General features: G+C 71.7%; 54 protein-coding genes (2 of these 54 only partly in view). 25 read left to right on the forward strand and 29 right to left on the reverse strand.

The features are described from left to right. Window positions 1-1,840: the 3' portion of an HAD-IA family hydrolase gene (locus ACZ49J_RS39735; RefSeq protein ID WP_467455914.1), read on the forward strand. Its footprint begins 32 nt before the window's first position; only the last 1,840 of its 1,872 coding nucleotides appear in the window; the start codon falls outside the window, past its left edge; the stop codon is at window positions 1,838-1,840. Window positions 1,841-1,869: 29 nt separating this feature from the next. Next, window positions 1,870-2,601, forward strand: coding sequence for a uracil phosphoribosyltransferase (gene upp / locus ACZ49J_RS39740; protein ID WP_467455913.1), 732 nt, complete (start codon window positions 1,870-1,872; stop codon window positions 2,599-2,601). 141 nt (window positions 2,602-2,742) lie between these two features. Here the strand turns inward: upp and ACZ49J_RS39745 are convergent, their stop codons facing one another. The 6 genes from ACZ49J_RS39745 to ACZ49J_RS39770 all read right to left on the reverse strand — a co-directional run bounded on the left by ACZ49J_RS39745 (window position 2,743) and on the right by ACZ49J_RS39770 (window position 7,279). Then, window positions 2,743-3,552, reverse strand: coding sequence for a hypothetical protein (locus tag ACZ49J_RS39745; RefSeq protein ID WP_467455911.1), 810 nt, complete (start codon window positions 3,550-3,552; stop codon window positions 2,743-2,745). Between the two features lie 17 nt (window positions 3,553-3,569). Further along, window positions 3,570-4,103, reverse strand: coding sequence for an RNA polymerase sigma factor (locus ACZ49J_RS39750; protein ID WP_467455910.1), 534 nt, complete (start codon window positions 4,101-4,103; stop codon window positions 3,570-3,572). Between the two features lie 172 nt (window positions 4,104-4,275). Beyond that, entirely contained in the window at window positions 4,276-5,013 is a 738-nt protein-coding gene (locus tag ACZ49J_RS39755) for a hypothetical protein (protein WP_467455909.1), read from the reverse strand. Between the two features lie 114 nt (window positions 5,014-5,127). Further along, window positions 5,128-5,613: a MarR family winged helix-turn-helix transcriptional regulator gene (locus ACZ49J_RS39760; RefSeq protein WP_467455907.1), complete on the reverse strand. Its 486-nt coding sequence runs from the start codon at window positions 5,611-5,613 to the stop codon at window positions 5,128-5,130. Next, window positions 5,610-6,269 carry a DJ-1/PfpI family protein gene (locus ACZ49J_RS39765; RefSeq protein ID WP_467455905.1) on the reverse strand — a complete coding sequence of 220 codons (660 nt, stop codon included), beginning with the start codon at window positions 6,267-6,269 and terminating at the stop codon, window positions 5,610-5,612. The genes ACZ49J_RS39760 and ACZ49J_RS39765 overlap by 4 nt, the downstream gene beginning before the upstream one ends. Window positions 6,270-6,370: 101 nt before the next feature. Further along, on the reverse strand, window positions 6,371-7,279 hold the full coding sequence (locus ACZ49J_RS39770) for a LysR family transcriptional regulator (RefSeq protein ID WP_467455904.1): 909 nt from the start codon (window positions 7,277-7,279) through the stop codon (window positions 6,371-6,373). Between the two features lie 200 nt (window positions 7,280-7,479). Between ACZ49J_RS39770 and ACZ49J_RS39775 the strand changes: the two genes are divergently transcribed. The 5 genes from ACZ49J_RS39775 to ACZ49J_RS39795 all read left to right on the forward strand — a co-directional run bounded on the left by ACZ49J_RS39775 (window position 7,480) and on the right by ACZ49J_RS39795 (window position 12,427). Then, window positions 7,480-8,700, forward strand: a complete 1,221-nt coding sequence (locus ACZ49J_RS39775; protein WP_467455903.1) for an FAD-dependent oxidoreductase — start codon at window positions 7,480-7,482, stop codon at window positions 8,698-8,700. 40 nt (window positions 8,701-8,740) lie between these two features. Continuing rightward, the gene (locus tag ACZ49J_RS39780; RefSeq protein ID WP_467455901.1) at window positions 8,741-9,634 is read left to right on the forward strand and encodes an alpha/beta hydrolase; all 894 of its coding nucleotides are present in this window, start codon (window positions 8,741-8,743) and stop codon (window positions 9,632-9,634) included. 89 nt (window positions 9,635-9,723) lie between these two features. Further along, on the forward strand, window positions 9,724-10,662 hold the full coding sequence (locus tag ACZ49J_RS39785; RefSeq protein WP_467455900.1) for an NAD(P)H-dependent oxidoreductase: 939 nt from the start codon (window positions 9,724-9,726) through the stop codon (window positions 10,660-10,662). 242 nt (window positions 10,663-10,904) lie between these two features. Then, entirely contained in the window at window positions 10,905-11,588 is a 684-nt protein-coding gene (locus ACZ49J_RS39790; RefSeq protein WP_467455899.1) for a DUF4956 domain-containing protein, read from the forward strand. A 95-nt stretch (window positions 11,589-11,683) separates the two neighbouring features. Next, complete coding sequence (locus ACZ49J_RS39795) at window positions 11,684-12,427, forward strand: VTC domain-containing protein (protein WP_467455982.1); 744 nt, start codon at window positions 11,684-11,686, stop codon at window positions 12,425-12,427. A 35-nt stretch (window positions 12,428-12,462) separates the two neighbouring features. Here the strand turns inward: ACZ49J_RS39795 and ACZ49J_RS39800 are convergent, their stop codons facing one another. Together ACZ49J_RS39800 and ACZ49J_RS39805 are read right to left on the reverse strand one after the other, a co-directional pair. Then, on the reverse strand, window positions 12,463-13,764 hold the full coding sequence (locus ACZ49J_RS39800) for a sensor histidine kinase (RefSeq protein WP_467455898.1): 1,302 nt from the start codon (window positions 13,762-13,764) through the stop codon (window positions 12,463-12,465). Further along, complete coding sequence (locus ACZ49J_RS39805; protein ID WP_467455897.1) at window positions 13,764-14,477, reverse strand: response regulator transcription factor; 714 nt, start codon at window positions 14,475-14,477, stop codon at window positions 13,764-13,766. Before ACZ49J_RS39805 ends, ACZ49J_RS39800 begins: the two co-directional genes overlap by 1 nt. Window positions 14,478-14,671: 194 nt before the next feature. Between ACZ49J_RS39805 and ACZ49J_RS39810 the strand changes: the two genes are divergently transcribed. The 4 genes from ACZ49J_RS39810 to ACZ49J_RS39825 all read left to right on the forward strand — a co-directional run bounded on the left by ACZ49J_RS39810 (window position 14,672) and on the right by ACZ49J_RS39825 (window position 18,910). Further along, window positions 14,672-15,175, forward strand: a complete 504-nt coding sequence (locus tag ACZ49J_RS39810) for a hypothetical protein (protein WP_467455896.1) — start codon at window positions 14,672-14,674, stop codon at window positions 15,173-15,175. A gap of 562 nt (window positions 15,176-15,737) precedes the next feature. Next, the gene (locus tag ACZ49J_RS39815) at window positions 15,738-17,093 is read left to right on the forward strand and encodes an aminotransferase class III-fold pyridoxal phosphate-dependent enzyme (protein ID WP_467455895.1); all 1,356 of its coding nucleotides are present in this window, start codon (window positions 15,738-15,740) and stop codon (window positions 17,091-17,093) included. Between the two features lie 258 nt (window positions 17,094-17,351). Continuing rightward, entirely contained in the window at window positions 17,352-18,068 is a 717-nt protein-coding gene (locus tag ACZ49J_RS39820; protein WP_467455893.1) for a hypothetical protein, read from the forward strand. A 50-nt stretch (window positions 18,069-18,118) separates the two neighbouring features. After that, complete coding sequence (locus ACZ49J_RS39825; protein ID WP_467455892.1) at window positions 18,119-18,910, forward strand: hypothetical protein; 792 nt, start codon at window positions 18,119-18,121, stop codon at window positions 18,908-18,910. Window positions 18,911-18,985: 75 nt separating this feature from the next. On the opposite strand, the gene ACZ49J_RS39830 is transcribed toward ACZ49J_RS39825, so the two are convergent. Continuing rightward, on the reverse strand, window positions 18,986-19,663 hold the full coding sequence (locus tag ACZ49J_RS39830; protein WP_467455891.1) for a helix-turn-helix transcriptional regulator: 678 nt from the start codon (window positions 19,661-19,663) through the stop codon (window positions 18,986-18,988). Window positions 19,664-19,878: 215 nt separating this feature from the next. Here ACZ49J_RS39830 and ACZ49J_RS39835 point away from each other — a divergent pair, with 215 nt between their 5' ends. From ACZ49J_RS39835 to ACZ49J_RS39850, 4 genes are all read left to right on the forward strand, one after another. Next, window positions 19,879-20,583: a GntR family transcriptional regulator gene (locus tag ACZ49J_RS39835; protein WP_467455889.1), complete on the forward strand. Its 705-nt coding sequence runs from the start codon at window positions 19,879-19,881 to the stop codon at window positions 20,581-20,583. Next, window positions 20,580-23,024: a dolichyl-phosphate beta-glucosyltransferase gene (locus ACZ49J_RS39840; protein WP_467455887.1), complete on the forward strand. Its 2,445-nt coding sequence runs from the start codon at window positions 20,580-20,582 to the stop codon at window positions 23,022-23,024. The genes ACZ49J_RS39835 and ACZ49J_RS39840 overlap by 4 nt, the downstream gene beginning before the upstream one ends. A gap of 145 nt (window positions 23,025-23,169) precedes the next feature. Then, window positions 23,170-23,820 carry a hypothetical protein gene (locus ACZ49J_RS39845; protein WP_467455885.1) on the forward strand — a complete coding sequence of 217 codons (651 nt, stop codon included), beginning with the start codon at window positions 23,170-23,172 and terminating at the stop codon, window positions 23,818-23,820. A gap of 37 nt (window positions 23,821-23,857) precedes the next feature. Continuing rightward, window positions 23,858-24,055, forward strand: coding sequence for a hypothetical protein (locus ACZ49J_RS39850; protein WP_467455884.1), 198 nt, complete (start codon window positions 23,858-23,860; stop codon window positions 24,053-24,055). A gap of 68 nt (window positions 24,056-24,123) precedes the next feature. Here ACZ49J_RS39850 and ACZ49J_RS39855 read toward each other — a convergent pair whose 3' ends face one another. Beyond that, on the reverse strand, window positions 24,124-25,407 hold the full coding sequence (locus ACZ49J_RS39855) for an adenylosuccinate synthase (protein WP_467455883.1): 1,284 nt from the start codon (window positions 25,405-25,407) through the stop codon (window positions 24,124-24,126). Window positions 25,408-25,548: 141 nt separating this feature from the next. Here ACZ49J_RS39855 and ACZ49J_RS39860 point away from each other — a divergent pair, with 141 nt between their 5' ends. After that, window positions 25,549-26,463, forward strand: a complete 915-nt coding sequence (locus ACZ49J_RS39860; protein ID WP_467455882.1) for a diacylglycerol kinase family protein — start codon at window positions 25,549-25,551, stop codon at window positions 26,461-26,463. Between the two features lie 4 nt (window positions 26,464-26,467). Here ACZ49J_RS39860 and ACZ49J_RS39865 read toward each other — a convergent pair whose 3' ends face one another. Both ACZ49J_RS39865 and ACZ49J_RS39870 read right to left on the reverse strand, forming a co-directional pair. Next, window positions 26,468-27,091 carry a Uma2 family endonuclease gene (locus tag ACZ49J_RS39865; RefSeq protein ID WP_467455881.1) on the reverse strand — a complete coding sequence of 208 codons (624 nt, stop codon included), beginning with the start codon at window positions 27,089-27,091 and terminating at the stop codon, window positions 26,468-26,470. Window positions 27,092-27,206: 115 nt separating this feature from the next. Beyond that, window positions 27,207-27,665 carry a GbsR/MarR family transcriptional regulator gene (locus ACZ49J_RS39870; RefSeq protein ID WP_467455981.1) on the reverse strand — a complete coding sequence of 153 codons (459 nt, stop codon included), beginning with the start codon at window positions 27,663-27,665 and terminating at the stop codon, window positions 27,207-27,209. 279 nt (window positions 27,666-27,944) lie between these two features. Here ACZ49J_RS39870 and ACZ49J_RS39875 point away from each other — a divergent pair, with 279 nt between their 5' ends. The 3 genes from ACZ49J_RS39875 (at window position 27,945) to ACZ49J_RS39885 (ending at window position 30,923) form a co-directional block, all read left to right on the forward strand. Further along, window positions 27,945-28,853, forward strand: a complete 909-nt coding sequence (locus ACZ49J_RS39875) for an ABC transporter ATP-binding protein (protein ID WP_467455879.1) — start codon at window positions 27,945-27,947, stop codon at window positions 28,851-28,853. Continuing rightward, complete coding sequence (locus ACZ49J_RS39880) at window positions 28,850-30,469, forward strand: ABC transporter permease (RefSeq protein ID WP_467455878.1); 1,620 nt, start codon at window positions 28,850-28,852, stop codon at window positions 30,467-30,469. The genes ACZ49J_RS39875 and ACZ49J_RS39880 overlap by 4 nt, the downstream gene beginning before the upstream one ends. A 214-nt stretch (window positions 30,470-30,683) precedes the next feature. Then, complete coding sequence (locus ACZ49J_RS39885; protein ID WP_467455877.1) at window positions 30,684-30,923, forward strand: hypothetical protein; 240 nt, start codon at window positions 30,684-30,686, stop codon at window positions 30,921-30,923. 18 nt (window positions 30,924-30,941) lie between these two features. Here ACZ49J_RS39885 and ACZ49J_RS39890 read toward each other — a convergent pair whose 3' ends face one another. From ACZ49J_RS39890 to ACZ49J_RS39920, 7 genes are all read right to left on the reverse strand, one after another. After that, window positions 30,942-32,165, reverse strand: a complete 1,224-nt coding sequence (locus tag ACZ49J_RS39890; RefSeq protein WP_467455875.1) for a cytochrome P450 — start codon at window positions 32,163-32,165, stop codon at window positions 30,942-30,944. A 77-nt stretch (window positions 32,166-32,242) separates the two neighbouring features. Continuing rightward, window positions 32,243-32,908 carry a response regulator gene (locus tag ACZ49J_RS39895; protein ID WP_467455980.1) on the reverse strand — a complete coding sequence of 222 codons (666 nt, stop codon included), beginning with the start codon at window positions 32,906-32,908 and terminating at the stop codon, window positions 32,243-32,245. Between the two features lie 44 nt (window positions 32,909-32,952). Beyond that, window positions 32,953-34,290, reverse strand: coding sequence for a sensor histidine kinase (locus ACZ49J_RS39900; protein ID WP_467455873.1), 1,338 nt, complete (start codon window positions 34,288-34,290; stop codon window positions 32,953-32,955). Between the two features lie 112 nt (window positions 34,291-34,402). Further along, the gene (locus ACZ49J_RS39905) at window positions 34,403-35,296 is read right to left on the reverse strand and encodes an alpha/beta hydrolase family protein (protein WP_467455872.1); all 894 of its coding nucleotides are present in this window, start codon (window positions 35,294-35,296) and stop codon (window positions 34,403-34,405) included. A gap of 225 nt (window positions 35,297-35,521) precedes the next feature. After that, window positions 35,522-36,745 carry a kynureninase gene (kynU, locus tag ACZ49J_RS39910; protein ID WP_467455979.1) on the reverse strand — a complete coding sequence of 408 codons (1,224 nt, stop codon included), beginning with the start codon at window positions 36,743-36,745 and terminating at the stop codon, window positions 35,522-35,524. 46 nt (window positions 36,746-36,791) lie between these two features. Then, window positions 36,792-37,652 carry a tryptophan 2,3-dioxygenase family protein gene (locus tag ACZ49J_RS39915; protein ID WP_467455871.1) on the reverse strand — a complete coding sequence of 287 codons (861 nt, stop codon included), beginning with the start codon at window positions 37,650-37,652 and terminating at the stop codon, window positions 36,792-36,794. Window positions 37,653-37,811: 159 nt separating this feature from the next. Next, window positions 37,812-38,225, reverse strand: coding sequence for a DUF3151 domain-containing protein (locus ACZ49J_RS39920; protein ID WP_467455870.1), 414 nt, complete (start codon window positions 38,223-38,225; stop codon window positions 37,812-37,814). Between the two features lie 309 nt (window positions 38,226-38,534). Between ACZ49J_RS39920 and ACZ49J_RS39925 the strand changes: the two genes are divergently transcribed. From ACZ49J_RS39925 to ACZ49J_RS39940, 4 genes are all read left to right on the forward strand, one after another. Continuing rightward, window positions 38,535-39,332 carry an aldose epimerase family protein gene (locus tag ACZ49J_RS39925; RefSeq protein ID WP_467455869.1) on the forward strand — a complete coding sequence of 266 codons (798 nt, stop codon included), beginning with the start codon at window positions 38,535-38,537 and terminating at the stop codon, window positions 39,330-39,332. Window positions 39,333-39,353: 21 nt separating this feature from the next. After that, window positions 39,354-39,926, forward strand: coding sequence for an orotate phosphoribosyltransferase (pyrE, locus tag ACZ49J_RS39930; RefSeq protein ID WP_467455868.1), 573 nt, complete (start codon window positions 39,354-39,356; stop codon window positions 39,924-39,926). Between the two features lie 235 nt (window positions 39,927-40,161). Then, entirely contained in the window at window positions 40,162-41,184 is a 1,023-nt protein-coding gene (gene fbaA / locus ACZ49J_RS39935) for a class II fructose-bisphosphate aldolase (RefSeq protein WP_467455867.1), read from the forward strand. Between the two features lie 61 nt (window positions 41,185-41,245). Further along, window positions 41,246-42,751 carry an MFS transporter gene (locus tag ACZ49J_RS39940; protein ID WP_467455866.1) on the forward strand — a complete coding sequence of 502 codons (1,506 nt, stop codon included), beginning with the start codon at window positions 41,246-41,248 and terminating at the stop codon, window positions 42,749-42,751. A 309-nt stretch (window positions 42,752-43,060) separates the two neighbouring features. Here ACZ49J_RS39940 and ACZ49J_RS39945 read toward each other — a convergent pair whose 3' ends face one another. The 3 genes from ACZ49J_RS39945 to ACZ49J_RS39955 form a co-directional block, all read right to left on the reverse strand. Further along, on the reverse strand, window positions 43,061-43,873 hold the full coding sequence (locus tag ACZ49J_RS39945; protein WP_467455865.1) for an SRPBCC family protein: 813 nt from the start codon (window positions 43,871-43,873) through the stop codon (window positions 43,061-43,063). Between the two features lie 78 nt (window positions 43,874-43,951). Then, window positions 43,952-45,658 (reverse strand): polyamine aminopropyltransferase, encoded by a 1,707-nt coding sequence (locus tag ACZ49J_RS39950; protein ID WP_467455864.1) that lies wholly within the window; start codon window positions 45,656-45,658, stop codon window positions 43,952-43,954. Between the two features lie 119 nt (window positions 45,659-45,777). Next, the gene (locus ACZ49J_RS39955; protein ID WP_467455862.1) at window positions 45,778-46,296 is read right to left on the reverse strand and encodes a DUF2617 family protein; all 519 of its coding nucleotides are present in this window, start codon (window positions 46,294-46,296) and stop codon (window positions 45,778-45,780) included. A gap of 1,063 nt (window positions 46,297-47,359) precedes the next feature. On the opposite strand from ACZ49J_RS39955, the gene ACZ49J_RS39960 reads away from it, so the two are divergent. Further along, on the forward strand, window positions 47,360-48,550 hold the full coding sequence (locus tag ACZ49J_RS39960; protein WP_467455860.1) for a pyridoxal phosphate-dependent aminotransferase: 1,191 nt from the start codon (window positions 47,360-47,362) through the stop codon (window positions 48,548-48,550). 18 nt (window positions 48,551-48,568) lie between these two features. Here the strand turns inward: ACZ49J_RS39960 and ACZ49J_RS39965 are convergent, their stop codons facing one another. From ACZ49J_RS39965 to ACZ49J_RS39985, 5 genes are all read right to left on the reverse strand, one after another. Further along, window positions 48,569-48,703, reverse strand: a complete 135-nt coding sequence (locus ACZ49J_RS39965) for a hypothetical protein (RefSeq protein ID WP_467455858.1) — start codon at window positions 48,701-48,703, stop codon at window positions 48,569-48,571. 261 nt (window positions 48,704-48,964) lie between these two features. Next, the gene (locus tag ACZ49J_RS39970) at window positions 48,965-49,519 is read right to left on the reverse strand and encodes a Uma2 family endonuclease (protein WP_467455856.1); all 555 of its coding nucleotides are present in this window, start codon (window positions 49,517-49,519) and stop codon (window positions 48,965-48,967) included. Window positions 49,520-49,587: 68 nt separating this feature from the next. Beyond that, on the reverse strand, window positions 49,588-50,475 hold the full coding sequence (locus ACZ49J_RS39975) for a hypothetical protein (protein ID WP_467455855.1): 888 nt from the start codon (window positions 50,473-50,475) through the stop codon (window positions 49,588-49,590). Between the two features lie 283 nt (window positions 50,476-50,758). Further along, window positions 50,759-50,899 carry a DUF397 domain-containing protein gene (locus ACZ49J_RS39980; RefSeq protein WP_468351923.1) on the reverse strand — a complete coding sequence of 47 codons (141 nt, stop codon included), beginning with the start codon at window positions 50,897-50,899 and terminating at the stop codon, window positions 50,759-50,761. Beyond that, complete coding sequence (locus ACZ49J_RS39985; RefSeq protein WP_467455976.1) at window positions 50,853-51,770, reverse strand: helix-turn-helix domain-containing protein; 918 nt, start codon at window positions 51,768-51,770, stop codon at window positions 50,853-50,855. Before ACZ49J_RS39985 ends, ACZ49J_RS39980 begins: the two co-directional genes overlap by 47 nt. 175 nt (window positions 51,771-51,945) lie before the next feature. Between ACZ49J_RS39985 and ACZ49J_RS39990 the strand changes: the two genes are divergently transcribed. Beyond that, complete coding sequence (locus ACZ49J_RS39990) at window positions 51,946-52,470, forward strand: ATP-binding protein (protein WP_467455853.1); 525 nt, start codon at window positions 51,946-51,948, stop codon at window positions 52,468-52,470. A gap of 175 nt (window positions 52,471-52,645) precedes the next feature. Here the strand turns inward: ACZ49J_RS39990 and ACZ49J_RS39995 are convergent, their stop codons facing one another. Both ACZ49J_RS39995 and clpB read right to left on the reverse strand, forming a co-directional pair. Next, a complete protein-coding gene (locus ACZ49J_RS39995; protein WP_467455851.1) occupies window positions 52,646-53,170 on the reverse strand; it encodes a YbjN domain-containing protein in 525 nt (174 codons plus the stop codon). A gap of 266 nt (window positions 53,171-53,436) precedes the next feature. Beyond that, on the reverse strand, window positions 53,437-55,654 hold the 3' portion of the coding sequence (gene clpB / locus ACZ49J_RS40000; RefSeq protein ID WP_467455850.1) for an ATP-dependent chaperone ClpB. The gene runs 380 nt beyond the window's last position; only the last 2,218 of its 2,598 coding nucleotides appear in the window; the start codon falls outside the window, past its right edge; it ends in the stop codon at window positions 53,437-53,439.

A 55,654-nucleotide genomic window follows, 5' to 3' on the forward strand; every position in this document is an offset into this window, starting at 1 on the left:
CACGCTCGTCGACTCCCCGCGAGCGATCGTGGAGGCGTTCACCGTCGCCTTCGAGGCGATGGGGGTCGACCCCCGCGATCCGGCCGACATCCGGGCCACCATCGGTCTGCCGCTGGAGCAGGCGTTCGGCAAGCTGCTGGGCGCGGGGCAGGACGACCCCCGGGTCACCGAGGGCGTCGCCCGCTACCAGGAGGCGTTCCGCACGGTCATCCTGCCCCGCGCCCGCTCGCTGGTCTTCCCGGGCGTGACCGAGGGCCTGACCGAACTGCGCCGCAGGGGCGTCGTGGTGACCGTCGCCACCAGCAAGTTCCACGCCAGTGCCGACGCCCTGCTGACCGCGGCGGGCCTACGCGACCACATCTCCGTCCTGATCGGCGCCGACGACGTCACCCACCCCAAGCCGCACCCCGAGCCGGGACTGCGGATCCTGGAACGGCTGGAGGCCCGCCCCGAGCACGCCGTGATGGTCGGTGACACCACCCACGACCTGAGGATGGCCGAGGCGGCCGGGATCGCGTCGGTCGCGGTCACCTACGGAGTGCACGAGCGGGCGGAACTCGAAGCCGCCGGGCCGGCGTACGTCGCCGAGACGTTCCCCGAGGTCGTGGCCCACATCGTCGGCACACTGCCCGACGGCTCCGCGGCGGGTGGCGAGCCGGGCGGTGACGACACGGTCGACCGCCTGCTCGACGACCGGACGTACCACATCGAGTTCAACGGCCACCTGACCAACCACGTCAAGCACGCCGTCGTCGCCCTTGCCGGCCTCGGCGTGGAGCCACGGCGGATCAAGGAGTACCACGACAACTACGTCACGCTCACGCCGTACGGCTGCCCCGTGGAGCCGGCCCGCGCGCCCCAGCAGACCGTCGACGACGACAACTGGCTCGGACTTCTCGGGCAACGCCGGGACTTCGCCGCCTACTGCGCCTTCTTCGACCGGCGCGAACGGGAGCTCGGGATGCCCGAGCTGCTGCGGCGCTACCTGCCGCGCCTGCTGCCGGGCTGGGTCGGAGCGCTCCAGCACGCGACCATCCACCTGGGCTGGGCCCTCGACACCGGCAACCGCTGGATGGCCATCGAGGGCATCGCCTACCTGGCCTTCGCGTATGTCGACTGCCACCCCGAGCGCGGCGTCCCCTCGGACGCGTACGGCGCGGAACGCCCCAAGGACTCGCTGCTGCGCATCGCCCGTTTCTGGGAGGACAACCAGCCGCGGCTCGGAGCGTGGGTGGAGAACCTGGTCGGCGAGACGACGGCCGACATCCACCCCGAGCTGCTCCGCTCCGGGCTGCAGTACCGGATCGCCCGGATGCTCGGCGAGGGACACCCGCAGATTTACGAGACACCCGCCTGGGTGGGCGACCAGGACCCCGGCACCAGCTGGGACGACCTCGCCTACCTGGTCACCCTGCTCTACCTGGCGGAACCGGGCGACTTCCTCCTTCTGCACCTCATGACCGCGCTGCACGCGATGCGGCACATCGCCGACGCCCTGCCCGCCGAGCGGCGTCCCGATGCGGTCGGGTGCTACTGGACCGGCATCCTCGGCGTGCTGTTCTCCCGCGGCCACTTCGCCCGGCCCGGAAAGCTGCAGGCGCTCGACGGTCTCTTCGACACCGCCGTGGACGACGTCACCGACCCGCGCTGGGCCCGGGAGTGGGACTGGCTCGTCGCGCGGGCCGTCGAGGAGGAGGAAGAGCACAACCCGAAGCTCGTCCACGTGATGCGAGAGCTGTGGCACCGCACGGGCGGACGGTCCATCTACCGCGTCGCCGCCGGGCAGTTCACCGCGACGCCCGAGCTTCCCCCCACCTTCGAGCAGCCCCCGGCCGACTGACCGCCCCCGACCCACCCGAGGAGCCAGCCATGACCACTGCGACGCCCACCGCAGCGACCCCGGCCGCCGAGCCGATCCGCGCCGCCGTGCCGATCGAGACGTACCTCGGCAGGAACGTCCACCTGCTTCCGCAGACCGCCCAGCTCCGTGCCCTGCACACCGTCATCCGCGACCGTGACGCCCGCCGGGAGGACTTCGTCTTCTACGCCGGCCGGATCATCCGTCTCCTGACCGAGGCGGCCCTGGGCCTCCTGCCTTTCGAGCCGCACGACGTCACCACCCCCGTCGGCAGCACGTACCCGGGTCTGCGCTTCGCCGGCGGGCTGTGCGGTGTGCCGATCGTGCGCGCCGGGGAGAGCATGGAGGCCGAACTGCGGGCCGTCGTACCCGGGATCAGGATCGGCAAGATCCTCATCCAGCGGAACAAGGCGACCAAACAGCCGCACCTGTACTACACGGCGCTCCCCGACGACATCGCGGACCGCCATGTGCTTCTGCTCGACCCGATGCTGGCGACGGGAGGCACGGCCCTCGCGGCCATCGAGGTCCTGCGCGGCCTCGGCGTGCCGGAGGAGCACATCGTCTTCGTCAACTTCATCACCTGCCCGGAGGGCATCACCTCCGTCTGCGCGCGCTACCCCGGAGTGAGGATCGTGACCTCCGCCATCGAGGAGGGCCTGAACGAGAACGCGTACATGCTCCCCGGCATGGGCGACTTCGGCGACCGGTACTTCGGCACGGAGCGCCGGACCGGAGGGTGACGTCCTGGACCGGAGGGCCACCTCGTGAGGGCCGCCTCTCGGGCGGCCCTCACCGCTCAGGGGTCCTTCCACCATGCCCGCCCGGGTCGCGCGGCCTGGCACCGCACCTCGCCGCGTTACCAAAAGGCCCCAGTAGCTCCGCTACGAGGACCTTTGCACCTTCGCTGCGTCGATCGTCCGGGTCGTGCCGTCCTTGAAGGTGAGGGTGAACGTTCCGGTGAGCAGGCCCGTGGGGTGGCCCTTCGGCCACCAGGCGGTCCACCGGCCGTTCTCGACCAGGGCGTGGATGGTCTTTCCGCGGTCGCGCAGGGTGACCTCCTTGACGTCGGAACCCGCCGATCCGAGCGCGTAGTTCAGCAGGCCCTCGCCCTCACCCCGGGAACCGTAGGTGTCCAGTTCGATCTGGCCGGCGGGGAGCTTCGCCACCTCGGAGACGGCCATCGCGGAGCGGGAGCCGTCGGATCCCATGATGCAGTACGCGGCGTTGCCGCCCCGCGTGATGATCATGGAGCCGACGGATCCGCGGATCTCCGCATTGCTGATCTCGGGGCGGGCCCCGGCGTCGCCGAAGTCCTTCGTGAACTCCAGGCAGTGCTTCTCGACCGCGGAGCCCTCGCCGGTGGCGGTGTTCAGGGTGTGGGGCGTGCTGGTCCAGGTGGCCAGTTCCGCAGAGGAGAGCGGTCCGGAGCCGTTGAGACCGGGCAGGCCGCCCGTCACCGCCACCACGGCCGCGCCCGCGGCGAGCGCGCCGACGGCCGTGAACGCGAGGCCCCGCACGAGCGGGCGGCGGAACGCGGCGCCTGCCTGGCGGCCGGGCTTCCCGGTGTCGCTCAGGACGGTCCGCAGCAGCCGCTCCTCGCGGTCGATGTCGGCGGCGGACGGTTCGGTGCGCGGTGCGGCGTCGAGCTCGGCGAGGCGGGAGAGAAGGTCGTTCTTCTTGATGCTGTTCATGAGGCGTCGGTTCCTGTTCAGTGCGTAGGGGCGAGGGCGGGCGAAGCGGCGGTGGTGGCCGTGAGCCGGACGGCGAGGCGCCGTTTCGCGCGGGTGAGGCGCATGGCGTAGGCGGCGCGGGTGCAGCCGAGAACCTTCGCCGCGTCCTTGGCCGCGAGTCCCTCCCAGACGTGCAGCGCGAGGACCTCCTGGTCGGCCGGAGGGAGTTCCTTCCAGGCGGCGACGAGGTCCATCCGGCTGTCCACCTGGGCCGTCGCGTCGAACACCATGGCGGCTGAGGCGGTTTCGGCGGTCTGCTGGATGTGCACCACGAGCGCGGACTGCCGGCGCATGCCGCGGTGCGCGTTCAGCATCACCTTGCGTGCCGTGCCGAACAGCCAGGGCCGCGGGTCCGAGGGGAGCTCACGCCGGCGGCGCCACGCGGTGAGGAACGTCTCTCCCACGATGTCGTCGACGTTCATCGGGTGGGCACGCCGGCGTACGAACCGCAGCACGTCCTCGTAGTGTGCCCGGTACACGTCCGTGAACTGGGCTTCGGTCTCGATGGGCATGGCTTCCTTCCGTAGCTTCTGCCCGTACGTGTCCGGGACCGACGCGTGTGCAACAGGAGTGACGACGAGACGTCTTCGCACCCCGCCGTTTCTCGCTCCGCCGTTTCTCGCTCCGCCGTTTCTCGCTCCGCCGTTTCTCGCTCCGCCCTTTCGCCCTCCATCCCCTTTCCGGCTACGCCCTGACGACGACCTCGATGTCGCGCGGGCCGCGCGGATCGATCTCGTAGTGGGTGTCGTACTGGCTGCTGAAGCCGGTCACGCGCACCACGTCGCCCTTCTTCAGGGGGGTGACGTCGATGCCGGTCTGCACATTGACGAAGACCAGCACTTCGCCCGAGCCGTCGTCGACGGAGAGCTTGTAGCCGTAGGGGAGGTCGCTCGCCGGGGCCTGGGTGATCCGGCCGGCCACGCGGACGAGCCGCCCCTCGGTCCGCTCGCCGACCGCCCCGGTGCCGAGCCGCCGCGGTTTCACCGCCCGGCCCGGGTCGCCGAGCTCGACGTCGGACCGACCGGACGGCACCAGGGTGAGCAGCCCGGACTTGTCCGTGAGCGTGCCGGTGACGCGCGCGTGCCGATAGGGGGCCGCGTGCGGGTCGGCCGGCACGCTCACGTAGATCCCGGCGGTCCTGTCCTGGAGGCCGAAGCCCTTGTCGCCGAAGCTCGACTCGAAGGCTCCCGAGGGAGTGGTCACCGAACCCTCCACGGTGACCACCGTCCCGAGCGGCAGGTGACGGGCGCGGGCGATCGGCATCGCCGCCGCGTGTGGCGCGGCGGTCACCGAACCGGCCCGCTGCGTGGCGCAGCCTTCGGGCAGGCAGGGCTGGGCGGCGACCGGGGCCGCCGCGCCCAGCAGGGCGCCGGTGGTCAGCAGCGCGGCAGCCGTCCGGCCGATCCGGGACGACAGGGGCATGGGGGCACCTCACAGGGTTCCGGTGACATGGCCCCACCAGGCTGTCATCGGTCCCACCGCTCGCGCCGCGAAATACCGCCGTTCGGGCGCGCGGCGAACGTCGCCGTTCGGGCGCTACGGCTCCGTGCCGGGTGCCTCGATCTCCTCCAGCGCCGCCGACAGGCGTTCCAGTACGCGGGCCGTCTCGGCGAACTCCTCCTCCCCCAGCGCCTTGGCGAGCCGGCCGGCGAGGGTCGCGTGGCCCGGGTCGATCTCGGCGACGGCGGCGCGGCCGGCGGCCGTGGGGGTGAGGAGCTTGGCGCGGCGGTGGGCCGGGTTGGGGAGGTACTCGGCGAGGCCGCGGTCGACGAGCAGGTCGGCGACGCGCTGGACGCTCTGCCGGGTGATGCCCATGGCGCGGGCGATCCCGGAGACGGGCAACGGCTCGCGCAGGACCGCGCCGAGCACCTGCCACCAGGCCGCGGTCAGCCCGGCCGGGCGCGCCAGTTCGTCGGCCACGGAGAGGAACTGCCCGTTCAGCCGGAAGACGGTCAGCGCGGTGCGGCTGAGCAGGTCCTGGAGCTCCCGGCCCGCCAAGCCCTCCGTCCGCTCGTCGCTCACCGCCCGGCCGCTTCCAGGACCGCGTACGCCTCGGCGTCCGAGTCGTGGAACAGGCGGTACCAGGCGTCGAGCACCTCGCCCTCGTACACGCCGAGGAGGCGGAAGACCTCTCGGGCGAAGGCGACGGGTTCGGTGGGCCCGGCCGTGACGAGGGCGCCCCCGTGCGAGGTGTCCGTGACCGCGTCCGCCTCCACGTACCGCTCGCCACCGCCGTACCCCGTCGCCGCCAGGTAGAAGGAGACCGCGCTGGTGTGCTCGCGGTCGTCCAGCAGACCCTCGCGGGCGAGCCCGGCGGTCGCCCCGCAGATCGCGGCGACGGGCACCCCGGCCGCCAGGAAGGCGCGCGCCGTGCGGGCGAAGGGAGCGAGGTCGTCAGTCGTGTCCCAGAGGTCCGCGCCCGTGAGGATCAGCAGCGAGCTGTCCTCGGGCCGGAGTTCGTCGAGCGTCGTGTCGGGCTGGATGCGCACCCCCGCGATGGTCCGCACCGGCTCCGGCCCGGGCCCCACGGTCACGATCTCGTACCCCGCCCTGGCCAGATACGCCGTCGTGTGGCCGGTCTCCCAGTCGGCGAACGTGTCGTAGACGGCGAGGTGGACGGGCTTGCGACGCGCGACGGCGCCCGCGCCGCCGTCCGTCTCGGTGTCGGTGCCGTTCATGACCGTTCCTCCTCGGGTGGACCCTGATGGCTATGTCAGCATCCTGTCACTTAGACAGCATGCTGTCAATATTCGGCATGAGGAGGCCACGCATGGCGCCTTCAAACCACAGGGCCGCTCTCGACTGCCTGGCCGGCCTGAGCGGCGATACGGCGCAGCCATATGTGGGCCGGTTCCCGCTCATGGAGGGGATGCCACCACAGGGCCTCCACCAAGTGGCCGATCTCGAAGGCGGGTCGGACGACGGTGATCGGTTGTCCGGAGAGGGTGGGGATCGCGACCCGTTCGGGCATCAGGCCGATCCGGTCGGTCCCCGCGACCAGGTGGGGAATGGCCAGGAAGTTCTCCGTGACGATCTCCGCGTGCGGTTCGATGCCCTCGGCGTGCAGGCGGTTCAGGGGGGAGAAGACCGGTGACGGGTGACGGTAGGGCAGCACCCAAGGGCGTTCGGCCAGTTCCTCCCGCCCGAGGACGGCCGGGGCGCGGTCGGCGGACATCACGCACACCCAACGGTCCTTGTACAGGTCGAAGGTGGGGATGTTCGACAGGATGCCCTGGGGCAGGACGAGGGCGTCCACCGTGCGCAGGTTGTCCAGCGCCTGCTGCACGACCCGTTCGGTGCTGTGCTGGAACCGCAGCCGCACGTTCGGCGCGGCGGTGCGGACCAGGTCGGCCAGGGCCCGCCCGAACGTGGGCAGTTGGCAGTCGGCCATGATCACGGTGAACTCGTGCCGGGCCTGCGTGGGATCGAAGTCGGGGCGCGTCTGGAGGACCCGGTCCGCCCAGCTCAGGGCCTGCTCGGTGTGTTCCACCAGTCGTTCCGCCAGGGGGGTCAGCTCGTAGCTGTTGCCCACCCTGACAAGGAGTTCGTCGCCGTAGTGCCGGCGCAGCCGGGCCAGGGCCGCGCTCAGCGAGGGCTGGCTCAGACCCAGCCGTTGGGCGGCCCGCGTCACACTGCGCTCCTGGAGGAGCGCGTCCAGCGGCGGCAGCAGGTTGAGGTCCAGAGTCACGGCACCCACCTCGAATGATCATCAGCCCTGTCTATGTCGAGCATAGGTGATTTCGGCTTCCCTGATCCCAGGGCGGACGCCAGAGTGGTGACACGGCTCGGCGGACCTCGTGTCAGACGGACCGCCACCACCCCAGACGTTCGCATGCTCGGGCCTGCACCGATCGATGCAGGTGTTCCGAGCCCATCAAGGAGGCGACAATGCCGTCGTTCCATGTCCTGATCGCCGGCGGAGGCATCGGAGGGCTCTGTCTGGCGCAGGGTCTTCGCCGCGCGGGCATCAGCTGCACCGTCTACGAGAGCGCGCCGGGCATCGGGCGGGCCGGCTACCGCCTGCACATGAACGGCGCGGGTGGCCGCGCTCTCCAGCAGTGCCTGCCGGACAACCTCTTCGAGCTGTACATGCAGACCTCGCGCGAGACGCCGCGCCGTGAGGTCATGGTCGTGCTCGACCACCAGGCCCGCGAACTGGGCGCCCGCCCCCACATCGGCCCGCCCAACGACCCGAGCCGGCCGCACACAGCGGTCAACCGGCGCACGCTGCGCCAGATCATGGGCGTGGGCCTGGAGGACATCGTCCGCTACGACAGCACCGTCACCGGCTTCGAGACGGATGGCGAGAAGGTGCGGGTGCTGCTCGACGACGGCACGAGTGAGACCGGGGACGTACTGGTGGGCGCCGACGGCATCAACTCCGTCGTGCGCAGGCAGTTGCTGCCCGACGTTGCGGTCGTGGACACCGGAAGTCGTGGCCTGTACTCCATCGCACCGCTGACCGAGGATCTGGCGGCGAGCCTGCCCGAGGCACTGTTCGACGGTTTCGCCGTCGCCACGGGGCCGAACGGCGCGATGTTCGCCTACGGCGTGTACCGGCCACGCAGGCCGGTCGCCGAGGCGGTGGCCGAACTGGCGCCCGGCGCCCCTGTCGATCCCGTCGATCCCTACATCATGGTCAACTGCGGCCTTCCGCCCGGCAGCCCTGTCGCCGCTGGCGCTCCTGACCTGTGGCACAGCTCCCCTGAAACCCTGCACGCGCTGATGCGCACCGCGGTACGGGGCTGGGATCCCGCCCTGGCCGATCTCGTCGAGCACGTCGACGCGTCGACGATCTTCCCGGTGTCCACGCGGCACCTGCAGCCGGCAGAGCCCTGGCCGGCCGGCCGTGTCACCCTGCTCGGTGACGCGATCCACGCCATGCCTCCCTCGTTCGGCTCCGGCGCCAACACGGCACTGCGCGACGCCGCGGCTCTCGCCCGGGCCCTGGAGCGCGCCGCCCACGGCGACACACCCGTGGCGGAGGCCGTGGCCGAGTACGAGACCGACATGCGCGCCGAGGTCTTCCCCATCCTGCGCGCCTCGGCCGACCCGCGGGGCCTCGACGCCGACTTCCTGCCGGACGACCTCCCCGTCAGTCACACCTGATCGCCGACTTCCCGACACGAGCCGCACCACGAGGAGACCCATGCCCGTCACCGAAGACATCGAGTTCCGAGTGTCGGAACTGACCCTGCGGGGCAAACTGTTCCGCCCGACCGACGGCCCCGAACGCCTGCCCGTCGTCATCCTCCAGGGCGGCCTGGGCGGTCCCGCGGAATCCATGTTCGCCATGGCCGAGGGCTTTACCGACGCCGGTCTGGCCTGCCTGATCTACGACCACCGCAACACCGGCTACAGCGACGGCGAACCCCGTCAGCAGTTCGACCCCTGGCAGCAGTGCCGGGACCTGCGCGACGTCATCACCCATCTGACCCTGCGCGAGGAAATCGACCCCGACCGCATCGCCCTGTGGGGCATCAGCATCGGTGGCGCCAACTCCCTCTTCACGGCCGCCACCGACCGCCGGGTCAAAGCCGTCGTCAGCATCATCCCCCCGGTCAGCGGCTGGAGCGCGCGCACGCTCCAACCGGCCGACACGCTCGCGGAGCTGGAAGACCTCATCCCCGCCGACCGTCAGGCCCAGCTGCGCGGCGAGCCGGCCGCGAGCATCCGCCTGCACGGCGTCCCGGAACCCGGGGCCCCGGTCATGTTCAGCGACCAGGAGGGTCTGGAATTCGTCGAGAACATGATCCACCAGCTGCCCAGCTTCCGGAACGAGATCACCATCTCGACCCTCGACCGCATCTTCGAGATGGAGGTGCGCGCCTACGCCGAACGCATCACCGCCCCGGTCCTGATGATCCTCGCCTCCAAGGACACCGTCGCCCCCGTCGAGGAGGCCCGCGAGATGTACGAGCGGATCCCCGACCCGAAGGAGGTCATCGAGTACCCGGGCCAGCACTACGAGATCCTCTCCCACCACTTCCCCGAGATCATCACCCGCAGCGCCGACTGGCTGGCCGCCACCCTGCGCGGCTGACCGCCCCTCATCCACTCCCGTCCGGTCCGCCGGAGCCCGCGTGGCCCGGCGGACCGTCCCCACCCCCCGAACGCAGAGAGGTGTCGTCGATGCGTCTGCTCGGACTTGCCTGCGGGCAGCAGGACGGCAGTGCCGAGGTACTGCTGAAGGCCGCGCTCACCGCGGCCGCGCGCGAGGGGACAGCCGTCGAGATGGTACGGCTGACCGACCTGTCCCTGGTGACCGCCGCCACCGCGGACGCCGGGGACGACGCGGCCTGGTTCTGCGACCGGCTGCTCGACGCGGACGGCGTGATCGTCAGCTCCCCCACCTACACCCGCAGCGCACCGGGCGCGTTGAAGCTCCTCATCGACCGCGCCTTCGGTCCGCGCACGGACGTGGTCTTCGTCCGTGAGGCCCTCTCCCCCCGCGCACACGGCCCGGCCGAGCAGAACGAGACTCGCGGCCTTCTGGGCCTCGACACGGCCCCCGATCCGCGGGTCCTCAAGCCGCGCGTGGCCGGCTTCATCGCCGTGGGCGGCTGCCCGTCACCCCACTGGCGCACGCTGACGCTGCCCACTCTGCACGCCCTGGCCTTCCCCCTGCACATGGCCGTCGCCGACCAGATGGAAGTCCCCACCCCCGGTGGCCTGGGCGGCATAGCCACCGACCCGGCGGCTGTGCTGCGCGCCGAGCGGCTGGGCGGCGCGGTTGCCCGGCAGCTCGGCCTGCCCCACGACGAGGTCCGGTTCCTGGGGGAGCCCGGCACCTGCCCGATGTGCCACCTCGACCTGATCGTGCTGCGCGACGGCCGCGCCGAATGCGGCACCTGTGGGGCCGCGGGCCGTTTCGTCGTCGAGGACGGCGACGTCCGGGTCGACTTCTCCGCCGCCGGCACCGCTTCCTCCGTCCACACCCTCACGGAGCTGGAGGAGCACTACCGGGAACTGTTGAGCGTCGCCTCACTGGAGCCAGACCCCCAGGAGATCGACAAGCACGCCGCCGCGTTCCGTGACAGCGTCCCCGTCGTGCGCCCACCACGGCCGTAGACGACCGTTCGTGCGGATCGCCAGTCTCACCGAAGAGAGCGGCACGGTCGTCGTGGATCCCGCCCTCGAACTGGGGCCTCCTGGTCGAGACGCTGTGGTGGCACCCCGTGCACGAACGCGGCCCTGCCCACCTCTGGCTGCGCCACACCGGGGCGCACGCGGGTTGGCTGCTCACCACACAGGACACCGTCTTAACCGCCGACAGCGGTGCGCTTAACCTCTCGCTCCCTAGCGTCGTGGCCATGGACAGCACAGGAAACCTCACAGAGATGACCGCCCACCTCGGGCTCGATCTCGTCGCCGTGACCCTGCTGACGTGCGGTGTCTTCCACCGCCGGCACCACAGGCGCGAGCTCGTGCCCGCGTACCTGGCGCTCAACGTCGCGTTGTTCGCGGTCGTCGCCGCGCTCGGCCGGGTCGGCGACAACGGTGGGCTGGCCCTGGGCTTCGGGCTCTTCGGAGTCCTGTCGATCGTTCGGCTGCGCTCCGCCTCGGTACAGCACCAGGAAGTGGCCTACTACTTCACGACCCTGGTCCTGGGACTGCTGTGCGGTCTCCCCGGCCTCGGCCTCGGCGTCGCCGCCGCCCTCGCGGGGGTGCTCCTGCTCGTCCTCTACGCGGCCGATCACCCGCGTCTGTACGCCCGCGAGCGGCGCACGGTCGTCACGCTCGACGCGGTGTACGAGGACGAGGACGCCCTCCGCGCCGACCTGCGGCGACGGCTCGGAGAGCCGTTCGGATGGACCGTGCGCGAGGTGGACTACGTGCGGGACCTGACCGTGGTGGAGGTGAGGTACCGGGCCGCGGCCGACGGTACGCGGACGTCTCCGCCCGCTCGGACGCCTCTCGCGTCCCGCGCCTCCGCCACCGCCGTGACCGGCACGCCCGCTCCGCGCACCGCCCCGAAGGAGCCGGCGACGTGGTGACCGGTACCGACGTGGTGACCGGTGCGGACGCGGTGACCGGTGCGTCCGCACAGGCCCTGCGCGCCGTCGAGCGGGCGGCGGCCGCCGCGCACCCGATGTCGCTGGCCGAGCTGAACGCCCGTGCGGAGTTGCTGGCCCGCCACGACAACAGCTACGTCGTGCCGGTCCCCGTCTTCGAGGACTTCGCGGCCCGGCTGACCGATCCGCGCCGGCCCGGCGGGCGCCCCGCCTTCCGTGTCCTCGCCATCGAGGGTCTGCGCTGCTTCCGGTACCGCTCCACCTACTACGACACCCCGGAGCTGCGTACGTTCCACGACCACCGGCAGGGGCGCCGGCGCCGTTTCCGGATCCGGGAACGGGTGTACGAGGACAGCGGCGAGCGGCAGTTCGAGGTCAAGCTCAAGAGCGGCCGGGGCGAGACGGTGAAGCACCGCCGGCGGATGACCGCGGGCGACCGGCCACTCGACGGGACACGGCTGGAGTTCCTCGCCCGGGTGCTGAGGGAGGCGTACGGCACGATCGACGTCCCGTACGGTCTCGTGCCCGCCCTGCGCACGGACTACCGGCGCGTCACGTTCGTCGCCGACGGGCAGCGCGTGACCTGCGACGCGGGGCTGGTCGTGCGGGACGAGGCGCTGGGCGGGCGAGCCGTCGCGGACGGTGGGCTCGTGCTCGTCGAGACCAAGACACGGGGGCACCTGACGGAGGCGGACAGGATGCTGCACGGGTACGGGGTGCGGCCGGCCGGATTCACGAAGTACAGCGCCGGGCTGGCGGCCGTACGGCCGGAGTTGGGGGCGAACGCGTGGGCCCGCGCGGTGCGCAGGGTGTTTCCGTAGACGGCAGGCCGGTGGTCCCGGTCAGGGAACAACGGTCAGGGGGCTGCCCTCGGGAACGTGAGCGTCACCCTCGCCCCTCGTGCGCTCCGCGCCGTGAAGGTGCCCCCCGCCTCCTCCGCCGTGCGGCGGGCGATGTCCAGGCCGAGGCCGGTGGAGCCCGCGCCGCTGGTGCCGCGGACCGCGGGGTGGGTGCCCGCGCCGCCGTCGGGGAAGCCCGGGCCCTCGTCCTGCACCACGAGCTCCGCGGTCTCACCGGCCGTCCGGACCGTGACGCGGAAGCCGGTGCCCTGGGGGGTGTGGTCGAGCACGTTCCCGATCAACGCGTCGAGCGCGGCGGCGAGTTCGTCGGGCGGAACGGGCACGGGGAGGGGACCGGGAGAGGTCCCGACCTCGACGGCCCGGCCCTGGTCCTCGGCCAACGGCAGCCAGAACGCGGTCCGTTCGCGCGCCACCGCCGACAGGTCGGACGAGGGGTCGGCCTCCCGCAGGGGGCGCCGCGCCCGGCGGATGACCTCGTCGACGCCCAGCTCCAGCGCGGCCACCCCTCGCGTGATCCGCTCGGCCTCGGCGGGGTCACGCAGGGTCTCGGCGTCCAGCCGGAGCGCGGCGACGGGGGTGCGGAGACGGTGGGCGAGATCGGCCGCGTTCTCCCGTTCGGCGGCGAGGATTTCGTCGATGCGGGCGGCGAGCCGGTTCAGCCGGTCGCCGACCAGGCGGAGTTCCGGTGGCCCGGCCGGTTCCGCGCGGGCCGACAGGTCTCCGGCGGCCAGCCGGTCCGCCGTCCCGGCCAGCGAGCGGGTCGTGCCCACCAGCCGCGCGCCCAACCGGTCGGCGAGCACCAGCCCCAACAGGACGAGACCCGCGCCGATTCCGGCCAGCACCAGCCAGGACGCGAGCACTCCGTCGTACAACTGCCCCGGACTCACAGCCACCTGCACCACCGCCGTGCCGTCCGGGGCGCCGTGCACAGGGACCAGCACGAACCGTCCGCCGCCGGACGGCTCGTACGTGAACGCCCGCCCCGTACGCGCCAGCCGGACCGCGCCCGTGACCCGCGCCGGGGCGCCGACGACGGAACCGTCGGCGAGGATGAGCGACGTCCGGGGAAGACCGGCGCCGTTGGCGCTCCGCACGGTCTGCTCGGCATCCTCCTCGCCTCGCGCGCCGCTCGCCAGCACGGGCCCCACGGCCGACGCCACCCACTGCGCCCGCGCCGTGGCCTCCGCGGTGGCGCGGTCGGCGGCGTGCGTCCGCGTGAGCAGCGTGAGGGGTACGAGCAGAGCGGCCAGGACCAGGGCTGTGGTGGCCCCGGTCAGCAGGAGCAGCCGGCGCCGCACTACGGCTCCCCCGTCGCGCCGGTCCCGCCGTCGGGCGTGGGTGCCATCAGCTTCACGCCCACGGTGCGGACCGTGTGCAGATAGCGCGGCGCCTGGGCCGTCTCGCCCAGCTTCCGCCGCAACCACGACAGATGGACGTCGACCGTCTTGTCCGCGCCGCCCAGCGGCTGCTGCCAGACCTCGGCCAGGAGTTCGCGGCGGGAGACGACCTGGCCGGCCCGGCGCGCCAGGTGGGCCAGCAGGTCGAACTCCCGGGGGGTGAGGTCGAGGGCCCGGCCGTCCAGGGCGACCTCGCGGGCCGCCGGGTCCAGGACGAGACCGCCCACCCGCAGCGGCTCCTCGGGCTCGGCCGTGCCCAGCCGCCGCAGCACGGCCTTGATCCGCGCGTCGAGCTGGGCCGCGCCGAACGGCTTCACGATGTAGTCGTCGGCGCCGTTCTCCAGCAGCGCGACCATCTCCGGCTCCTCGTCCCGCGCTGTCGCCACGATCACCGGTACGTCACTGACCGCCCGCAGCATGCGCAGCACCTGCCCGCCGTCGACGTCCGGCAGCGCCAGGTCCAGGACGACCAGGTCCGGCGGGCGGGTCATCGCCGCGTCGAGTCCCGCCATCCCGCTGGGTGCCGTCGCGACCGCGTGCCCCCTGTCCCGCAGGGCACGCACCAGTGCTCCGCGCAGCGCGGGATCGTCCTCCACGACAAGTAGGTGGGCCATGACGAACACGGTAGCCAGATGCTGTACGCCAGATGGAATCCAGGTGAACGGCCGGTCCGTCGGAGGGGCAGCTTTGCAGGTGTCTTAACCCCGCTTTAGGGAAAGGTGCGGCAGGGTCCTGTCAGCGTCCTCCCGCACGGCGGCGGGGGCGGACGTGTACGAGCCCGGCGTCGTCGAGGAGAGGTGGTCGGCGCGTGAAGTGGCGCAGTGCCCTGGTGACCGCGGCGTGGGTGGCCGTCGGCACGGGCGCGGGCGGACTGGGCGCCTGGCAGTTGGCGAGCGCCGACGCGGGGGCGCCCGACCACAGCCGCGCCCTGGACGACGCGGCCGTACGGCGGGCGCTGGCGGACAGCGGGCCCTCAAGCGACCGGACGCCCGCACCGCACCCCTCCTCCCCGTCCCCCTCCTCCACTCCCCCCGCCTCCTCGCCGAGCCCGTGGCCCACCCGGGACCGGGAAACCGTCCGTTTCACCGGCGGCACCGCCACCGTGGAGTGCCGTTCCGACGGGACCGTGTACCTCGTCTCCTGGAGCCCGGACGACGGATACGGGTTCGACGAGGACGTGGAGCGCGGACCCGCCCCGGTGGCCCGGCTGGAGGCGGAGCCCAGCGCCGACGACGCGGACGACCTGGCGTACGACATCACGTGCACCCCGGCCGGGGCCCGGGCCCAGCGGATGGCGGACGCGGACGACTGAGCCCCGGCCCCGACACATCCGCCTCCCGGCGCCCGGCACCCGGCACCCCGCACGGCACCCCGCACCCCGCACGGCACCCCGGACACCGACACATCCGCCTCCCGGCACCCCGGCACCGGCACCGACACCCGGCACCCCGCACCCGGCACCCCGCACCCCGCACCCGGCACCCCGCACGGCACCCCTCACCCCGGACACCGACACATCCGCCTCCCGGCACCCCGCACCCCGGACACCGACACATCCGCCTCCCGGCACCCCGGCACCGACACCCGGCACCCCGCACCCGGCACCCCGCACCCCGCACCCGGCACCCCGGCACCCCGGCACCGGCACCGACACCCCGCACCCGGCACCCCGCACCCCGCACCCGGCACCCCGCACCCCGGACACCGACACATCCGCCTCCCGGCACCCCGGCACCGGCACCGACACCCGGCACCCCGCACCCGGCACCCGGCACCCGGCGGTGTCCAACCCCGACACACTGTCGCGTTACCGTGCGCACCGCAGACAGGACGCCGATGTCGCGGCTCACCCCCCGGCTCCTACCCTCCCCGGCATGACCCCTCAGCCGAATCCCGAGCTCGGCGCCGCCGTGAAGGCCGCGGACCGTGCGCATGTGTTCCACTCCTGGTCCGCGCAGGAGCTGATCGATCCGCTCGCCGTGGCCGGCGCGGAGGGCTCCCATTTCTGGGACTACGACGGCAGGCGGTACCTGGACTTCAGCAGCGGGCTCGTCTTCACGAACATCGGCTACCAGCACCCGAAGGTCGTCGAGGCGATCCAGCGGCAGGCCGCCCACATGACCACCTTCGCGCCCGCGTTCGCCGTGGAGGCGCGGTCGGAGGCGGCGCGGCTCATCGCCGAGCGGACGCCGGGCGACCTGGACAGGATCTTCTTCACCAACGGCGGGGCCGACGCCGTCGAGCACGCCCTGCGCATGGCCCGCCTGCACACGGGCCGCCCCAAGGTGCTGTCCGCGTACCGCTCGTACCACGGCGGTACGCAGCAGGCCGTCAACGTGACGGGAGATCCGCGCCGTTGGGCGTCCGACAGCGGGACGGCGGGTGTCGTGCACTTCTGGGCTCCGTTCCCGTACCGCTCGCGGTTCTACGCCGAAAGCGAGGAGCAGGAGTGCGCGCGGGCGCTGGAGCACCTGGAGACGACGATCGCCTTCGAGGGGCCGGGGACCATCGCGGCGGTCATCCTGGAGACCGTGCCGGGCACGGCGGGGATCATGGTGCCGCCGCCGGGGTACCTGGCCGGTGTGCGGGAGATCTGCGACCGGCACGGCATCGTCTTCGTCCTGGACGAGGTCATGACGGGGTTCGGGCGGACCGGCGAGTGGTTCGCGGCGGACCTGTTCGGTGTGGTGCCGGACCTGCTGACCTTCGCGAAGGGCGTGAACTCGGGGTACGTGCCGCTGGGGGGCGTCGCCGTCTCGGAGCGGATCGCCGCGACGTTCGCCACGCGGCCCTACCCGGGCGGTCTGACGTACTCCGGGCACCCGCTGGCCTGCGCGGCGGCCGTCGCCACGATCAACGTGATGGCCGAGGAGGGCGTGGTCGAGCACGCGGCCGACCTCGGGGCGCGGGTCGTCGGGCCGGGGCTGCGGGAGCTGGCCGAGCGGCACCCGTGCGTGGGCGAGGTGCGCGGGGTGGGCATGTTCTGGGCGCTCGACCTGGTGAAGGACCGGGGGACGAGGGAACCGCTCGTGCCGTACAACGCGACGGGGGACGCGGGGGCGCCCATGGGTGCGTTCGCCGCGGCCGCGAAGGCGAACGGCCTGTGGCCCTTCGTCAACATGAACCGCACACATGTCGTGCCGCCGTGCACCATCACGGAGGGCGAGATGAAGGAGGGGTTGGCGGCGCTGGACGCTGCGCTGGCGGTCGCGGATCGGTACGTGGGATAGGGCGGGTGCCGTGCCGGGGCGGCGCCTGGGTGTTTCTCGCCCCCGCCGCCCCTTCCCGTCCCATCCCCAGGGGCTCCGCCCCTTCGACCCCGCCTTTTCGGGGCTCCGCCCCGGACCCCGCTCCTCAAACGGAGGGGCTGAGCTCTCCCCCGCCGAAGTCGAAACCCGCGGGTAGGGACATTTGACTCTGTTGACCCTCCCTTTACCTCGGCGACACTCCCGGAGGCCCCCACCCCCCACCCTCCGGGAGACCTGAACATGAAGAAGATCCGCCTCGTGGCCATCGGCTGTGCCCTCGCCACCGGTGGCGCCGTCGTCACCCTGCTGCCCTCGGCCGACGCCGCCGAGGAGGAGAAGACGCCGGAGCAGATCGTCAGCATGTGCCAACGGTCGGCGGTGCTGAACGGCAAACAGCAGTCGGTGAGCGACTTCGGGGGCGGCCTCGGCGACGGTTTCGCGGCCGACAACTGCGATTTCGTCGAAACCAAGTTCGAGACCTTTGACGGCCCCACGGAGAAGGTCACCGTCGACTTCCCCAACTGCGAGCCGGACGCCACCGAACCGTCCAAGGTGACCACCGAGTACTCGCAGGCGGTGGGGCAGGGTCAGGGCAAGTACACCGTGACCCAGCAGGGCGCCGCCGGCGGCCTGTTCGGAGCCCTCAACGCCTCCTGGGTGAGCCACAAGGCCACGCTGGACATGACCGTCAAGACGGCCACCGCGTCCGAGTCGGAGCAGCGCGAAGTGCCCGTCGGGAAGGTCCTGCACGTCACCTTCACGCCCAAGATGCAGCGCATGACCGGCGAGTGGCGGGTGCGGATCGACGCCCGCGAGGCGACCACCGTCACCAACGCCACGCCCGAGAAGAACTTCGTGGCGGAGGAGGTCGTCGAGGGCCCGGTCATCCGGCCGGGGGCCGCGGGCACGCCCGGACTCGTGGACGGCACCTCCAAGGCCGTACTCGAGGACTGCTGACGCGCGGGCGCTTCCCGCTTCCCGACGACCATCCCCCACAGGAGACACCCATGACACGCACCGGCCGCGGCGGAAGCCACCGGAGCAAGAAGAAGCGCATCACCCTCGCCCTGGCACCCCTCGCCGCCCTGGGCCTCGCCGTCCCCCTGATGTACAGCGCGGGCGCCGCCACCCCCGACGAGGTGGCCACCGACTGCCGTACGGACTCGGACAAGCTGGAGAACTGCGAGTTCGTCGACGTCCAGAGCAAGGCCGACAGTCTCGGCCCCAACGAGCGGGTCACCACGGTGACCGACAACTGCGGCATCAGCACCGCGGCGACGAAGACCTTCAGCGGCACCGCGTCCGTGACACGTGTCGTTCAGCTGGAGAACGGCTTCGGCGTGGACGGCGGTACGAAGCTGGGGAACTCCTTCTTCGAGATCGGCCTGAAGTTCAACACGCAGGAGATCGACATCAAGCGTGACGACACCACGTCCTCGTTCTCCTTCAGCAGGAGCGACACGGTGAAGGCGGACCACATCGGCTTCTTCATGTGGTCCCACAAGCGCACCGACGTGAGCGGGTTCCTCCGGGCCACCTACAAGGAAGCGCAGGACGGCCAGACGGTGTTCTTCTCGCCCAGCGAGGGAGCCGCCACCGTCCACGTCTTCTATCCGCAGCTCCTGAAGAACGGCACCCCGGACGGCCGTCTCTGGCTGCGCAACGTCAAGTGCGGCACCCCACAGGCCGACGCCATCCTCGGCAACGGCAACAGCGTCCGCGCCGAACCCGGGTTCCAGCAGGGCGGCGCCAACGTCACCGACGTCGAGGTCCCGCTCTCCGAGGTCGACATCACGTAGTCGGAACCGAGTACCCCGGCGGCCCTCCGCGCGCGTACCCGCGCGGAGGGCCGTTCCCATGAATGTGTCTGTGCGTCACCCCACCGACTGCCCCCGCCGCGGTGTGACCCCGAGCCATAACAGGACGGCCTCCGTGCTGCCACGGACCTCCAACTTGGCGTAGATGTTGCTGAGGTTGTTCCGCACCGTCTTCTCCGTCAGGCTCAGCCGCCCACCGATCTCCAGTGCGCCGAACCCGTTCGCCAGCAGGTCCATGATCTCCCGTTCCCTCGGGGACAGGGAGTGCCGGGGTGTCTCGTCCGCGAACCGCGCGTCGCAGTTGAACCGCTTCAGCATGGTGGTGGCCCGCGGCGACAGGTGCGTGTGCCCGTGCAGGGTGCCGTCCACGGCCGCCGACAGCGCGCTGCGGGTGAAGTCTCCGGCGACCAGGTAGCTGGTGGCTCCGAGCCGGAAGGCGCCCCCGACCTGGCTCATCTCGGCGGAGGGGCTGATGACGAGCACCGGGGGCACCACATGCCCGACGTGGTCGATCAACCGGGCCAGTTCCCTGGCCGGTTCCTCGCAGCACAGGACGATCGCGTGCCACGGTCTGGCCCTGAGTTCCTGGTAGGGGGGCGCCACCCGGGTCACGGACACCGCGGTGTAGGCGTCGAGCCAGTCGTCGTGCGTGAGGTCGCCGACGCTGCAGGCCAGTGCGACCTCGGCGGTGTCGGTGTCGCGCAGAGCCGTGATGAGGCGCCTGGGAGTTCGCACTGCTCTGTCCTTCCGTCGGGCCGGGGACACTTGTTAGTACGCGGCCCGCGCGGATCGTGCTCAAGCGTTCAAGAACCCGCATATGACACGGCGAGTCCGGCCCCGCGCACCGATCGGTCTCGGAGCAAGTCCGAACGCGTAAGGTGGCGTGCTCGTAGAAAAGTACGTACCGCCACACGAACACCTGACCGCACACCATGGGGAGGGCCCCGACCATGCCCGGCACCGGTGGCGCCACGCCGAGCCGCAACGGCAACGGCGCCGTGACCCGCAGCACCCTGCGACAGCAGCTCGCGGACGCGCTCCGCGACGAGGTGCTGGCCGGCCGGCTCCAGCCGGGTCAGGAGTTCACGGTGAAGGAGATCGCCGACCAGTACGGCGTCTCCGCGACACCCGTCCGCGAGGCGCTGGTCGACCTGTCGGCCCAGGGTCTGCTGGACGCGGTGCAGCACCGCGGATTCCAGGTCCACGAGTACTCCCTGACGGACTACCGGGAGATGATCGAGGCCCGTGCCATGGTCATCGACGGCATCTTCCGCGCCGACAGGGAGTACGACACCGGCCCCCGCACCGCCGCCGTGCTGGCCGCCGTGCGCCGCCGCGGCGAGGAGGCACGGCGCGCCGCCACCGCCGGTGACCTGACCATCCTCATCGGCTACGACCTGCGGTTCTGGCGCGAGTTGAGCGACCTGTTCGGCAACCCCTACCTCTCGGACTTCCTGCACCGGCTGCGCGTGCAGGCCTGGGTGTGCGCGGTCCAGCACCTGCGGCGCCTGCCCGATCTGCGCGGCCGGCTGTGGGCCCGTCACACCGAGCTCGTGGACGCCCTCTCGCGCGGCGACGCCAAGGCCGCGCACGACCTCGTCATCGGCCACAACGCCCACTGCCTCGCCCTCGTCGAGCGCCTGGCGGCCGGATGAGCGGCGCGACGCACGCCACCGGCGCGCACGAGGTGGACCTCTCGGTCGTCATACCCGCCTACAACGAGGAGAAGAGGCTCGGCCCCACCCTCGACGCGATCATCCGTCACCTCCGTGAAGCCGGTGACGGCACCTCGTGGGAGGTCATCGTCGTCGACGACGGCTCCACCGACGGCACCCGGGACGTCGTCACCGCCGCCGGGGAGGCCGAGCCCCGCGTCCAACTGGTCACCAGCCCACGCAACCGCGGCAAGGGCAACGCCCTGCGCCTCGGCGTCTGCGCCTCCTACGGGCGCCGCGTCCTCGTCACGGACGCCGATCTGGCCGCCCCCATCGAGGAGTTGGAGCACCTCGACAAGGCGCTGACGGACGGTCAGGCCGCCGCGATCGGCTCGCGCGCCACCCCGGGCGCCACCATCGAACGCCACCAGCACCCCGTGCGCGAGGCCCTGGGACGCGCCGGCAACTTCCTCATCCGGGGCCTCGCGGTCCCCGGGATACGCGACACGCAGTGCGGCTTCAAGCTGTTCGAGGGCGACCGGGCCCGTGAGGCGTTCGCCGCGTCCCGGCTCGACGGTTTCGGCATAGACATCGAGATACTCCAGCACTTCCGCCGCTCCGGCTGGCCGGTCGCGGAGGTCCCGGTCCGCTGGGCCCACCAGTCCGGCTCGAAGATCGGCCCCTGGGACTACGCCCGGGTCCTGGCCGAACTCACCGTCCTCAAGGCCCGCTCGGTGCGCCCCGCCGACCTGCTCGCGGTCCTGGCGTTCCTGCTGATGGCGGTGGTCCTGTACGCCGGGCGCTGGATCGACCCCAACCACCGCTATCTGCCCGACTCCCTCCAGGACCAGAACCAGTGGGAGTGGTTCCTCGCGGTGACGGCCGACAACGTCGTCCACCTCCGCAACCCGCTCTTCACCGACCTGCAGGGCTTCCCCGACGGCGTGAACCTCATGGCCAACACGGTCATGCTGGGCCTGTCCGTCCCCCTCACGCCGATCACCCTCACCCTGGGCCCGGCCGTCTCGCTCGGTCTGCTGATGACGCTGGGCCTGGCCGCGACGGCGGCGGCCTGGTACTGGCTGATCGTCCGCCGCGTCGTACGCCACCGGGGCGCGGCCTTCACCGGCGCGGCCCTCGCGACCTTCGCCCCGCCGATGGTCAGCCACGCCAACGCGCACCCGAACTTCATCGTCCTGTTCATGATGCCGCTGATCATCGACCGGGCGCTCAGGCTGTGCGAGGGCGCCCGCGTCCGCCGGGACGGCGTCGTGCTCGGCCTGATGGCGGCCTACCAGATCTTCCTCGGCGAGGAGCCGCTGCTGCTCGCGGCGATGGGCATGCTGCTGTTCGCGGCGGCGTACGCGGTGGCCCGGCCGGACGTGGCGGGGGAGTCCTGGCGGCCCTTGCTCAAGGGTCTCGGGGTGGCCGCGCTGGTCGGCCTCCCCCTGGTCGCCTTCCCCCTCTTCTGGCAGTTCTTCGGCCCGCAGAGCTACAAGAGCGTGCTGCACGGCGACAACGCGGGCAACAGCCCGCTGGCGCTGTTCTCCTTCGCGGAACGCTCCCTGGTCGCGGGCGACGAGAAGACGGCGAGCGCGCTCGCCCTCAACCCCACCGAGCAGAACGCCTTCTACGGCTGGCCGCTGGCCGCGCTGGCCTTCGCGATCGTCGTCCGCCTGTGGGAACGGACCCTCGTCAAGGCGCTGGCGTTCACGGGCGTGGCCGCGGCGCTGCTGTCCATGGGCCCGAAGATCCGTATCCCGCTGACGGACACGGTGGTTCCGGGCCCGTGGGCGCTGCTCGCGAAGAAGCCCCTGTTCGAGTCGGTCATCGAGGGCCGCGTGGCCATGGTCTGCGCGCCCGTGCTGGGCATGCTGCTGGCGCTCGCGATCGACGCCCTGGTGAAGTCACCGAACATCGGGACCCAGTTCGTGGGTTTGACGGCGGTCGCGGCCGCGCTGATCCCGATCGTGCCCGCCCCGCTGAAGTCGGTGGAGCGCGCCGAGGTACCGGCCTTCATCGCGGACGGGACGTGGAAGTCGTACGTCGGAAAGGGCGAGACGCTCGTACCGGTGCCCCTGCCCGACCCGGGCAACGCGGAGGCGCTGCACTGGCAGACCGCGGCGCACCTTCGGTTCCGTATGCCCGGCGGATACTTCAACGGCCCGTACGGCGAAGAGCGCATCGGCATCTACGGCGCCTCGCCCCGCCACACGTCGAATCTGCTGCGCGACGTGCGGTACTCGGGGGTCGTGCCCGAGATCGGCGACTCCTGGCGGGCCCAGGCACGCAGGGATTTCGCCTACTGGAAGGCGGGCGTCCTCGTGCTGGCCCCGCAGGGGTACGACGAGCAGCTGCGCGAGACCGTGGAGAAGCTGGTGGGCCGGCCGGGTAAGTGGGTCGACGGGGTGTGGGTATGGGACCTGCACGAAGGGGGCTGAATGGGGTCTGAACGGAGGCCGGACGGGGGCCGACACGAGAGGGGCCGCGACCGTCCCCACCCATTACGCTTCCTTGACCACTGTGCGACCACTGTGCGCCGAACCGCCTGTCCTGACTGCCGTCCGTTACGCGAGGAGCTCTCTGTTGGCTTGTGACCTGTGGCTGGTCCCGCTCGTCGACGTGTTGTGCCACACCCCCGACAACCCCTTCGCCGAGGAGCTCGCGCTCTACAACAAGGTGCTCGGTGAGGCCGGGCTGCCGCCGGTGCCGGTGTACCAGTACATGCCGGGCCTGACCGGTGACGTGGCCCCGGTCGCGGGCTTCGACTACGACGCGCTGCACTTCCTGCGGCGGGCGTACCTGCTGCAGGTGTGCGGTCTCGCGGTGACCCCGGTCGACGAACTCGGCGGCGACTACGAGCAGCTCCTGGAGATGTTCGAGACGACGGCCCAGCAGTCGCACCTGGTCTGGCACTACGACCACGCGGGGGCGTACGTGCCCGTGGACTTCCCGCACCCGCTCGCCAACGACGAGCTGCTGGCCGGAGGCGGCCCCCTGGGCTCCTCCCAGACGCTGCTGCGTGAGCTGGAGCTCGTGGCCCCCTCGATCGGCATCGACCCGGCGAACCCGCCCGCCGCGCCCGACGCTCCGCTGGTCCCCACGGAGCTGGAGGAGCCGGCCGTGCCCGCCCCGTACGACCCGAGCCCCTTCGCCCGGGAACGGCACGTGTGGCTGGGCCTCCACGCCGCGGCGACGCGGAGCCTGGCCCAGGGGTCGATGATCGTCTTCAGCTGACAGCCGTCAGGCGGAGTCCGGAGAGGATCCGGGCCGCATGGGTCTTCACGGTGGCCTCACCCAGGGCGAACCGCGCGGCGAGTTCGGCGTTGCTCATGCCCGTGCCGAGTGCCTGGACACACCGGTCCTGGTCCTGCTCGTCCTGGGCGGACTGGCCATCGCGGTGGCGGGTGCCCTGCTCCCGGCCGGCTGGGCGGCCATGACCGGCACGGCCACCGCGCTGCGCACGGAGTGAACGAGGTGGGACGCCCCACTGCGACGCCCCACCTCGTCTCCCCGCTTCGTCTCCCCCGCTTCGTCGCCCTAGACGAACGAGTTGATCTCGATCGTCTCGTCCCGGCCCGGGCCCACGCCGATCGCGGAGATCGGGGCGCCGGACATCTCCTCCAGCGCCTTGACGTAGTTCTGGGCGTTCTTCGGGAGGTCGGAGAAGGACTTGGCCTTCGTGATGTCCTCGTTCCAGCCCGGCAGGTACTCGTAGACCGGCTTGGCGTGGTGGAAGTCGGTCTGGGAGTACGGGAGTTCCTCGACGCGCTTGCCGTCGATCTCGTACGCCACGCAGACCGGGATCTCCTCCCAGCCGGTGAGGACGTCGAGCTTGGTGAGGAAGAAGTCGGTGAGGCCGTTGACGCGGGTGGCGTAACGGGCGATGACGGCGTCGAACCAGCCGCAGCGCCGGTCGCGGCCCGTCGTCACGCCGCGCTCGCCGCCGATGCGGCGCAGTTCCTCGCCGTTCTTGTCGAACAGCTCGGTCGGGAAGGGGCCCGAGCCGACGCGGGTCGTGTACGCCTTGAGGATGCCGATGACGCGGCTGATCCTGGTCGGGCCGACGCCGGCGCCCGTGCAGGCGCCGCCCGCGGTCGGGTTCGACGACGTCACGAAGGGGTACGTGCCGTGGTCGATGTCGAGCAGCGTGCCCTGGCCGCCCTCGAAGAGGACCACCTTGTCGTCGTCGAGCGCCTGGTTGAGGACGAGGATCGTGTCGGCGACGTACGGCTCGATCTGCGCCGCGTAGCCCAGCAGTTCCTCGACGACCTGGCCGACGGCGATCGCACGGCGGTTGTAGAGCTTGGTGAGGACCTGGTTCTTGACGTCGAGGGCCGCCTCGACCTTCTGCGTCAGGATCGACTCGTCGTACAGGTCCTGGACGCGGATGCCCACTCGGTTGATCTTGTCGGCGTAGGTCGGACCGATGCCGCGCCCGGTCGTACCGATCTTCCTCTTGCCGAGGAAGCGCTCCGTGACCTTGTCGACGGTGACGTTGTAGGGCGTGATGATGTGAGCGTTGCCGCTGATCAGGAGCTTGGACGTGTCGACGCCGCGCTCGTTCAGACCGCTCAGCTCGGAGAGCAGGACCGACGGGTCGACGACGACGCCGTTACCGATGACCGGCGTACAGCCGGGTGACAGGATTCCGGAAGGGAGGAGGTGGAGCGCGTACTTCTGGTCACCGACGACCACCGTGTGGCCGGCGTTGTTGCCGCCCTGGTAGCGCACTACGTAGTCCACCGAGCCACCGAGCAGATCGGTGGCCTTTCCCTTGCCTTCGTCACCCCACTGAGCACCGAGCAGCACAAGTGCGGGCACGCGCGTACACCCCTTCCGGGCGGGGCATGTCCAAGGTCGGGGTGACGTGCGCGGCACCGCGTGCGCTGCGTACACCGGCAGCCTTCGTTGGCCGCGACCCGTCGGACCGGATGCCCCGGAATAGACGAAGCCCCTGGCGATATGGCGCAAGGGGCTCTTGCACAAAGATGCTACCCGAGGAAGCGAGGCAGGACCGAGGTGGCGACTTCCGACCAGCTCCTGGTGGTCATCGACCCCCTGGCCCGTCACACGGACAGTGAGTCGGTACGGATCGCGAAAGACGTGCTCAGCGCGGGTGCGGCGAGTACGAAGGTCTGTCTCCCGGAGGGGCCGGAGGAGTTCGCCCGGGCGCTTCGCAGGCGCGGGTCGCGGCGGCCGGTGGTGGTCGGGGACGACCGCGCGCTGCTGCGGGCGGTGTCCTCGCTGCACCGGCAAAGGGAACTGGCCACGTGCGCGCTGTCGCTGGTGCCGGTGGGCGGTGCCGGGGTGCTGGCGCGGTCGCTGGGGGTGCCCGAGGGTACGGTCGCGGCGGCCCGCGCCGTGCTGGACGGGGCCGAGCGGCGGCTCGACCTGCTGGTGGACGACAGCGACGGGGTGGTGCTGGGCGCGGTGGCCATACCGCCGGTGGCGTCGGAGCCGCCCGGCGAGTCCGTGGGGGTGGACGAGGAGGCTGCGGCCCACCACTCGTGGCTGCGGACCTGCCAGTCCTTCGTACGGACGCTGACGGCCCGCCCGCCGCGGCTCGCGGCCCCCGCGGCGCCCGGGCCGTCCCGGCTGCGGGTGGAGGTCGACGGGGTGACGCTCGTCGACCTCGACCAGCCGGTGGAGGCGGTGTCGGTGGCGCCCGTGGGGGACAAGGGCGGCGCGGCGGTGGAGATACGGCCGGTGTCGGTGGGCGCGGCGGCCGTGCCGTTGCGGGCTGTGGGACGACAGGTGAGTGTGTCCGGGCCGTCCTTCCGCTACCACGCGGATTCCGTGGCGGCCGGGCCGGTGCGGACGCGGACGTGGACGGTGTGGGAGGGGGCGTGGGGGTTGACGCTGCCGACGTCGGCGTGAGCTGTCAGGCCTCGTCCTGCTCGCCGGCTTCCCCCTGCGGGGCCTGGAAGCCCGTGGTGTCGAGGGTGCAGCCGAAGGGGTCCGGGATGTAGAGCTTCTGGCCGAAGGGTTTGGTGAAGCGGGTTTCGTACCCGATCTCGGACGGGGACCCGAAGACAATGGCCTGGCCCTCCTGCATGTCGAGGACCAGGTAGAGGGGGACGCCTGCCTTCCCGTACGTCTCGGCCTTGTCGGTGAGGTCCTCGTTCCTGGTGGAGGTCGAGGTCAGTTCGGCCACAAAGGACAGACCTTCTCCGTCCAGGTGACTGCTGCCTGTCTCATACGTCCGCTCGTGCGCGGCGTGGATGTCCGGCCCGTACGCACGCTCCTCCCCCGGGAACACGAACAGGTTGGGCGTCCGTTCGATGACGTGGCCTTCAGGGAGGTGCGGCTCAAGTTGCTTGCACACCAGCTTCATGACGCGGGTGTAGTACCCCTTCGACCACGGCGACACGACGATGCTCCCCTTGATGATCTCGGCTTTGTAGCCGTCGGGCACGTGCAGCTCGTCGAGGAGGTCCAGAAGCTCTGCGAAGCTGCCCTGGGGCTCGGTGCCGCTGATCACCGGTCGCTCTGCCATGAGTGTCATGATGCGCCCTTCCCTTGATGCGGACCAGCCGCCACTCAAAGTAGCCACGCGCGTACGCCGACGCGGACGGTCTCACGACCATCACTCGTTCAGGTGGCCCGCCCGGGAGCCGGTCTCAGTCGCCGCCGAAGAGTTCCTGGCGGTGGACACGCCAGCGGTCCATCAGCTTCGCCAGCTCCCCCTCCAGGAACTCGAAGTAGGCCAGGGTCTCGGCGAGGCGCCGGCCCGCGGGGCTGCCGGCGCCGAGGCTGTCGACGCCCTCGCGCAGGGCTTCCTCCCAGCGCCTGATGATGGCGTCGCGGTTGGTCAGCGCCTCGTACCACTGGTTGCCGTGCACCACGTACCGCTCGCGGCGCGAACCCGGTTCACGCTCACGCGAGACCATGTGCACCTGGGACAGGTAGCGCACCGCTCCCGAGACGGCGGCGGGGCTGATCCTGAGCTGCTCCCCCAGCTCGACGGAGGTCATGGCTCCGCTGTCGGAGGAGAGCAGGGCCGCGAAGACCCGGGCCGGCATCCGCTGCATCCCCGCCTCCACCAGCTGGGAGGCGAACCGCTCGATGAAGCGCGACACCGCCTCGGGGTCCCGGGCCGGCTCCGGAGCACCGTCGGGACCGCTCCCGGGAACAACGCCCCGCTCCCCGCCCGTGCGCGCCTCATCAGCCCTTGCCGAGCTCACACCCGTCACCTCCCGGTCGCCCCGACCGCCTCGCGCGATCCGCACCGCACCGCACCGCACCGCACCGCACCGCCAGGATCGTTTTCCCTGATCACCGTGCGCTGTCGAGTCTATCCGCCATTTTGACGCTTCCTTAACTTCACAAATTTGTGAAACTACCGTACGTTCAGAATCATGACGAAGGCAATCACCGTCTCCGGACTGCACAAGCGGTTCGGGCGGACGCATGCGCTGGACGGCCTCGACCTGGACGTCGAGACCGGTGAGGTCCACGGGTTCCTCGGCCCGAACGGCTCCGGGAAGTCCACCGCCATCCGCGTCCTGCTGGGCCTGCTGCGCGCCGACTCGGGCGCCGCACAGGTACTGGGCCGCGATCCCTGGGCCGACGCCGTGGACCTGCACCGCAGGGTCGCGTACGTCCCCGGGGACGTCACCCTGTGGCGCAACCTCTCCGGGGGCGAGGTCATCGACCTGTACGGACGGCTGCGCGGGGGCCTCGACCGGACGCGGCGGGCGGAGCTGATCGAACGGTTCGAGCTGGACCCGACGAAGAAGGGGCGGACGTACTCGAAGGGCAACCGCCAGAAGGTCGCCCTCGTCGCCGCCTTCGCCTCGGACGTCGACCTGCTCATCCTCGACGAACCCACCTCCGGCCTCGACCCCCTGATGGAGGAGGTCTTCCAGGCCTGCGTCGAGGAGGAGCGCGACCGGGGCCGCACCGTCCTGCTCTCGTCACACATCCTCAGCGAGGTCGAGGAACTGTGCGACCGCGTCAGCATCATCCGCAAGGGCCGCACGGTGGAGAGCGGTTCGCTGGCCGACCTGCGGCACCTGACCCGTACCAGCGTCACGGCCGAACTCGCGGCCTCGCCCAACGGGTTGTCGCACCTGCCGGGCGTGCACGACCTCGACGTACAGGGGCGGCGCGTGCGCCTCCAGGTCGACACGGACAAGCTGGACGCCGTGCTGCGCTCGCTCACCGAGTCCGGCGTACGGTCCCTGACCTCGACCCCGCCGACGCTGGAGGAGCTCTTCCTGCGGCACTACCAGGACGAGAACTCCGAAGGGGCGGCGGCCCGATGAACGCCACGACGGCCACCCCGTCCGCGTACATCCCCCGGACCGGGGGCTCACGCCAACTCGCCGGTACGGGAACCCTGTTGAGGTTCGCGCTGCGCCGCGACCGCGTGCTGCTGCCGGTCTGGATCGCGGTGAACGCCCTGATGGTCCTTTCCATGCCGAACACGCTCAAGGGCCTGTACGGCACCACGGCCGAACGCGCCGACCTGATCCGGCAGATGGAGACCAACGCCTCCCTGCGCGCCCTGATCGGGCCGGTGTTCGACGACTCCATCGGCGCCCTCACCGCCTGGCGCGTCGGCGTCTACGCCGGTGCGCTCGCGGCCGTCATGAGCCTGCTCGTCGTCGTCCGGCACACGCGGGACGAGGAGGAGAGCGGCCGCCAGGAGATGATCTCGTCGGGCACGGTCGGCCGACGCGCCCCGCTGACGGCGGCGCTGCTGACGGCCACCGTCGCGAACGGCGTCCTCGCCCTGCTGATCACCGGCGGCCTCGCCGGCCAGGGCCGGGCGGGCGCCCTCGCCGTCGGCCTCGGTGTCGCCGGCGTCGGCATGGTCTTCGCCACGATGGCGGCGATCGCCGCCCAGCTGACGGAGAGCGCGCGGCTGGCGCGCGGACTGACGGCGGCCGTGCTGGGCGCGGCGTTCGTGCTGCGGGCGGCCGGCGACTCGGCGACGGACGACGGCTCCTCCGTCCTCACCTGGCTGTCCCCGCTCGGCTGGCTGGAGAACCTCCGCGCCTTCGCCGACGAGCGCTGGTGGGTGCTCGTCCTGTTCGCCGCGGCGGCGCTCCTCCAGGGCGCGGTGGCGTACGAGCTGGCCGGGCGCCGGGACGTGGGCATGAGCTTCCTGCCGACCCGGCCCGGTCCGGCGGACGGCCGCCTGAGGACGGCGGGCGCCCTGGCCTGGCGGCTGCAGCGCGGCAGCGTGCTGGGCTGGAGCATCGGCTTCCTCCTCGCCGGCGTCGTCTACGGCGGGCTGACCGAGGGCGCGGCCGACCTGGTCGGCGACAACGAGAACGCCCGTGAGATGTTCCAGCGGATGGGCGGCCAGTCCGGGCTGACGAACGCGTTCCTGGCGGCGATGATCGGCATGATGGGGCTGATCGCCGCGCTGTACGTCGTCGCCGCCGTGCTGCGCCTGAACAGCGAGGAGACGTCGGGGCGCGCGGAACCGGTCCTGGCGAACGCGGTGGGCCGGACGCGCTGGGCCGCGGGCCACCTCGTCGTCGCCTTCGGCGGATCCTCCCTGATCATGCTGCTGGCCGGACTGGGCTTCGCCGCCGGGTACGGCCGGGACCTCGGGCCCATCCTGGGAGCCTGCCTGGTGCAGCTGCCCGCGGTGTGGGTGATCGGCGGAGTGGCGGTACTGCTCCACGGGCTGCTGCCACGCGCGGCCGTGGCCGCCTGGGCGGTGGCCGGGGCGGTACTGCTCATCGGCTGGATCGGCCCCGCCCTGGACGTCCCGCGGACCGTGCTGAACATCTCCCCCTTCGGCCACCTGCCGAAGCTGCCGGGCGGGGAGATGGCGTGGGGCCCGGTACTGACCCTGACGGCCATCGCTGCCGGGCTGACGACGGGGGGTCTGGCGGCACTGAGACGCCGGGACCTGGTGACGTGAGCCCAGACTGAGGGGCGCCCCCGAAGGGGCGCCCCGAAAGGGGCGCGGGGCTGTGTCGATATGCGGCTCCGCCGCGATGGGGGTCCCCCCGCTCGAGCGAAGCCGAGAGTGGGGGAGCGACCAGCCACGAACCACCCGCACGCTCGAACGACCCCCAGCACACCACGGCGCCCCTCCTGCAACCCGGCGGCAGCCGCTCGCGTCCATGAGGAACATGGAACGACGCGACCTGCTCACCTGCGGCGGCTGTGTGACGTCCGCGACAGGAGCGACGACGGCCGTGCTGCTCTGGGGCACCACCTCCCGCACCCGGCTCCGTCTGGGCCACGGCTTCGAGAACGAGGGCATGGACCTCACCGTCCTGTTCACCGAACTGCCCCTCGTGGCCGCGGCCGGCGCGCTGGTCCCTGCACTGGTGTACGCGCTGGCCGCCCGCCTCCTCACCAGACGCTGACCCGCGAGGGCACCCGCGTCACAGCTCGACGGCCAGCCCCTCCAGCCCCCGGATCACGAAGTTCGGCTTGCGCTTCGGTTCCTCCGCGAGGCGCAGGCCCGGGGCGCGGTCGAGCAACGCCGCCATGGACGCGCCCAGTTCGATACGGGCCAGGGGCGCGCCGATGCAGTAGTGGATGCCCGCGCTGAAGGAGATGTGCGGATTGTCCCTGCGGGACAGGTCCAGCTTCCCCGGCTCGGCGAAGACGGCCGGATCGTGGTTGGCGGAGCCGAAGAGCATGGCGATCTCGGCGCCGCGCGGAACGGTCGTCCCGTCGATCTCGATCTCGTCCAGCACCCACCGCTCGAACAGCTGGAGCGGAGTGTCGTACCGCATCAGCTCCTCCACCGCCGTGGGCACGAGCGAGCGGTCGGCACGCAGGGCGGCCAGCTGCTCCGGGTGGCGGAACAGCGCCCACCAGCCGTTCACCGTCGCGTTGACCGTCGCCTCGTGCCCCGCGTTCAGCAGCAGCACACAGGTGGAGATCATCTCCTGCTCGGTCAGCCGGTCACCCTCGTCGTACGCCGCGATCAGCCCGGAGATCAGGTCCTCCCCCGGCTCCGCGCGCCGCGCCCCGATCAGCTCCCGCAGGTACTCCGAGAACTCGACCGACGCCCGCACCGCCTTCCGGGCCGTCTCCTCGGACGGGCTCAGCTCGTACATCCCGCAGATGTCCGCCGACCACGGCCGCAGCTGCGCCCGGTCCGGCTCCGGGATGCCCAGCATCTCGGCGATCACCGCGACCGGGAGCGGCTCGGCCACATCGGTCAGCAGGTCCCCGCCGCCGGCCGCGACCAGCCCGTCCACGAGCTGCTCCGCCAGCCTCCGCACATACGGGCCCAGCTGCTCGACCGTCCTCGGCGTGAACGCCTTCGACACCAGCCGCCTGATCCGCGTGTGGTCCGGCGGCTCCAGGTCGAGCATCCCGTGGTCGTTGAGGGTGTGGAACGGCTCGTGCTCGGCCGGTGGCGCCGTCCGCCCGAAGTCCTCGTGTGTGAACCGGTGCTGGTAGGTCCGCCCCAGCCGCCGGTCGCGCAGCAGCGCGGAGACGTCCGCGTGGTGCGGCACCAGCCACTGGTTCGTGGGCTCGTAGTAGTGCACCCGGCCGCGTGCCCGCAGCTCCGCGTACGCGGGGTACGGGTCGGCGACGAACTCCGGGTCCCACGGGTCGAAGGCGGCAACGGTGTCGGAACGGGCTGTCATGCACGGACGCTAACCCGCCGCGCCCCCGCCTGACCAGGGGTGTCCCGAGGAGGGCGCCTCGTGGTGGAGGTGGCCGCTCATCCCGGTTTCACCAGCCTCGCCTCGTACGCGAACACCGCCGCCTGGGTGCGGTCCCTCAGTCCCAGTTTGACGAGGATGCGGCTGACGTGGGTCTTGATGGTGGACTCGGCGACGACCAGGCGCTCGGCGATCTCGGCGTTGGACAGGCCCTGCGCGATGAGGACCAGGACCTCCGTCTCGCGCTCGGTCAGGTCGCCGTACGCCGCCTGGGCCGAGGGCGCGAGCCGGGGTGCCTCCGCGAGCCGGGAGAACTCCGTGATCAGCCGCTTCGTCACGGACGGCGCCAGCAGTGCCTCGCCGGACGCCACCACCCGTACCCCGTCGGCGAGCTGGCGTGCCGAGGCGTCCTTGAGGAGGAAGCCCGAGGCGCCCGCCCGCAACGCCTGGTACACGTACTCGTCGAGGTCGAACGTCGTCAGCACCAGCACCTTCGCCGCGCTGCTCGCCGCCACGATCTCCCGGGTCGCCTCGATGCCGTTCAGCTCGGGCATGCGGATGTCCATCAGGACGACGTCCGGGGAGAGTTCACGGACCCGGTCGACCGCGTCCCGCCCGTTGACCGCCTCGCCGACGACCTCCATGTCCGGCATCGCGCCCAGCAGCACCGAGAAGCCCTCGCGGACCATCACCTGGTCGTCGGCGATGAGGACACGGATGGGCACGCCACCGGCCCCGCTCGTGCCGGGCGTGCCGCTCGTGCCGCTCGTCATGCGGGGTCCTCCGTCAGGGGCACGGGCAGGAACACCGTCACCTCGTAGCCGCCGTCGTCCGTCTCGCTCGTCGTCATCTCGCCGCTCAGCATCGTGACACGCTCACGCATGCCCGTGAGGCCGTGTCCAGCTCCGGGAGACGGCTTGATCAGGCCGGTCGCCGGCCCGTTGACGATGCGCAGCCCGAGGCCGCCGAGCACGTAGGAGATCTCGACGCGGGCCGTGGCGCCCGGCGCGTGCCGCAGGGTGTTGCTGAGCGCCTCCTGGACTATGCGGTACGCGGACAGCTCGATGCCCTGCGGGAGTTCACGGACCGCTCCGGTGGCCACCTTCTCGACGGTCAGGCCGGTGTCCCGCACGTTGGCGAGCAGGGCGTCCATGTCGGCGAGTGTGGGCTGCGGGGCGTCCGGCGCCTCGTAGTCCTCGGCACGGACGACGCCGAGGACGCGGCGGAGCTCGGTGAGCGCCGCCACCGCGTTCTCCCGGATCGTGGCGAAGGCCTGCTCCAGCTCCGGCGGCGGGTTCTCCACCCGGTACGGGGCGGCCTCCGCCTGGATCGCGACCACCGACATGTGGTGGGCCACCACGTCGTGCAGTTCGCGGGCGATCGTGGTGCGCTCCTCCAGCAGGGTGCGCTTGGAGCGCTCGTGCTCGGTCACCGTCTGATGGGCGGTCACCTCCCGGTCGGCGGTGCGGCGGATGTGGATGACGGTGACGCCGAGCAGGAGGAACGCGGAGATGGTCATCAGCGGTCCCGTGTTCGACGAGTAGTGACCCGCGCCGAAGAACGCCTCGGCTCCGACTCCGTACACTCCGGTCAGCGCCCACATCCACAGGGTCGTGCGGGGCCGGGTGCGCAGGGCCACGATCGTCAGCACCACCAGGTGGCAGACGAAGCTGCCCGGCTGCCACGGCCAGTCGGTCCAGCTGTTGCCGAAGACCGCGGCGATCGGAGTCGCCAGCATGGAGAACCAGAAGGCACTCACGGGCCGGACCATCGTCAGCAGGATCGGGCCCACGGCGAGCAGGACACCCGCCAGCGAGGTGAACCCGCCGCTGCTGTCGTTGGTGGAGGCGATGATCGTCGTCAGCAGGGCGGCCGTCATGACCGCGGCATGGGGGGTCCACACCGCGTACCCCCGCAGGCGGGGGCTCAGGTGCCGGGTGAGCCGGCCGTCCACGCTCATGCGCGGCAGCGGCCGGTAGGCGAGCGCGTCGTGGAACAGGTCCTGCCGCAGCACGCGCAGGGCTTCCGCCGCCGCACGGAACTCCGGGCTGCGCGATGTGGCTGTGCCCTTGGGAGGCATCGGCTGCGTATGGGTCGTCTCGGTCACCTTCCACACGGTAGGCGCCGGACCGGGGCGCGGTCGTCAGCAGTGAGAGGGGTCCTTCGGGGTCCGTCTCAGGTACTACGGGTACCACCGGGGAGCAGGCCGGGGCCCGGCCTCACCACGCCAGCTGCGCGATCTCCTCCGCCACCACCGCGCACGCGTCCGCCGCCGGGTCGATCAGGGGGAAGTGGCCGACGCCCTCCAGGAGCGTGAGGCCGATCATCTCGCCCGCCTTGGCCGCCGCGTCGGCGTACGACTCGGCGACCGCCTCCGGGACGACGACGTCAGTACGGCCCTGCACCACCGTGGTGGCGATCCCCGTCGGCAGCAGCAGGGCCGGGTCGGCGTACGCGCGGCGCTCGGCGAACGCGTCCTCCCCGCCCAGGAGTTCCGTAGCCGCTCCCCCGCAGACCTCCAGCTTCCCGGCGACCTCGAAGTCGGCTATCGGGGCGAGGGCGACGACACCGCGCAACGGCGCCGGACGGTCCGTACGCCACGGCGCCCCGGCCGGCAGGACGTGGCGGGCGGCGGCCCACAGCGCGAGGTGGCCGCCCGCAGAGTGACCGGTGATCACCGTACGGCGCGGATCCGCCTGCGGCAGCGCCTCCCGTACGAGGCCGGGCAGCGCGTCGAACGCCGCCGCGACGTCGTCGAACGTCTCCGGCCAGCGGCCCGCCACCGGCCCGCCCTCCGCGCCGCTGTCCGCACCCCGCCGGTACTCCACGTTCGCCACGGCGAAACCGCGGCGGGCCAGGAAGCCGGCGAACGGGGTGATGTGACGCCGGTCGTAGGGGGCCCGCCAGGCGCCGCCGTGCAGGACGGCCACGAGCGGTACGAGGTCCTGTTCGGCGCCGGGCCCGCGCGGGGCGTAGAAGTCGATCACCTGGTCGGCGTGGTCCCCGTACGCGGCGACGGCGTCGGGGTCGACCGGAGGGTGCGAGAAGGCGGACGCCTCCTCGGCGGCGTCCCGGGCCACGGCGTCATCCGGTGCTGCGGCGTCGTCCGGCATGCTCCAACCTCTCAGCGGCAAAAACGGAATTGACTACACGGGGTACGGACGGACCGGATGGGGCAACGGCCGTTGGCGGGACGGTACCAGGCTCATGACAAGGGCGGACACGTGGATGTCACGCTCGGTGAGGGCCAAACGGTCCTACCGCTCTGTTACGGTGCACAGCGGACGCGCCGGACCCCGCGGCCGCTGCGGCGGCGGGGCCCGGCGTGGCGCTCCGCCTCAGGAGAGCACGCCCCGCAGCACCTTCCCCAGCACCCGCGCGGCCCGCTCCACGTCCCCGAACCCCACGTACAGGGGCGTGAAACCGAAGCGGAGGACGTCGGGCCGGCGGAAGTCGCCGACCACACCGTGCTCGATCAGGCGCTTCATCACCTCCCCGGCGTCCTCGCAGCGCAGCGCCACCTGACTGCCCCGTTCGGCGTGGGCGGCCGGGGTCAGGCACTCGACGCGCCCCTCGGGGACGTACGCCGCGACGCACTCCAGGAAGAAGTCCGTCAGCGCGAGGGACTTGGCACGGACGGCCTCGATCGAGACGCCCTCCCAGACCCCGAGTGCCGCCTCAAGAGCCAGCATGGACAGGATGTCCGGAGTGCCCACCCGGCCGCGTGCCGCGCCCGTCGCCGGCTCGTAGTCGACGCTCATCCCGAACGGCTCGGCGTGCGAGTTCCAGCCGGGCAGCGGGGAGTCGAAACGGTCCTGGAGGCCGCGGCGCACATACAGGTACGCCGGTGAACCCGGCCCGCCGTTCAGGTACTTGTAGGTGCAGCCGACCGCGAGGTCCACCCCGTGCTCGTCCAGCCCCACCGGCAGGGCACCGGCGCTGTGGCACAGGTCCCACACGGCGTACGCGCCCGCCTCGTGCACCGCCGCCGTCAGCCCCGGCAGGTCGTGCAGGCGGCCGGTGCGGTAGTCGACGTGGTTGAGGAGGACCGCGGCGGTGCGGTCGCTGAGCGCGTCCCGTACCTCCGCGGGCGTCACGGGACGCAGCGAGCATCCCGTCATCCGCGCCGCCGACCCGGCGATGTACCCGTCCGTCGGGAACGTCGTCGCGTCGACCAGGATCTCGTCCCGGCCGTCACCGGTCATGCGTACGGCGGCCACGAGCGCCTTGAAGACGTTCACACTCGTGGAGTCGCCCACCACGATCTGCCCGGCCGCCGCGCCCACCAGCGGGGCGATCCGGTCGCCGATCCGTTCCGGCGCGGTCCACCAGCCGCTCTCGTCCCAGGAGCGGATACGCAAGGAACCCCACTGGCGGCGCACGACGTCGTCGACGTGGGCGGGCACGGCGGCCGGGAGCGCGCCGAGGGAGTTGCCGTCGAGGTAGACGCCCGCGGTGTCAGCCGCAGGACCGGACGCGGTGTCGAGCACGAACCTCCCGCGCAGCTCACGCAGTTCGTCGGCGGCGTCCAGCTCACCGGCTTTGAAGGCGAGTTCTGACATCCCGGACGGCCCGGACACGCCCTCGGACACGCCCTCGGACATGAGCTCAGACATGGGACCTCGCCGTCCACAGCTCCGGGAAGACGTTCTTCTGGGCCCGCTTCTCCAGCCAGGCCACCCCGGCGGAGCCGCCCGTGCCGGCCTTGGCGCCCATCGCCCTGCGGGTGGCCACGAGGTGGTCGTTGCGCCAGCGCCACACCAGTTCGGCGACATCGGTCAACGCCTCGCCGAGGCGGGCGAGTTCGTCGGTCTCGTCGCCCGCGTACAGGGCGGTCCACACCGCCTCCACCTCGGGCGAGGGCTCGTAGCGCCGGGACACGTCACGGCGGACGACCGCGTCCGGCACGGCGTGACCGCGCCGCGCCAGCAGCCGCAGCACCTCGTCGTAGAGGCTCGGTTCGTGCAGGGCCTTCTCCAGCTCGGCGTGCACGCGCGGCGCCCCGCGGTGCGGTACGAGCATGGAGGCGGACTTCTCGCCGAGCAGGAACTCCATCCGCCGGTACATCGCCGACTGGAAGCCGGAGCCCTCGCCGAGGGCGGCGCGGTAGGAGTTGAACTGGGCGGGCGTGAGCTGCGAGAGGGGCCGCCAGGACGCGTTGAGCGCCTCCAGCTCCCGCACGGACCGCTTGAGCGCGGCCACGGCTGTCGGGACGTCGTCCTCGCGCAGCGCCTTCGCCGCTGTCTCCCACTCGTGGACGATGACGGTGAACCACAGCTCCATGACCTGGGTCGTCACCAGGAAGACCATCTCTCCGGGGTCGTCGGAGAGGGTGTGCTGCAGATGGGTGAGGACGTCGGCCCTGACGTAGTCCTCGTAGGGTGTCGTGCCCTGGAAGTCGAGATGCGGAGTCTCGGGCTCGTTCGCCTCGTCAGGACGGGGAGGGATCTGCTGAGCCTGTTGGGACATCGCTGTCTCCTGCGAATGATCCGGGTAGCGGTCCGCCCCTGCCGTTACCGACACGGGGGCCCCGGTCCCCAGGGGGCATCCTGCGCAATCGTCCCCCCAGAACGCAAGGCCCGCCTGGTCACACCAGGCGGGCCCACGACAAGGACACCCGGCCGGGGCTCAGCCCAGGGTCTGGGCCGCCGTCGGGGAGGAGTCCTTCAGGAACTGCGTGCAGCGCTCGTACTCCTCCTGCTCGCCGATCGAACCGGCGGCGCGGGCGAGGGCGTGCAGGGCGCGCAGGAAGCCGCGATTCGGTTCGTGCTCCCAAGGAACGGGGCCGTGGCCCTTCCAGCCGTTGCGGCGCAGGGCGTCCAGGCCGCGGTGGTAGCCGGTGCGGGCGTAGGCGTACGACTCGACGACCGAGCCGCGCTCGAACGCGTCGTCCGCGAGCTGGGCCCAGGCGAGGGAGGAGGTGGGGTGCTTCGCGGCGACGTCCGCGGGGGCCGTGCCGTTCGCGAGCAGTTCCCGGGGCTCCGGGTCGTCGGGGAGGTGCGTCGGGGGCGGGCCCCCGAGAAGGTTCTCGTGAAGGGTCATGGGTTCCAGTCTGGCCCATACGGGGACACGGGCCGGCCACGCCGGAGTACGGACGGGCCGCGGGGTGCGACCGGGGTTTTCTCGCCCCCGCCGCCCCTACCCGTCCCCTCCCCAGGGGTTCGGCCCCTTGTTTTCAGCCCGTCCAGCGCTTGAGACGAGGCCGCAAGGCCGAAAGGGGCAGCGGGGCGGTGTCGATATGCGGCTTGGCCGCGTGGACGCGACAAGCCACACACCCGCACCGAACCAAGCCACCCCCACCCACCCCACCCGATCCGCCCAACCGCCGGAGGCACCCCGTAGGGTCGTGGCGTGAGTAACGAACACATCACGTTGACCGCGGGTGACGCGGAGGCGGTCGTGGCGCCGGGGAACGGCGGGCGGGTGAGCGGGCTGCGGGTCGGCGGGACGGAACTGCTGCGGCAGGGCGAGCGGTTCGGCTGCTTCCCGATGGTCCCGTGGTGCGGCCGGACCAGGGACGGCCGCTTCCTCAGCGGCGGCACCGTCCAGCAGATGCCGCTCAACGCCCCACCGCACGCCATCCACGGCACCGCCCGCGACGGCGCCTGGCGCACCGCCCGCGTGACCGACGACGAGGCCGTCATCACGTACGACCTGGTGGAGCCCTGGCCCTACTCCGGACGGGTCACGCAGGTCGTCGCCCTCACCGAGGACTCCCTGACGCTCACCATGTCCGTGGAGACGTACGACTCGTCCTTCCCCGCGCAGATCGGCTGGCACCCCTGGTTCAACCGGAACCTCGGAGGACAGGACGTCCGCCTCGCCTTCCAGGCCGCCTGGCAGGAGGAGCGCGGCGACGACCACCTCCCCACCGGCAACCGCGTCGACCCCGAGCCCGGCCCCTGGGACGACTGCTTCGGGATGCCCGGCGGTGTCGAGGTCACCCTGACCTGGCCCGGGCAGCTGGAGCTCACCATCGCCTCCCGCGAGGAGTGGGTCGTGATCTACGACGAGCAGGAGGCGGCCGTGTGCGTGGAGCCGCAGACAGGGCCGCCCAACGGCCTCAACACCCTGCCGCGACTGGTCACCCCGATCGAGCCCCTGGAGGCCTCGACCACCTGGACCTGGCGGCGTCCGGAGGCCGGCTGAGCGCTGTCTAAGCTGGCTGCCATGAGTGACGTCAACGCAGTGGTGCCGACCGGCACGCGCGGCACGCTGTTGCAGCAGATCAAGGACAAGGCCGTCGTGCACGGCAAGGTGACCCTGTCGTCGGGTCTCGAGGCCGACTACTACATCGACCTGCGCCGCATCACCCTCGACGGCGAGGCCGCGCCGCTCGTCGGGGAGGTGCTGCTCGACCTGACCGCCGACCTGGAGTTCGACGCCGTCGGCGGGCTCACCATGGGCGCCGACCCCGTGGCCGCGGCCATGCTGCACGCCGCCGCGGCGCGCGGGCGGCGGCTCGACGCGTTCGTCGTGCGCAAGGCGGCCAAGGCGCACGGGATGCAGCGGCGGGTCGAAGGGCCCGAGATCGCGGGGCGGCGCGTGCTCGTCGTCGAGGACACCTCCACCACCGGAGGCTCCCCGCTCACCGCCGTCGAGGCCGTGCGCGAGGCGGGCGCCGAGGTCGTGGCCGTCGCGACCATCGTCGACCGCGCCACCGGAGCCGCCGAGAAGATCGAGGAGGGCGCGGGGGTGCCGTACCTCTTCGCCTACTCCAAGGACGAGTTGGGGCTGGACTGACGGACGCCGGACACGGACGCCCGGCACCGGTGGCGGACACGAGGCCGGAAACGGGGGCGACGGGGGCGCGCGGCGCGAGAAGTTCCGGACATCCTGGCCGGAGCATCCGGCCAAGTCTGGAAAGATGGGACCGACGATGACGTCGCATCCCAAGGTCTAGGTCAGGGCCGTAAGCAGCAGAAGAGCCGTACAGCTGGACAGGCAGTACGCGACCCGCACATAGAGGAGCGGACAGATGCCCATCGCAACCCCCGAGGTCTACAACGAGATGCTCGACCGGGCGAAGGCAGGCAAGTTCGCCTACCCGGCCATCAACGTGACCTCGTCCCAGACCCTGCACGCGGCGCTGCGCGGCTTCGCGGAGGCGGAGAGCGACGGCATCGTCCAGATCTCCACGGGTGGTGCCGAGTTCCTGGGCGGCCAGCACAACAAGGACATGGTCACCGGCGCCGTCGCCCTGGCCGAGTTCGCGCACATCGTCGCCAAGAAGTACGACATCACCGTCGCCCTGCACACGGACCACTGCCCCAAGGACAAGCTCGACGGGTACGTACGGCCGCTGCTCGCGGTGTCGGAGGAGCGCGTCGCCCGCGGCGAGAACCCGCTCTTCCAGTCGCACATGTGGGACGGCTCGGCCGAGACCCTGGCCGACAACCTGGAGATCGGCCAGGAGCTCCTCGCCCGCGCCGCCGCCGCGAAGATCATCCTCGAGGTCGAGATCACCCCGACCGGTGGCGAGGAGGACGGCGTCTCGCACGAGATCAACGACTCCCTGTACACGACCGTCGACGACGCCATCCGCACGGCCGAGGCCCTCGGTCTCGGCGAGAAGGGGCGCTACCTGCTGGCCGCCTCCTTCGGCAACGTCCACGGTGTCTACAAGCCGGGCAACGTCGTCCTGCGTCCCGACCTGCTGAAGGAGCTGAACGAGGGCGTCGCCGCCCGCTTCGGCAAGGAGTCGCCGTTCGACTTCGTCTTCCACGGCGGTTCCGGCTCCACCGAGCAGGAGATCCTGACCGCGCTGGAGAACGGCGTCGTCAAGATGAACATCGACACGGACACCCAGTACGCCTTCACGCGTCCGGTCGCCGACCACATGTTCAAGAACTACGACGGTGTGCTCAAGGTCGACGGCGAGGTCGGCTCGAAGAAGACCTACGACCCGCGCACCTGGGGCAAGCTCGCCGAGGCGTCGATGGCCCAGCGCGTCCTCGAGGCCTGCCAGAACCTGCGTTCGACGGGCACGAAGATCAAGTAGTTCCGCTTCTGCCGGGCCCGGTACCTCCTGTGGTGCCGGGCCCTTCCGTATGCTCCGAAGCATGGCTGCGCCGCCGAGCGAGAACAGCGGGAGCACGGGCGTCGGGCTCGCCTCCCCCCAGGGGAAGTGGATCCTGCTGACCACGATCCTGGGCTCCAGCATGGCCCTGCTGGACTCGACCGTGGTCAACGTCGCGCTGCCGTGGATCGGGCGCGATCTGGACGCCGACCTGGCCGCCCTGCAGTGGACCGTCAACGCCTACATGCTGACGCTTGCCGGGCTCATCCTCCTCGGCGGAGCCCTCGGCGACCGGTACGGGCGGCGGCGGATCTTCGTGCTGGGCGTGGTGTGGTTCGCCGTCGCGTCGCTGCTCTGCGGGATCGCCCCGAACGCGGGTGTGCTCATCGTCGCCCGCGCCCTCCAGGGGATCGGCGGAGCCCTCCTCACCCCCGGTTCGCTGGCCCTCATCCAGGCCTCGTTCCACCCCGACGACCGGGGGCGGGCCGTGGGCCTGTGGTCCGGGTTCGGCGGGATCGGCGCGGCGGTCGGCCCGTTCCTGGGCGGCTGGCTGGTGGACGGGCCGGGCTGGCGCTGGGTGTTCCTGCTGAACGTGCCGCTCGCGGCCCTCTGCGTGCCGGTCGCACTCCGTCACGTACCGGAGTCGGCCGACCCACGGGCCCACGGCCGCTTCGACGTCCTCGGGGCGGGCCTCGGCGCCCTGTCCCTGGCCCTGGTGACGTACGCGCTGATCGAGGCCGGTCAGCGGAGCGTGGTGCTGGTGACGGTGATGGCCGTGGCGGGGCTGGCGGCCGGGGTGGCGTTCGTGTACGTCGAGCGTCGGCGCGCGGACCCGATGATGCCGCTCGGGATCTTCGCCTCCCGCCAGTTCAGCGCGGTCAATGTCGTCACCCTGTGCGTCTACGCGGCCTTCGGCGGCTTCTTCTTCCTGGCGGTCCTACAGCTCCAGGTGGTGTCGGGCTACTCGGCTCTCGGCGCGGGGACGGCCCTGCTGCCCATCACCGCGATCATGCTCCTGCTGTCGGCGCGCTCGGGCGAGCTGGGCGAACGGATCGGGCCGCGTGTCCCGCTCACGGTGGGACCGCTGGTGTGCGCGGTGGGCATGCTGCTGATGCTGCGGGTGGGGAAGGACGCCTCGTACGTCACGGACGTCCTGCCCGCGCTGCTGGTGCTGGGCCTCGGCATGGTCACTCTGGTCGCGCCCCTCACCGCCACCGTCCTGGCCTCCGTCGACACCGAGCACGCGGGGCTCGCGAGCGGCGTCAACAACGCGGCGGCCCGTGCGGCCGGTCTCATCGCCGTGGCGGCGCTGCCGGTCCTCACCGGGATGGGCTCGGAGGCCTACCGCTCGGCCGACGCCTTCGACTCCGCCTTCGACCGGGCGATGCCGCTGTGCGCGGGTGTGCTGGTGGCGGGGGCGGTGCTCGCGTACGCGACGGTGCGGCGCCCGGGTGCGGACTGCCGCCATCCCGAGTGCCGCACCCACTGCTGCGTGACGGCTCCGCCGCTGGAAGGGGGAGCGGAGGGCGCGCCCACGGCGCGGGGGTGAACTCGCCCCCGCCGCCGCTACCCGTCCCGTCCCTGGGGGCTGCGCCCCCAGACCCCCGCGTATCGGCCTGACGGCCTCGTCCTCAAACGCCGGACGGGCTGATTCATCAGCCCCTTGGGGGCACCTCCCAGCGGTAGCTGGGGGAGTTTGAGGAGCGGGGGTTCGGGGGCCGGCCCCCGAACGGGGTCCGGGGCGGCGCCCCGAAAGGAATGGGGGGCCAGGGGGCGTAGCCCCCTTGGCCGGGGTCGAAGGGGCGGAGCCCCTGAGGACGGGACGGGTAGGGGCGGCGGGGGCGAGGAAAACCCGGGCTCAGCGCCGGCGGCGAAGCGCTCGGGCTACGACGACGGCCGAGGCCAGCGCGAGGGCCGCGGCGGGCGCGGCCCAGCGGAGCGTGGGGCCGGTCACGACGGACTCGGGCGCCGGCACGGGAGCGTACCGGCCACGCGGCGGCGCGTGGTCCACCTCCTCCGCACTGCGACCGATCATCGTGCGCCGCGCGTGCGCCGCCTCGGCCGGAGGCTCCCCCTCGTCGACGAAGCCGTCGGCCACCACGTCCGCGTGGGACTCATCCAGCGCCTCGGGCGCCTCGGGCTCGTTGGGCTCCTCGGGCTCCTCGGGCGCCGCGGGTTCCAGGGAAGGCGGTGGCTCCTCCACCGCGTCGTCCACCGGGCCGCCCACCGCGTCCTCCACCGGGCCATCCCCGGCGTCCTCCGCCAGATTCTCCGCCAGATTCTCCGCGAAACGGCTCAACAGCCGCGTCACCGCCCCGGACACCGCGTCCTCGTCCAGCTCCGCGATCCGCCCGTCGGCCGTCGCCGTGCCGCCGAAGGTGACCGTCGTGCCGCCCTCCGCCGGGGCGAGCCGCACCGAGAGGGCCAGCTTCACCGAGCCGCTGCCGCGGGCCTCCGTGGCGTCGCCCTCGACCGCGTAGGAGCCGTCGTCGTGCCCGGCGACACGGAGGGCACCTCGGTAGGTGATGGTGTGGCCGGCGACGCGCACCCTCAGGCGCCCGGCCACCGGTTCCGTACCCGCGTCCTGCTGGAGACCGGGCACCGCCCGTGCCACCCGTTCCGGATCGGACAGGGCCGCTCCGAGCCGCTCGACGTCAACCGGAACGAACACCTCATGCTCCATGTCAGCCGAGCCTACCCACGCGCCGCCCGATCGCACCCCTACATCCGCGTTTTCCCGTGGGCGGCCTCAGTCCCCGTACCGCGGGTGCGTCAGCGTCGACGGTGGCAGATCCTCGACGGGGGGCGTGAGGGGGCGGGGAAGGGACGCGGGGACGGCCACGGCTCCCGGGGACGCGGTCGGCGCCGAGGCCAGGACGAAGCCCCAGTCGCGCGGGCCCCGCGAGGCGCCCGCCGTACGGTCCGGGCCCGCCGCGGAGGAGGGGGTCCGGCCACCCACGCTGTACGGCGTGGTGCGCAGCCCGGCCGCCCGTACCGTCGCGTCGACCGTCCAGAAGACGCGCGGCCGGGACGCCACCGGCCCCGCGTGCACCACCAGGCGCCCGCCGTCGGCGAGGACCTGGCGGGCCAGGCCGTAGAACTCCTGCGAGTACAGCTTCGTGCTCGCCGTGATGCCGGGGTCGGGCAGGTCCGCGACCACGACGTCGTACGCCGCCTCAGGCGCCCGGCGCAGCCAGTCGAAGGCGTCGGCCGTGTGGACCCGGACGCGGGGGTCGTCGTAGGCGTGGCCGTTGAGGGAGGACAGGGCGGGGTCGGTGCGGGCCAGGCGGACCACGGCCGGGTCGGGGGCGACGACGTCGACGCGGCGCGTGCCCGGGTGGCGCAGCACCTCGCGCGCCGCGAGACCCTCACCTCCGCCGAGAACGAGGACACGCGCGTGGGAGCCCCGCATCGCGGGGTGGACGAGGGCCTCGTGGTAGCGGCGCTCGTCGCGGCCGCTGAAGCGCAGGCGGCCGTCGAGGAAGAGGGCGAGGGGGCGGCCGCGGGCACCGCCGGTGAGGACCACCTCTTGGGCGCCGGTGTGCAGCGCGACCCGTACGTCGTGGCCGTACACCGCCTGCCGCGCGGCCCGTTCGAAGTCGTCGACCAGCGTGGCGGCGGTGGCGAGGAGTCCGAGGACGGCGGCGTTCGCGAGGAGCATCAGCCAGCGGCCGCGACGGCTCAGGTCGCCCCGGAACAGGCCTAGCACGAGGGCGCCGCCGGCCACCGCGTTCACCGCGCCGGTGAGCACCGCACTTGTCAGCTGGCCGAGCCAGGGCAGGAGAAGGAAGGGGAAGGCGAGGCCGCCCACCAGTGCGCCCACGTAGTCGGCGGCGGAGAGATCCGCGACCGCGCCGCCCGCGTCCTGGCGGCGGATGCGCTGGATCATCTCCATGAGCAGGGGGACTTCGGCGCCGATGAGCAGGCCGATGGCGAGGGAGAAGGCGACGAGGAGGTGGCGCGGGGCGTCCGTCCACACGCCGCCCCAGCCGCCGGTCCAGGCGAACACCGCGTACACCGCCATCGCGCTGCAGCCGCCGACCAGGGCGAGGACCGCCTCGATCGCGCCGAAGCCGGCCGCGGCGAGGGAGCGGAGCCGTTTCGCGGCGAGGGAGCCGATGCCCATCGCGAAGACCATCACGGAGACGACGACGGAGGCCTGGGTGACCGAGTCGCCGGTCAGGTACGAGGCGAGGGCGACGAGTTGGAGTTCGTACACGAGTCCGCAGGCCGCGCAGACGAACACGCACACCAGGACCAGGAACCGGCCCGTGCCCGGGTGGACGGGCAACCGCGCCTGGCCATCGGGCAACCGCCCCTCGGGCAACCGCGCCTGGCCATCGGGCAACCGCCCCTCGGGCAACCGCGCCTGGTCATCGGGCAGCCGTGCCTGACCGCCGGTGCCGCGCCAGGGCGAGGGGACGCCGGGGGGTGCGGGGGCGTGCGGTTCGATCACGGCAGGCAACGCTACGTCACGGCTCCAGCGCGCCCGGTCACCCACACGTGTGAAAGTCGGGCCTTGTGAGGGTGACCGGGGTTTGTGCGCGCCCCTGGGCCGCGGAGCTTGCCGTAGCCCTACAGCGCCGCCCTCACCCGTACCCCCACCCTCGTTCTCGTCGCCACCAACTGCCCGTCCTGCGGGTACGCGTGCCACGTGCGCCAGTGGACCTGGCCCTCGTGCCGCTGCGCGAGCATCGCGGTGAACGCGTACGGGCTGCCGGGGAAGACGCCGGCCAGACCGTGCGGGTGGTCGGAGACGAGCGCCAGCAACTCCTGGGCGCGGCCGGCGAAGGAGCCGGGCGAGAGGACCTCCACGCGGGCCGCGAACTCGTACTCCCACTCGCCGACCCGCTTGGTCACACCGAGGGGAAGCGGTGCGCTGGAACCCGCGATGCACGCCACCGTCTCCGAGCAGCCGCCCCGCTCCTCCTCCAGGAGGACCTGGTGGGACGCGCCGAGCAGTCTCAACTGGAGCTTGGCCCCGACCAGTTCCAGGTCGAGGGTCGCGAGCGCGGGCAGCGGTTCACGCCCGAGCGCCCAGGCGAGGTCGGCCGCACGCGTGTCGGTGTAGGAGGTGTTCAGGGTCGTGAGCATGGGTCGGCTCCGCAAGCACGCAAAGAAGGAGTGGGGGAACGGAGTGGGGGGTCCGTCGCGCCCCGGCCGGCACCGGGAGAAAGGCCCGGCCAGCCGGATCGGATCAGTCAGACGAGGTGAGCACGTCCGGGGGCTGCGTTGGCGATTTATAGGGAATCATGAACTGTGGCGCCGCCACAGCGTTTTTACCCAACTTCGTGGGGTTTCCATCCCCCCGAGGGCTGCACAGCTCACCTGTTCAACCGGGCGGCTGCCCACCGCGCCGCAATGCCGATCAGGCGCACGGGCGCAGTGACGAGAGCACGGGTACGCGCGCGCCCCCGTGTGGGCGGTGTGCGCCATGGGACGCCGGTCCGCGGGCACGACGCCTGCCCACACGACCGCCGCCCGCACGACGCCTGCCCGCACGACCGCCGCCCGCACGACGCCTGCCCGCACGGCGGCGCACGACAGTGAGCGCCCGCCGGGAGATGTCGTCTCCCCGCGGGCGCTCGCTCTCACGGTCGGGACAGGTCCGTATCCGTATCCGTATCCGTATCCGTATCCGTATCCGTATCCGTATCCGTATCCGTGTCCGTGTCCGTGTCCTGCGTCTGTTCGCCTCCCTGCACATTCACCTGCGGGCGGTGTCAGCTGCCTCCGCCACATCCGCCCCCGCCCCCGCCCCCGCCCCCGCAGGAGGACCCGCCGCCGCAGGACGAGCTGCTCCCGCAGGAGGAGCCGCCGCCGCACGACGCCCCGGAGCCCCCGCCGCCCGCCCACCAGCTGTGGGACGAGCCCGAGCTCCGGACGCGGCCTCCCGACCGCACCGGCCTCCTGGCCGCGCGGCGGCTCGCGGACACAGCGACCGCGACCACCACGCCAACGACGACGACCGCCAGGATGAGGCCAAGTACCACTCCCATGGCGTCACCCTCCTTCCGTTCCCCCGAAACGGCCCCCGGCCGCCCCCCGTGGGCTCGGACCGGTGTCCCCGCTTCTCGCGTGACGGTGCGATGCCCGCGCGGCTCACCCGCGAAAGCAGAGTTGAGGAACTCCAGAGCTTCGGCGCAGGATGGCGCCCATGACCTCCAGCTCCCGCAGCGCCCGCCCCCCGCTCAACCGCCGGCTCGCCGAGTTCGGGACGACGATCTTCGCCGAGATGTCGGCGCTGGCCGTGCGCACCGGGGCCATCAATCTGGGCCAGGGCTTCCCCGACACCGACGGTCCCGAGGAGATCCAGGAGGCGGCCGTGCGGGCCCTGCGCGACGGGCGCGGCAACCAGTACCCGCCGGGCCCCGGCGTCCCCGAGCTGCGTACGGCGGTCGCGGTGCACCAGGAGCGGCGTTACGGGCTGTCCTACGACCCGGACACGGAGGTGCTCGTGACGGCGGGCGCGACGGAGGCCATCGCCGCGGCCCTGCTGGGCCTGCTGGAGCCGGGGGACGAGGTCGTCGCCCTGGAGCCGTACTACGACTCGTACGCGGCGTGCATCGCGATGGCGGGCGGCACGCGGGTCCCGGTCACCCTCCGGCCGCACGACGGCTCGTTCCGCCTGGATCTCGACGAGCTGCGGGACGCCGTCACCGACCGCACCCGGCTGCTGCTGATCAACACCCCGCACAACCCCACCGGCACCGTCCTCACGCGCGAGGAGCTGACGGCGATCGCCGAGCTGGCCGTCGAGCGGGATCTGCTGGTCGTGACGGACGAGGTGTACGAGCACCTGGTCTTCGACGACGCCGAACACCTGCCGCTGGCGACCTTCCCGGGCATGCGGGAGCGGACGGTCACCATCGGCAGCGCGGGGAAGTCGTTCTCGTTCACCGGCTGGAAGGTGGGCTGGGTGACGTCCGCGCCGGAGCTGGTGTCCGCCGTGCGGTCGGCGAAGCAGTACCTGACGTACGTCTCGTCCGGGCCGTTCCAGTACGCGGTCGCCGAGGCGCTCGCCCTGCCGGACACGTACTTCGCGTCGTTCCGCGCGGACATGCTGGCCAAGCGGGACGTGCTGGCGGCCGGGCTGGAGGAGGCGGGCTTCAAGGTCTTCCGGACGGCGGGCACGTACTTCATCACCACCGACATCCGGCCCCTCGGCGAGTCCGACGGCTTCGCCTTCTGCCGCGCGCTGCCGGAGCGCGCGGGTGTGGTCGCCATCCCGAACGCCGTCTTCTACGACCACCGCGAGGCGGGCGCGCCCTTCGTGCGGTTCGCCTTCTGCAAGCGGACAGGCGTACTGGAGGAGGCCGCTTCTCGCCTCAAGACACTGAGCGCATAGGGCCCCGGGCCGGTTGGGCTATTCGGTGTCCTTCGGGTGTCGCGGAGAGGCGTACACCAGGATCACAGTTGAGGTATCCGGGCTGACCAGGTAGCGGACCCGGCCTCCGCTAGTGATCTCGTACTCCCACTGCTCCAGCTCGGATCCTTCCATTCCCTGGTGGCGTGCCTGCCGCGAAGCTGGTGCTGGCGATTCCAGTTGGCCCGCGACAGCGGGTCTGTGCGAAGGGCTTCCAGGCAGCGATGGGCGTTCGGCAACGCCACCCGGCACAGCTCCTCCCAACCGGTCGCGGCCTCCGTCGTCCCGTGGATGACGTTCCAGCCGCTGAGCGGAGGGACGCTGACCCGTGGTTGCTCCGAGCCGCCGCGCACCACACTCGACTGCCGCCTGATCGACCGGGACCGGAGTCCCTCGTCAGCGGGCGTCCGCCTCGGGAACCGGGCGCGGGAGTTCGTCGAGGTCGAGGGTGAAGGTGCGGCCGTCGGCCAGGGGGATGGGGAGCTTGCCCGTGCCGTACTTGTGGGTGTGTGCCGCGATGTACCCCGTGGCGATCGGCTGGGTGTGAAGGACGACTTCCTGGGCGTAGGGGTCCACGACCAGGTAGATCGGGATTCCGTAGCGGCCGTACTTCGCGGTGCAGTCGTCGTAGTCCTTGCGCGCGGAAGAGGTCGAGACGACCTCGGAGATCAGCAGCACGTCCTCGAAGCTGTAGCGCTTGCCTTCCTTGCGTGCGTCCTCCCGCAGGATCGCGAGGTCGGGGGCGGAGTTCTCGTCGGCGGGGAAGTCGATGTAGACATCGGAAATGACCTTCGCCTGACGGCCGAGGGCGAGAGCGGAGTCGATCTGCATCGACCTGATGGTGCTGGAGTGCTCTTCGCTCTGCGGGGTCATGATCACCTTTCCGTCGGCCCCGAACAGGACCGTGTACCCCTTGGGGAACTCGGTGTGCACGATCGCGTCGACGCTCATGGACGGCTCCTTCCCGTGTGTGGTCAGGATACGAGGGACAGTGCCGCGTCACCGAGCCCGCAACCGGCTCAGCCGACCGCACGGAGACGGCTGCCGGATCGGCAGTCCCGGCAGCGGCCGGGTTCCGCCGCACGGAACCCGCGGTCGCAGCCGTCGCAGTTCCGCATGGGAAGGACCGCCGGACGTCCTGGGGGACGTACTGCGGGTTCTGCGCTTCTGGCCGGTGCGGACAGGGGAGTCTCCTTGAGCCGGTAGGCGAGGATGCCGGCCGGGCGGACCAGGAGCTGGTCCGGGAGTCCTGCGGTGAGGTGGTCTGTGATCTGTGTGGGCAGGAGGCCTGCCCCGAGCCACCGGGTGACGGCCGGTGCCAGGCGGGCAGCCTCTTGCTCGGAGAGGATCAGCCGCGGATCGACCCGGCGCAGGGCGGAAAGTACGGCGATGGCGCGAGGGTCGGCGTCGGCGAGCGGGACCGGTGTCTCCGCCTCGGCCTGTACGGGCGCCGCCACCGTGTTCTCCACCGCCGCGGACGCGGGCGTGACCGCCGCAGCGGCGGGCTGCCTCCGGGGCCGCCGCGGCTTCGGCGGCTCGGGGTCCGGATCCGGATCGCCGCCGGGTACGTCGTAGAAGTACGTCCGGGTGCGGACCTGCCCGGTGGGCGTTCGCTCGCGACGGCGCTCCAGGTATCCGGCCTCTTCGAGCTCCCTGAGCGCTCGCGAGATCAGGATCTCCCCCTCGCTGAAGTGTTCACACAGGGCGGTGATGGTCACGGAGGAGCCGTCGGGCAGGGAGGAGACGTACGCCGCGACACCGACGGTGACCGCGCTGCCGCGCCGCTGGGCGAGGGCGTTGGAGATCACGGTGAAGCCGGCCGTGAGACGGGTGCGTACGTGGATCACGCCGGAGGTCGGAGGCCCGGCGTCGGCGCGCAGGGGCGCGTTAGACTGCGAGTCAGCCATTGGGAAGGTTGGAGCTTCCTGATCGGTCAGGCCCTCGTTCGGGATTGCAGTCCCGGCCGGGGGCCGTCGTCTGAGTGGGGTTGTCGCGGCGAACGTAGCCGTCCGAATCCCGCGCCTGCAAGCCGGTCACTCGGACGGGTGACGAGGGCTTCCTGGCGAGGGAGGGTGGGTGGGCGGGTAGTTCTTTCTCCCGGTTCTTTGGGGAGGTCAGTGGCCCGCCGGACCCTCGCGGACAAGGGTCCGGTGAGCCAGGAAGACGGGCGGCGGCCGGGGCCCGGCCGCCTCAGGGACGGGCGTGTCCGGTCTTCAACTCGCCTATGAAGGCGGCCCAGGATTCGGCTTCGAAGCACAGCGCCGGACCGTTCGGGGCTTTGCTGTCACGGACGGGGACGACGGTTCCCCGGAACCCGCCGGCCACCTCCACGCAGTTGCCGCCCTCCTGATTGCTGTAGCTGCTCTTGCGCCACGCGGCGCCGTTCAGATCGGGATGGGACCTTCGCTCCACGGTGGTTGTCCTCCATCACGGATCGGATCATGTCGAGTGACATGAGAGGGGGCAGAGCTGCCGCCCGCAGCCGATCGTAGGTCAGCGCGAAGCTCCTGACCTCGTCCGGATCCTCGATGAGTTGGCCGTAGTGCGCACCTTCGGTGTAGGCGATCTCCGAGCCGTCCGGCATGGTGAGCACCGTGAGCGAGCCGCCCATGGCGTCGTGCTCGCCCTGGTCGAACGGCAGAACCTGCACGGTGATGTGAGCTGTCGTCGCCGTCTGGAGCAGCCGCTCCAACTGCTCGCCCATCACGGCCTGGCCGCCGACCGGGCGCCTGAGCACCGCCTCGTCGAGGACCACCCACACCTCGGGCCGATCGGGTGCGCCGAGCCGCTCCTGCCGTCCCACGCGAAGGGCCACCCGCTCTTCCAACTGCTCCTTGCTACCGAGCGTTCGACCGACACTCAGCACCGCCCGCGCGTAAGCCTCCGTCTGCAGCAAGCCCGGCACCACATGAGCCGCGTACTCGCTGATGGCCACCGCCCGCTCCGAGTACTCCATGAACTTCCGCGACCAGTCCGGAAACGCCTCCCGGTACACGTACGGCCACAACTCGACCAGCAGGTCATCCGCCCCCAGCACCGCGTCCAGCGCACGTGCCAGCTCCAGCGTCGGCTTCGCTCCGGACGCCCGCTCGATCTGTGTGATCCGCGTGCTCACGACGTGCGTTCTGTCGCCGAGTTCGGCCTGGGTCAGCCCGGCCGCCGTGCGCAGTCTGCGTACGCGTGCGCCGAACAGGGCCGCCATCGACGTACTGGGGTCAATTCCGTTGGCCAAAGCGTCACTTCCGTTCCTTACGGGAGGAAAAGTAAGGCTGTGTCACCTGTCGAGCGTAGAGCGATCAGACGACTCTTGAGTACGGAACGTGACGGCGCATGTGCGTCGCGGGATGCCTCAGGTCGACAGACAAGGACAGACAGCCGTGCTGACAGGAACAACCACCTCGGGAGACGAGCCACTGCGCAGCGCCACACCCCTCGCGGCGGAAACCGTCGCGCTCGCCGACACGGCAACGGCAAGGCCAACGGCCCGGGAACTCCCCTCCTGGACAGAACAGTTCGTCTCCTCACCGCGTGGTGCGCGGCTCGCACGGCGTCTCGCCGTCCGACGCATGGACGAGTGGGGCCACCCGCCGGCGTCGGACGCCTCGTGCACGGTCGCCCTCATCGTCGGTGAACTCGCCGCGAACGCCGTTCAGCACGGCCACGTCCCCGGACGCGACTTCAGCCTCCGGCTCGCCCTCGACGCGGCTGCGGGCCTGGTTCGTGTCGAGGTGTCGGACGCCGCCTCCGTCAAGCAGCCGCCCACGGCGCCGCCGTCGTCGTACCCCGAAGGCGAGTCCGGTCGAGGGCTGCTCCTGGTGGACGTCCTGGCCGTGCGCTGGGGGGCCGAGCCTCGCCGGCCCATGGGGAAGACGGTTTGGGCGGAGTGCGCCATCGAGCGATGACTCGCCCGGAGCGGGGTGCCTCGGTGCGTTCCCGCTGCTGCCTCGGGCCCGGGCGCCGGTACGGACGGCGAGAGCCCGGCCACGGCACGCGACCGTGGTGGTCGGTGCCCTGGCCGGGCTCTGCTGTGTCTGCGGCGCGTTCCTGGTCGTGGTCAGTCACACGCCCTGGTGGGGATCACTCGTCGTCGGGCTTCTCCGCGTCCTCGACTTCCTCCGCGAGGCCGAGCTGCTCCACGAGCCACTTGTCGAACTCGATGGCCGCCCGCACCCAGCTCACGGTCGACGAAACGAAGTGCTCCAGGCTGACGCCGGTGCCGATCAGCAGTTGCGCCTCACCGATGAGGCGGACGGTTCCGTCGTCGTGCGTGTGGCTGTACACCTTCGGCCACAGCGTGCGACGGTTCCAGTCGTCGATCGTCTCCAGCAGCGCCTGCTTCTCATCGATCTTGTGCGGCCGGTCGTAGAACGTCCGTACCGAGAAGACCTGCTGGTCGCCCTCGCCGCGGAACATGAAGTACGTGCGGAACTGCTCCCACGGCGCCGCGAGGTCGCCCTCGTCGTCGACGACGTACTTCAGCTCCATCTGGTCGAGGAGCTGCTTCACGAGGTCCTGATCCGGGACGACGGGGCCCGCCGGTCCTTGGGGCTGCGGCTCGGGCTGGCCCCCGAAGTTCGGAATCGAGGACGGGTCGATGGACATACTGGGTACTCCTGCGGTCGTCTGGCTCGTCCGGCCATCACTGAGACCAGACGTACACCTCCACCCTCTCTCTCTTGCCCCACACCCGGCAACCTGCATGGCCTACGGGCTCCTCCGCGTGGCGCATTACCGACGTGAGTACACCGATGTGAGTACGCGGCACGCGGCCCCGGGGCAGCTGCCTGCCCCGGGGCGCGACCGGAAGGGGCCCGGGACTCGCGACCGGAAGGAGCCCGGGAACCCGCGGCCGGAAGGGGGCCCGGGAACTACAGCGTCTTCCCCGTGGCGGGCCCCACGATGAGGCCCTCGCCGAAGGCGTCCACCCGGACCGTGTCGCCGTCCTTGATCTCGCCCGCGAGGATCTCCTTGGCGAGGCGGTCGCCGATGGCGGTCTGGACGAGACGGCGCAGCGGGCGGGCTCCGTACGCCGGGTCCAGGCCCTCGTCCGCCAGCCAGGCCAGGGCCTCGGGCGTGATCTCCAGGGTGAGCCGGCGCTCGGCGAGGCGCTTGGCCAGGCGGTCGATCTGGAGCTCGGCGATGCGCTCCAGCTCCGCCTTGTTCAGCGCGGAGAAGACCACGAGGTCGTCCAGGCGGTTGAGGAACTCCGGCTTGAAGGAGGACCTCACCACCTCCAGCACCTGCTCCTTCTTCTCCTGCTCGGACGTGAGCGGGTCCACGAGGAACTGGCTGCCGAGGTTGGAGGTGAGGATCAGGATGGTGTTGCGGAAGTCGACCGTACGCCCCTGACCGTCCGTCAGCCGCCCGTCGTCCAGCACCTGCAGGAGGATGTCGAAGACCTCGGGGTGCGCCTTCTCGACCTCGTCGAGGAGTACGACGCTGTACGGCCGCCTGCGCACCGCCTCGGTCAGCTGGCCGCCCTCCTCGTAGCCGACGTAGCCGGGGGGCGCGCCGACCAGGCGGGCCACGCTGTGCTTCTCGCTGTACTCGCTCATGTCGATGCGGACCATGGCCCGCTCGTCGTCGAAGAGGAAGTCCGCGAGGGCCTTGGCGAGCTCGGTCTTGCCGACACCGGTCGGGCCGAGGAAGAGGAAGGAGCCGGTCGGACGGTCCGGGTCGGCGATACCGGCGCGGGACCGCCGTACGGCGTCGCTCACCGCCCGCACGGCCTCCGTCTGGCCGATGAGCCGGCGCCCCAGCTCGTCCTCCATCCGCAGCAGCTTCTGGGTCTCGCCCTCCAGCAGGCGTCCGGCGGGGATACCGGTCCAGGAGGCGACGACGTCCGCGATGTCGTCGGAGCCGACCTCCTCCTTCACCATGGTGTCCCTGGCGACCTCCTCCTCGGCCTCGGAGGCGGCCTCCAGGTCCCGCTCCAGGGCCGGGATCTCGCCGTACAGCAGCTTGGAGGCGGTGTCGAAGTCGCCGTCGCGCTGGGCGCGTTCGGCCTGGCCGCGCAGTTCGTCGAGCTTCTCCTTCAGCTCACCGACGCGGTTGAGGGACTGCTTCTCCTTCTCCCAGCGGGCGGTGAGGCCCCTCAGCTCCTCCTCCTTGTCGGCGAGGTCGCGGCGCAGCCGCTCCAGCCGCTCGCGGGAGGCGGCGTCGGTCTCCTTCTCCAGGGCCAGCTCCTCCATCTTCAGCCGGTCGACGGCGCGCTGGAGTTCGTCGATCTCGACCGGGGAGGAGTCGATCTCCATGCGGAGCCGGGAGGCCGACTCGTCGACGAGGTCGATGGCCTTGTCGGGCAGGAAACGGGAGGTGATGTACCGGTCGGAGAGGGTCGCGGCGGCGACGAGCGCGCTGTCCGCGATCTGCACCTTGTGGTGGGCCTCGTACCGTCCCTTGAGCCCGCGCAGGATGGCGATGGTGTCCTCGACCGTCGGCTCGGCGACCAGCACCTGCTGGAACCGCCGCTCCAGGGCGGGGTCCTTCTCGATCCGCTCCCGGTACTCGTCCAGCGTGGTGGCACCGACCATGCGCAGCTCACCCCGGGCGAGCATGGGCTTGAGCATGTTGCCGGCGTCCATCGCGGAGTCCCCGCCGGCACCGGCCCCCACGACGGTGTGCAGCTCGTCGATGAAGGTGATGATCTGCCCGTCGGAGTCCTTGATCTCGGCGAGTACGGTCTTCAGCCGCTCCTCGAACTCACCCCGGTACTTGGCGCCGGCGACCATCGCGCCCAGGTCGAGCGCGACGAGCCGCTTGTCCCTCAGGGACTCGGGCACGTCACCCTTGACGATCCGCTGGGCGAGCCCCTCGACGACGGCGGTCTTGCCGACGCCGGGCTCACCGATGAGCACGGGGTTGTTCTTGGTCCGGCGGCTGAGCACCTGCACGACCCGCCGGATCTCCGTGTCGCGCCCGATGACGGGGTCGAGCTTGCCTTCCCTCGCGGCGGCGGTGAAGTCGGTCCCGAACTTCTCCAGGGCCTTGTACTGCCCCTCGGGGTCCGCGGTGGTCACCCGGCGTCCTCCCCTGGTCTTCTGGAAGGCCTCCAGGAGCTTCTTCGCGTCGGCGCCCTGCTGGGCG

It is taken from the genome of Streptomyces sp. NPDC030840 (assembly GCF_055572015.1).

What these genes read in the sequence shown, in the direction of transcription:
- upp (WP_467455913.1), top strand. Translation starts at nt 1,870, where the DNA reads ATGACCACTGCGACGCCCACCGCAGCGACCCCGGCCGCCGAGCCGATC.
- ACZ49J_RS39745 (WP_467455911.1), bottom strand. Translation starts at nt 3,552, where the DNA reads ATGAACAGCATCAAGAAGAACGACCTTCTCTCCCGCCTCGCCGAGCTC.
- ACZ49J_RS39750 (WP_467455910.1), bottom strand. Translation starts at nt 4,103, where the DNA reads ATGCCCATCGAGACCGAAGCCCAGTTCACGGACGTGTACCGGGCACAC.
- ACZ49J_RS39755 (WP_467455909.1), bottom strand. Translation starts at nt 5,013, where the DNA reads ATGCCCCTGTCGTCCCGGATCGGCCGGACGGCTGCCGCGCTGCTGACC.
- ACZ49J_RS39765 (WP_467455905.1), bottom strand. Translation starts at nt 6,269, where the DNA reads ATGAACGGCACCGACACCGAGACGGACGGCGGCGCGGGCGCCGTCGCG.
- ACZ49J_RS39775 (WP_467455903.1), top strand. Translation starts at nt 7,480, where the DNA reads ATGCCGTCGTTCCATGTCCTGATCGCCGGCGGAGGCATCGGAGGGCTC.
- ACZ49J_RS39780 (WP_467455901.1), top strand. Translation starts at nt 8,741, where the DNA reads ATGCCCGTCACCGAAGACATCGAGTTCCGAGTGTCGGAACTGACCCTG.
- ACZ49J_RS39785 (WP_467455900.1), top strand. Translation starts at nt 9,724, where the DNA reads ATGCGTCTGCTCGGACTTGCCTGCGGGCAGCAGGACGGCAGTGCCGAG.
- ACZ49J_RS39790 (WP_467455899.1), top strand. Translation starts at nt 10,905, where the DNA reads ATGGACAGCACAGGAAACCTCACAGAGATGACCGCCCACCTCGGGCTC.
- ACZ49J_RS39795 (WP_467455982.1), top strand. Translation starts at nt 11,684, where the DNA reads ATGTCGCTGGCCGAGCTGAACGCCCGTGCGGAGTTGCTGGCCCGCCAC.
- ACZ49J_RS39805 (WP_467455897.1), bottom strand. Translation starts at nt 14,477, where the DNA reads ATGGCCCACCTACTTGTCGTGGAGGACGATCCCGCGCTGCGCGGAGCA.
- ACZ49J_RS39815 (WP_467455895.1), top strand. Translation starts at nt 15,738, where the DNA reads ATGACCCCTCAGCCGAATCCCGAGCTCGGCGCCGCCGTGAAGGCCGCG.
- ACZ49J_RS39820 (WP_467455893.1), top strand. Translation starts at nt 17,352, where the DNA reads ATGAAGAAGATCCGCCTCGTGGCCATCGGCTGTGCCCTCGCCACCGGT.
- ACZ49J_RS39825 (WP_467455892.1), top strand. Translation starts at nt 18,119, where the DNA reads ATGACACGCACCGGCCGCGGCGGAAGCCACCGGAGCAAGAAGAAGCGC.
- ACZ49J_RS39835 (WP_467455889.1), top strand. Translation starts at nt 19,879, where the DNA reads ATGCCCGGCACCGGTGGCGCCACGCCGAGCCGCAACGGCAACGGCGCC.
- ACZ49J_RS39840 (WP_467455887.1), top strand. Translation starts at nt 20,580, where the DNA reads ATGAGCGGCGCGACGCACGCCACCGGCGCGCACGAGGTGGACCTCTCG.
- ACZ49J_RS39850 (WP_467455884.1), top strand. Translation starts at nt 23,858, where the DNA reads ATGGGTCTTCACGGTGGCCTCACCCAGGGCGAACCGCGCGGCGAGTTC.
- ACZ49J_RS39860 (WP_467455882.1), top strand. Translation starts at nt 25,549, where the DNA reads ATGGCGCAAGGGGCTCTTGCACAAAGATGCTACCCGAGGAAGCGAGGC.
- ACZ49J_RS39865 (WP_467455881.1), bottom strand. Translation starts at nt 27,091, where the DNA reads ATGACACTCATGGCAGAGCGACCGGTGATCAGCGGCACCGAGCCCCAG.
- ACZ49J_RS39875 (WP_467455879.1), top strand. Translation starts at nt 27,945, where the DNA reads ATGACGAAGGCAATCACCGTCTCCGGACTGCACAAGCGGTTCGGGCGG.
- ACZ49J_RS39880 (WP_467455878.1), top strand. Translation starts at nt 28,850, where the DNA reads ATGAACGCCACGACGGCCACCCCGTCCGCGTACATCCCCCGGACCGGG.
- ACZ49J_RS39885 (WP_467455877.1), top strand. Translation starts at nt 30,684, where the DNA reads ATGGAACGACGCGACCTGCTCACCTGCGGCGGCTGTGTGACGTCCGCG.
- ACZ49J_RS39890 (WP_467455875.1), bottom strand. Translation starts at nt 32,165, where the DNA reads ATGACAGCCCGTTCCGACACCGTTGCCGCCTTCGACCCGTGGGACCCG.
- ACZ49J_RS39905 (WP_467455872.1), bottom strand. Translation starts at nt 35,296, where the DNA reads ATGCCGGACGACGCCGCAGCACCGGATGACGCCGTGGCCCGGGACGCC.
- kynU (WP_467455979.1), bottom strand. Translation starts at nt 36,745, where the DNA reads ATGTCAGAACTCGCCTTCAAAGCCGGTGAGCTGGACGCCGCCGACGAA.
- ACZ49J_RS39915 (WP_467455871.1), bottom strand. Translation starts at nt 37,652, where the DNA reads ATGTCCCAACAGGCTCAGCAGATCCCTCCCCGTCCTGACGAGGCGAAC.
- ACZ49J_RS39920 (WP_467455870.1), bottom strand. Translation starts at nt 38,225, where the DNA reads ATGACCCTTCACGAGAACCTTCTCGGGGGCCCGCCCCCGACGCACCTC.
- pyrE (WP_467455868.1), top strand. Translation starts at nt 39,354, where the DNA reads ATGAGTGACGTCAACGCAGTGGTGCCGACCGGCACGCGCGGCACGCTG.
- fbaA (WP_467455867.1), top strand. Translation starts at nt 40,162, where the DNA reads ATGCCCATCGCAACCCCCGAGGTCTACAACGAGATGCTCGACCGGGCG.
- ACZ49J_RS39940 (WP_467455866.1), top strand. Translation starts at nt 41,246, where the DNA reads ATGGCTGCGCCGCCGAGCGAGAACAGCGGGAGCACGGGCGTCGGGCTC.
- ACZ49J_RS39955 (WP_467455862.1), bottom strand. Translation starts at nt 46,296, where the DNA reads ATGCTCACGACCCTGAACACCTCCTACACCGACACGCGTGCGGCCGAC.
- ACZ49J_RS39960 (WP_467455860.1), top strand. Translation starts at nt 47,360, where the DNA reads ATGACCTCCAGCTCCCGCAGCGCCCGCCCCCCGCTCAACCGCCGGCTC.
- ACZ49J_RS39965 (WP_467455858.1), bottom strand. Translation starts at nt 48,703, where the DNA reads ATGGAAGGATCCGAGCTGGAGCAGTGGGAGTACGAGATCACTAGCGGA.
- ACZ49J_RS39970 (WP_467455856.1), bottom strand. Translation starts at nt 49,519, where the DNA reads ATGAGCGTCGACGCGATCGTGCACACCGAGTTCCCCAAGGGGTACACG.
- ACZ49J_RS39975 (WP_467455855.1), bottom strand. Translation starts at nt 50,475, where the DNA reads ATGGCTGACTCGCAGTCTAACGCGCCCCTGCGCGCCGACGCCGGGCCT.
- ACZ49J_RS39985 (WP_467455976.1), bottom strand. Translation starts at nt 51,770, where the DNA reads ATGGCGGCCCTGTTCGGCGCACGCGTACGCAGACTGCGCACGGCGGCC.
- ACZ49J_RS39995 (WP_467455851.1), bottom strand. Translation starts at nt 53,170, where the DNA reads ATGTCCATCGACCCGTCCTCGATTCCGAACTTCGGGGGCCAGCCCGAG.